Below are 55760 nucleotides of genomic sequence, written 5' to 3' on the forward strand. Positions count from 1 at the left end.
TTCGCGCGTCATGAGGAATCCGAGGGCGTCTTTGACGCCGGGATCTTCGGTGATGTTGATCAGTCGCTCATAGACGATCTTGGCACGCGCCTCGGCGGCAATGTTAGATCGCAGATCGACGGTAGGCTCGCCGCGGGAATCGACATAGGCGGCAGTCCACGGGACTCCGGCCGAGTCGCACAACGCAGGTGCGCCGCCAAATAAGATGGACTCTTTGGCTGTCGTGCCGCTTGCGCCGACCATCAAGTACAGTTCGGCTTCTTTCATCTGCCCTTCGGCCAGCTGCGCCTTCAGGCCTTTGTTGAGCATGGTGACGATCGAGCCGACGACCTCGAGATGGCTGAGCTCCTCGGTCGCTATGTCGAGCAACATGTCCTTTCGGCCAACATCGTCTTCGCCCAGCCCTTGGGTGAAATAGCGCATTGCGGCGGCAAGCTCGCCATCGGCGCCGCCGAACTGCTCCATGATCATGCACGCCAGCCTCGGATTCGGCTCGGAAACGCGAACGGTGTATTGCAGTCGTTTATTGTGCATGAACATGAGGCTTCCTCCAAGGGTTGGGTCTTCCTAACCTCCCGACACTTGGAATGTTCCTGCGTATAGACAGAATGACTTAAATCGTGCGTCTTCTGAATCCGCGGAGCCGCGTTGACGTCGCGTGCTCACCCGGATCCGACTTTGCACGAGAATTCCTGCAAGCTAACCTTATGCAATACTTGAGTGGGAGGACCGAGACGATCAGAGCGCGTTGAGGCGCCGGCGTGTCAGTCGGGCCTGAAGGAGAACTACCACCAGGAGGAACAGTCCTCGGATCACTGATTGCCAGTAGGCTGAAAGCGAGATCCATCCCATCCCGTTCTCGAAATTCAGAACATTGAAAAGGATGCCGAGCAGGAGCACGCCGGCGAGCGTGGTCACAACCGAACCCGAGCCGCCGGTGAGCAGCGTCCCGCCGACCACAACGGCTGCGATGGCGAACAATTCCCACCCCACTCCTTCAATGGGCTGTCCCGCCCCAAACTGCGATGCCAGGATAACGCCGGCGAGCCCTGCGAGTCCCCCGCTCGCGACATAGACCAAAAACTTCACACGATCGGTCCGCAGGCCCATGAGACGCGAAGCATCCTCGCCGCCGCCGATTGCCAGCACCGCCCGTCCGGTGCCGGTGTAATTCAAGACAAGGGAACCAATGAGATATGCCACGACGGCGATCGCCGCCGGGATCGGAAACGTCCAGAAATTGCCTTGGCCGATGGCAGTGAAGCCCGATTCATAGGAGACCGAAACGGTCTGGTTGCCCGCAAGCAGGAGGGCCGAGCCACTGGCGGCCTGCATCGTGGCGAGAGTGGCTATGAACGGCATCAGATTGGCGCGTGTGACAAGGGTCGCATTGATGAACCCGGCGGCCAGCCCAGCGCCTATACCCGCCGCGAGACCAGGAACGATTCCATAAGGACTTGCCAACGCCGAAGCCACGCTGCCCAAGGCAGCGACGGAGCCCACGGAAAGATCGATTCCCCCTGTCATGATGACGAAGCACATACCAAGCGCCACCAGCGCGAACATGGAATTGTAACGCAGGAGAGTCATGACATTGTAGAAGCTGAGGAACCGATCATAACGCAGGAAACCGAACAGAATGAGCGCAGCCAGGGCGATCAATACGCCGTAGGTGCCAATAATGCGGACGAGGCGAGCGCGATTCATAAGGCTACCCGCGATGCTGCTGCTGCAGCCACACGGCGAGCGCGATGATCCCTGCCTTGACCACCAGGGCAGCGGCGTCAGGCACCCCGTTCGCCAGAAGGGTGTAGCGCACCAGTTGAATGGTAAGCGCCCCCAGCAGGCTACCGATGATGGTGGCCTTGCCGCCGCTGAGCAGAGTGCCGCCCACGGCAACCGCCGCGATGGCATCGAGTTCCATACCAAGGCCAACCAGGTTGGCGTCGCTGGACGAGTTGATTGCAATCACGATAAGCCCGGCCAGCCCGGCGCAAAGACCGCTAATGCCATAGACCGCAATCTTTACCTTGGAGACAGCAATCCCAGCGAGTTCGGAAGCCTTTTCATTACCGCCGACCGCCAATATGCGTCGCCCGAACAGCGTTTTTTTCAACGCCCATGCAGCTGCCGCGACAATGACAGCCATGATGATGACTTGCGCCGGGATGTCCAATGGTCGAGCAAGGCCGATCCATTGAAACTCAGGTACGCGGAAGGTTTGCAGGTTCCCGTTCGTCATCACCTGAGCGATGCCGCGGCCCGCGATGAACAGAACCAGTGTCGCGACAATCGGCTGGATGCGGAAGCGGGCGACCAACCAGCCATTGAAGAGCCCCAACAGCCCGGCCACCAGTACTGAGACGATCATTGCGGCAGCCACGGCCAGGTAGATGCTTCCGATCGGAAGGATCTTGCCCATGAAGATCATCGGTGCCAGCGCACCCGAAATCGCCATCAGAGATCCGACGGAGAGATCGATGCCGCCCGTGGCTATGACCAGCGTCATCCCGACGGCTACGATGACGATCGTGCAGACCTGGGTGAGGTTGACGTTCAGCGTCTGCATTGTCGCGAAATTGCGTGTGAAGGCGAGGTTGAACGCAACCAGCAAGACAAGTGCGATCAAGGTACCGTAGCGTGACAGAAAGCCGAAGAGGTCGAAGCTCCGCGCGACGGCATCCCGCTCCGCATATGACCTCGGCAGCTCGGTCATGTCGTGGCCCCCGAGGAAGCGCTTGTCCCGTGCGCCATCGCGGTCAGCACTTTTTCTTCGTTAGCGGCTTCAGCTTCCAACTCGGTCACGCTGACGCCATCGCGCAGAACGAATATGCGATCCGCACCTTCGATCACTTCCTCCAGCTCTGACGAGATCATGAGCACGCCGAGGCCCTGATCTGCAAGTCTCCGGATCAGACGCTGGATCTCGCCCTTGGCACCCACATCGATTCCCCTTGTCGGCTCGTCGAGTATGAGCAGCTTCGGATTCATCGCCAGCCAGCGGGCAAGCAGCACTTTCTGCTGGTTCCCACCCGAAAGCTCCCGCACCTTCTGATTGGGTCCGGAGCATTTAATGCCGAGCTCGCGGATGAACCGCTCGACGATTTCGCGCTGGCGCGAGTCGTCCAGCACGCCGTTGCGGCTGATTTTCGGAAGCAAGGCAAGAGTGAGGTTTTCTGCCACCGTCATCTCCGGCACGATACCTTCGCCCTTGCGGTCCTCGGTGCAGAAGCCCATGCCGGCGGCGATCGCGTCGGCGGGACGGTCGGGGTGGTACGCGGCACCCTCCATCGTCATCTGGCCGGCGCTTGGGCGATCGGCACCGAACACGAGCCTTGCAGTTTCGGTGCGACCCGCGCCGAGGAGGCCCGCAAACCCCGCGATCTCGCCGCGCCGGAGATCGAAGTTCACATTGCGGACAGCCTGCCCGGCCCCAAGCCCTCGGGCCGAAAACATCACATCCCCTATTCTAGAGCGGTCGCGCTCGCCGAAGGCTGTGGCGTGACCCTCGACAGCCGCGACATCGCGGCCAAGCATAGCTGCAACAAGTTCCAGCTTGCCGATCTCTTTCATCGCGGCGCTGCGCACGGTGCGGCCGTCACGCATGATCGTGACCTGGTCGCAGATCTCATACAACTCGTCGAGCTTGTGGCTTACAAAAAGGACGGACACCCCTTCAGCCTTCAACTGATGAATGACGCTGAACAGCACTCCAACTTCGCGTTCGTCGAGGGACGAGGTCGGTTCGTCCATAATGACAAGGCGAGCGGAGAACCCTATAGCCCGGGCGATCGCCACCATCTGCTGTGTTGCAGTGTTGAACTCGCCAAGCGGACGGCGAACATCGATGCCAATTGCGAAGCGGCTCAGCAGGCGCTCGGCTTCCGCGTGCATGGCATTCCAGTCGAGCAGGCCGTAACGGCGCTGTTCCCGACCCAGGCAAATGTTCTCCGTCACTGACCGTAGCGGGACCAGATTGATCTCCTGATAGATCGTGCTGATGCCGTTGACTTGTGCCTGGTGGGGCGAGTGGACCTCAAAGGGCTCGCCTTCGAACAGCACTTGCCCGGCATCCTTACGGTAGTATCCGGTCAAGACCTTGATCAGCGTCGATTTGCCGGCGCCGTTCTGGCCTATCAGGGCATGGACCTCGCCTGAGCGCACGCAAAGCGACGCGTCCGCCAGCGCCGGTATGCCGGCGAAACGCTTTTGGATGTCGCGCATGTCGAGAAGCAGCGGGGAAGGTCCGTCGGGCGGCCGCGTCATCGGCAAAGCTCCGAAAAAGCCTCCCCGCCGAGGCGGGGAGGCGCCATAAGCTAGACAGCTTCAGAACGCCGTACTGATCTTGTCCTTTGCGTTCGTGCCGTCGTAGAAGTCGTCGTCGTTCTTGATGAAGGGCGGGATTTGCTTTCCGGCGGCATAGTCGGCCATCGTGGCGAAAGCCTTCGGTCCGAAAAGCGGGCTGCAGCCGCAGATGGCGCCGATCTTGCCGTCGACGATTGCTTGCACGCCGTCCTTTTCGCCGTCTATCGAGACGATCAGCACATCTTTTCCGGGCGTCTTGCCGGCGGCCTCGAGAGCTGCGATCGCGCCGAGCGCCATCTCGTCATTATGGGCATAGATGATATCGGCTTCGGGATGCGCCTGCAGCAACGTCTCGGCCACCTGGCGGCCCTTGTCGCGAGCGAAGTCGCCCGACTGTGAGGCGACGATCTTGAATTCCGAATGCTTGGCGATGATGTCGTCAAATCCCTTCTTGCGGTCGTTGGCTGGCGAGGAACCAGTGGTGCCTTCCAGCTCGATGATCTTCGATTTTCCATTGGCGTTCTTCACCACCCATTCGGCGATGCGGTTACCCTCATTGATGAAGTCGGAACCGATGAAGGTGACGTAATCCTGTCCAGGCTTGGCCATGGTGTGATCCACGTCGCGGTCAATGAGAAAGACCGGGATGCCGGCATCACGCGCGGCCAGGATGACCGGCACCAACGGCTTGTCCTCGCGGGGAGGCAGGAAAATCGCGTCGACGCCCTGCGCGATCATGGAGTTTACGTCGGAGGCCTGCTTGGCCGAGGATCCGGCGGCATCAGTATAAACGAGCTGATGGCCGAGCTTTGCAGCCTCATCCTGCATGCTTTTGGTTTCCGCTAGCCGCCATGGATTGTTGCTCTCGGTCTGGGCGAAGCCAACCTTATACTTGTCTTTCTTGGCAAGTGGCGGGAGCGCGGCGAAGGCGCGTGGAGCGAGGGTAAGAGCGGCCACGCCGACGGCGGAGCCTACCAACAATTTCCGACGGGTAATGATCATGCTTTCCTCCTTGGTTGTCGCGTTTTGACGCCGTTGAATATTCCTCGCCTATGGCGGGCTAGGTCAGCTCGCTTGCAGACTCCGCTCTCGATTGAGTCACTGCGCCCGCTTCCAAAATGAAATCGGCGCAGCGGTCGCCCAGCATCATGGCGGGTGCAGCCGTGTTGCCGGCGTTGATGTTAGGGCACACCGACATGTCGGCAACGCGCAGGTTCTCTATTCCGCGCACCCGCATGGCCGCGTCCAGAACGGCCATTCGATCGCTGTCCGGGCCCATGCGGCAGGTGCCGGCCGGATGGTAATTCGTTTTGACGAAGCGCTTGCAGTGCCTTTCGAGCGCCGCGTCGCTGAGGTCGTCTTCCCGGGGGACGGCTACAGCCTTGACGCGGTCCGCCAGTGGCTTCGCGTGGAATGCCTTCAGGAAATAGCGCTGGCCGGCAATCATCTGCTTCATGTCGTCTTGATGTTTGAGCAGGTGCGGAGAGACGACCGGCATGTCGTTCGGATCTGCCGAACGCAGCTTCACGAAGCCACGGGACTTCGGCTTGACGACCACGGTCGTCACAGTGAGGCCGTAGGTATTCTCGACCAGGGTCAGGATATCGCGGTCCAGGTACACATGGGGCACGCAAAAAGCCTGGATCGTCGGTTCGCCATCCGGGTCGGTCGGATTGACAAAAGCCCCGGCCTCGACTCCCGCGGACAGGATCGTACCGGCGCCGAAAAGCTTGAAGTGCAGGCCGTTCTTGATCATCCGCCAACCCTGGCCCTGCTTAAAGTAGCCATACGGGCCGTTTGCTGTGGCAATGATGGGCACTTCCGGATGGTCGATCAGGTTCTGGCCGACGCCTGGAAGGTCGACGACGCAGGCAATGTCATGTCTGGAAAGTTCCTCGGCCGGGCCAATACCTGACAGCATAAGGAGTTGCGGCGATACCAGCGCGCCCGACGAGACGATCACGTCGCCGTCCGCATGGGCCTCGTGCTCGGTTCCCGATTGGTCAGTGTAGATTACACCCTTTGCGCGCTCGTTCTGGATCAGCAACTGCCTCGCGGCAGAATTCAGCCTCAGCGTCAGCCTGGGATCCTTAGCCAATGGCTCGATAAACGCATAGGCAGCGCTGCTACGCTTCCCGCGCCGGTTCATGAACTGATAGAAGCCCACTCCGCGTTGCGACGGCCCGTTGAAGTCATGATTGTAGGGCAGTCCGAGCCGTTGGACCGCCTGTACAAACCAACGCGAAACGTCGTCAATGTGACCGGGGTCGGAGACAAGCAACGGTCCTTCGCTGCCATGCAACTCGCCGCCGAGGCGGTTGTTGCCTTCCATGCCCGTGAAGTGGGGCAGCACCGCCTGCCAGTTCCAGCGGATGCCGGCATTGTTGCCGCGCAGCAACTCATCCCATTCGTCATAGTCCGAGGCACGGCCGCGCATATAGACCTGGGCGTTGACCGAGGTGCCGCCGCCCAGCACGTTACCTTGCGAGATTTCGTGTTGACGTCCATCCAGATGCTGCTGCGGCTCGGTGCGGTAATAGCGCATGAACTTCGAGCCATTGATCATCTTGAAGATCCCCGGCGGCATATCGAGCAGCGGGTGGTGATGCGAATGCCCAGCTTCGAGAAGCAGGACCCGCCGTCCTGCCCTCACCAGCCGCGCCGCAACCACGCAACCCGCTGCTCCGCCGCCCACCACGATATGATCGTAAGTCTGCGTCATTCTCGCCGGTCCTCCCTCCGGCCCTCACGACATTTCAAATGTGCCACGGACATACTCCCAAGCCGCGGAAAGATGATTGAGCAGCGCCCGCTCGGCGCCATCCGGATCTCGCTCGATGATCGCCATGCAGATTTCGCGGTGGCTCAGGAAATTGATGCGGTTGCGCTCGGGCGATCGGGGCATGCGCATCCAATGCGGCGACAGCCACGCGGTGAAGGCCTTGTGCACTGCGGGCATCACCGGGTTGCGCGTAATCTGGTAGAGCACGGCGTGAAATCCTACGTCGGTGGCATAGAATTTTTCCGAATCCGGTATCGCCGCCTCGTTCATCTCGAGCGCTGATCTGAGCGTGGCCACGTCGTCCTTGCGCGCATGGATGGCGGCGTTGCGCGCAAGAGCGGCTTCAAGAAAGACCCGGGTATCGTAGAGGTTTTTCACTCCCGCCTGAGCGCTTAGCAGGTGGCCGACAACACCTTCCAAAGCGCCGAGCGCCGCGTCCAGCCCCGGCCGGCGGACCACTGGGCGAAAGCGTGGACGCGCTTCGATAAGACCGCGGCTTGCCAGGCGAGCGACCGCTTCACGCACCACGCCGCGGCCAACCCCGTACTCGGCCATCAACTCGCGCTCGGCCGGCAGGAAGCTGCCGTCGCCGAGCTTGCCGGAGGCGATATCCGCTTCGATTCCGATCACCATGGCGTCTGCCGCGCGAGCAGCTCCGCTCGTGGCCCGCGTTCCAAGATGCTGTGGTGTACTTAGCAAGCCATCCTCCACTTGAGGCAATCATTAATGCTCAGATCGGACCAAAGCACAAGGTCTGGTGAGCTATCATCGGACCGAAATCGCGGTAAATCGCCCGATCCGGTTGCGATTAGCCCGATTGAGTGCCATTATGGTATGACGAAATTGGGTCAGGCGGCGAGAGCTTCGCAATGGGCGATACAGAAATCACGGACGTTGAGGTTCGGCTTTTCCGGGTGCCGCTGCGTGAAGTAATGACCGACGCCAAGCATGGCGCTCACACGCATCTTGAGCTGGTGACAGCGACCCTGAGGCTGGCGGACGGCAGCGAAGGGACTGGATACACCTACACTGGCGGTAAAGGTGGGCATGCGATCGGAGCCATGATCGTGCACGATCTGGCGCCGTTCCTGAAAGGACGGGACGCGACCGACATCGAGGCGCTCTATGATGGGATGCTATGGCACATCCATTATGTTGGACGCGGCGGCATCGCGTCCTTTGCGATTTCTGCGCTCGACATAGCGCTCTGGGATCTGCAGGGCCGGCGCATCGGCCGGCCACTCTGGGAAATGGCAGGCAGGGCCGGCAAGACAGCCAAGGCATATCGCGGCGGCATCGACCTGAACTTCTCCCTCGATCAGTTGCTGGCGAGCATCGACTCCTATCTCGCCGCCGGGTTCAATGCTGTGAAGATCAAGGTCGGCAAAGACGACCTCGCGGAGGATGTCGCCCGAGTTAAGGCGATCCGCGAGCGCATCGGGCCGCACACCCCGTTCATGGTGGACGCCAATTACGCGCTCGACATTCATCGGGCGATCGAAGCGGCGAAAGCATTCGCGCCTTACGAGCTGCTCTGGTTCGAGGAGCCCATCATACCTGACGATTACCGGGGCTACGCAGCCATTGCCGAGGCAACGGGCATGCCGCTGGCCATGGGCGAGAACCTGCATGTGATCGAGGAGTTCGAGCATGCCTTCGCGTGGTCGAAGCTATCCTACATCCAACCAGACGCGTCGAACTGTGGCGGCATCACAGGCTGGTTGCGGGTCGCCGAGCTTGCGCGCAAGGCTGGAATTCCGGTGTGCAGCCACGGCATGCAGGAACTACATGTCAGTTTGGTTGCAGGCCAATCAAACGCTGGTTGGGTGGAGGCGCACAGTTTCGATATCGACCTGTACACCACTCGTCCGCTCAGGCTGCAGGATGGGCTGGCCGTCGCCCCAGACGAGCCAGGCATTGGTGTCAGCTTTGACTGGCGTAAGCTGGATGGCTTTGAGGAGAGGGTCTAAGCCAGATCGGTAACGGACCGACCTGGCCGGAAAGAGCCAGCTTGCCGAGCGGACCAGCCACGGTCGCTTCGAAGCGTCGAGAGGCTATCGCGCTGGAAAGGAGCGCGCCGCGAATAAGCAGCACCCGCCGAACGGCGACTGACTGGTCCACGGCGGCCGATCAAGTGATCTCCCGGCAGAAGCGAATGACATATCGCTGATTGGGCTGTCGCAGGCGGAAGCGGAGCACCTGACTTTTTTGCGAGACCTCGTCCCTCAGCCCATTGCGATCACTCAAATTTAAATGCGCTGGCATCCGAAGTGCTCACAATGGCTGAATGCCACGGTACGTTTTCGAAGTTACGAGAAACGGGCAGCGATTTGCCGATGCGTGGGTTGAACTGGACAGCCTGCGCGACATGCGACGAGAAGCGCTTAAGACGCTGCACGACATCGCCGTCGACGAAATGGCTGAGAGCGACGTCGATGAGACCCTGGCGATCTCGGTCCATGATGAAACCGGCAGGGCGATATATTCAGCAACTCTCACGGTCTCACAATCGTTGCCGCTCTTGCACCTGGTTGGCCGGTGAGAAGCGTCATAGGACGTTGCGTCGAAGTGGTCCGCCGCCGAACATTCTTGGGTGGGCCGTCATCGGGGGCCATGATCAGTGCGCGCGTCACGTGGGGTTGTGGCGCCGATCCGCCGGAAAATGAAGCTTTCATTTCCCTCCGGCGCTGCCTGCGCGGCGTCGGTCAGCATCGCCATTCGCTTGTGGATCGGCGACTTGATGCAGGCCGGATCCGTTGCCGCCGCATCGCCGGCGATCGCCATCGCCTGACACCTGCAGCCGCCCCAATCGATCTCACGCCGCTCGCAGCTTCGGCACGGCTCCTGCATCCAGTCGGTGCCGCGGAAGGCGCTGAATGCCGGTGAGTCGGCCCAGATTTCGGCGAGCCTGCGGTCTCCGAAGCGCTCGAAGCGCAGCGAGGGAATGGTCTGGGCGGCATGGCACGGCAACACGGTGCCGTCGGGCGCGACCATGAAGGCGTCGCGCGCCCAGCCCCCCATGCATGGCTTGGGATACACGGCAAAATAGTCCGGCGTGACAAAATCGATGTTCATGATTCCGGCGAGCCTTTCGCGTGCCGCCGTGACGATGTCCGCCTGCCGCTTGACCGCCGCCAGGTCGGGCACCAGCCTGTCGCGGTTGGCGAGCGCCCAACCGGCATATTGGACGTTCGCGATCTCCAGCCGCTCCGCATCCAAGGAGAGGGCGAGGTCGATGAATTCCGGCACTTCCTCGATGTTGTGGCGATGGATCGGCGCATTGATGGTGAGGGGCAGCCCGGCCGCGCGGGCGCGGCGAGCCGTTTCCAGCTTCTTCTCGTGACTGCCCCGGTGGTTGCCGATACGGTCGGTGGTTGCCGGACGGGCGCCCTGGAAGCTCAGTTGCAGGTGGTCGAGACCGGCTTCGGCAAAGGCCTCGATGCGGCCCTCGGCAATGCCGACGCCGGCGGTGATGAGGTTGGTGTAGACGCCGCGCGCCGAAAGCCCGGCGATCAATTGCTCGAGGTCGCGACGCAGCGTCGGCTCGCCGCCGGAAAGATGCACCTGCAGGACACCGAGATCGGCGGCCTGCGAGAACAGATCGAGCCAGTTCTGCGTGTCGAGCTCGTGGTTGGCCTTCAGCAGCTCGAGCGGATTGGAGCAATAAGGGCACTGCAGCGGGCAGCGATGCGTCAGTTCCGCCAGCATGCCGATAGGGGGCAGGAGGGGCGCGTTCATAGCTTCACCAAAAGCTTGTCCGACCATTCCTGCAGGAAGGCGATGACGTCGGCCGCCACGTCCTCCGGATCCGCGTCATAGTCGGCCGCAAGATCGGCAATGATGCGCTCGACCGTGGACCGGCCGTCGCAGCGGCGCAGTATGTCGATACTGATCTCGTTCGGCCAGAATACCTTCTCCGGCGAAAGCACGGCGAAGGCCTGCCGCGCGGGATCATACTGGATGCGCACATGCCTGGGCAGTGATGGCGCCGACTGCAACGACACGATGGCTCTTTCCCGTATTGCCGTCATCACGCCGCCTCCGGGCGGAAGGCGCCGGGCGGTATGTTTCCCGGCGCGCCGTAAGCATGCTGGAGCGCATCGAGCATGGCCCAGAGTATGTCGCATTTGAACACCAGCGCATCGATCGCCTGCTGCTGGCGTTCGGCCGTGTCGGCATGGGCCAGCACATAGGCGAGGGCGAAGTCGGCGTCGCGCGATGCCTGTTCGGGCCGCCGGCTGAAATAGGCCAGCGTATCCTCGGTGATGTAGTTGTATCGGGCCAGCATCGCCGGCACCCGCTCGCCGATAATGGTCGGCGAGAACATCTCGGTCAGCGACGATGCGACCGCCTCCAGCAGCGTCCGGTTCGTGCAGAAGGAAAGATAGGCGCCGATGGCGAAGCGGGTCGCCGGCAGCGCCAGCCTTTGGCTCTTGACCGCTTCGGCATCGAGCCCGAGCGAGGTCGCCAGGTGAAGCCAGCGCGCGATGCCGCCGCTCCGGCCGTCCTGGCCGTCATGGTCCTCGATGCGCTTGCGCCAGGCGGCACGGAACTCCGGATCCTCGGCATGCGCCAGGATCATGGCGTCCTTGCGCGGAATGACGGCCTGGTAGCAATAGCGGTTCAGCGCCCAGGCCTGCATCTCTGCCTTCGACAGGGCGCCCCCGGTCATTCTGTGATGGAAAGGATGGCGGTTATGATAGCGCTCGTCGCCGACCTGCCGCAGCACGCCCTCGAGCTCGCTCTTGGACAGTCCGCCTCGGGCCGCGTCGTGGAAATCGCTCACAATTCAAGCTCCATGCCATCGCTGGCGATCTCCCAGCCAGCCGCCTTGACCGCCGCGTGTTCGGCGGAATTCTCGTCCAGAACAGGATTGGTGTTGTTGATGTGGATGAAGATACGGCGACTGATCTTCACATCGGTCAGGCCGGCGATCGAACCCGCTTCTCCGGACATTGGAACGTGCCCCATCCGCGCGCCGGTTTTCTCACCGACGCCGGCGGTGATCATCTCGTCGTCCGTATAGACGGTGCCGTCGAACAGAAGGCAGGCAGCACCGGCCAGGCGCGCGCGCAGCGCGGCATCGATACGCGCGCAGCCCGGAACGTAGAAAACCGCGGCACGATCGCCGGTCTCGCTGATGCGGACGCCGATCGTGTCGCCGGTGTCCGAGCTGAAATCGGCGGCGGGATCGCCTCTTTGCTCGAGGTAGAGCGCTACCTTGCCCGGCACCGGAAAGCTGCCGACGATCACGCCGGTCGGGTGGCCGTCCGCGCCGCAGATTGCCATTTCCTTCGTTGGTGCCAGCAGGCGCCGAGGCACGACCGCCGGATCGAGAACATTGAAGATAGAATTCGCCTCCAGCGTCGCCAGCACCTGTGCCGTCGCATACATCGCGAAAGGCTGTCGCTCACGCAGGCTCAGCAGGCCGGCGACATGGTCCACGTCGGCATTGGTCAGCACCACCGCGCGGATAGGCGTCGAGCGCAGCGGTGCGTCGGCCGCGGGCTGAAGCTCGGGCGCTTGCGCAATCTGCTGGCGGATATCGGGCGACGCGTTGAAGAGGACCCAACCTGTCCCGTCCGCCGATACGGCGATGGAGGATTGGGTTCGCGAACGCAGGCCGGGCATGCCCGTCCGAGCCGCGCGGCTCAGGCGGAAATTGCAATTCCACTGCGGAAAGCCGCCTCCCGCCGCCGATCCGACGATCTTCACGCGCATGGCAATGCATGCCCAGCGGGCCAACTGACCGGCGCCACTTTTACGGCTGCGGTCGATTTGCGTCCGCGTCTTCTGATATCGCAAAGAATTGCATGCCCCGTTGAGCAGGGCATGCAAATTCACGGGCTACTTTTTCGGACGGATTTCAGCAGGCAGATATCGCGATATCTCGAAGCCCGCCGCCACCTGACACATGGTTGGTTTCTTCCAGGTCTTCTTCATCGAGTTCTCCTTCTGCAACCATAAGATCGACGGCCGCCGCTAGGGCCAAGTGGTCCACTTTGCTAGGCCGCCTGCAAAGCACGTTGATTGGCGTCGCTCTCGCCAAGAGCGTTGAGCGCCTCGTCGGTTGCCGATTCTTCCTTCAACGTTTGTCGGAGCAGCGGAAGAGCATCCTTGAGACCGAGCTGTTCGGCCCATGCGATCAGCGTGCCGTAGCGCGCGATTTCATAATGCTCGACCGCTTGCGCGGCGCCAACCAGCCCTGCGTCAAGCGCCGGCTCGTCCTTGTACTCTTCGAGGATTTCCGAGCCCTCCTCGATGATGCCGTCGATAGCAGGGCAGGTCTTGCCCCTGGCCGGCTTGCCGAGCATGTCGAAGACTTGTTCCAGGCGGTCCACCTGGTCTTCAGTTTCCTTGAGGTGCTTTTCGAAAGCGGCGCTTATCTTTTCGGACTGTGCTGCTTTCGCCAGCTTTGGCAAAGCCTTCAGGATCTTTTTTTCAGCGTAATAAATGTCTTTTAGTCCGTCCAGGAACAGGCTTTCCAAGCCGTTCGAGGTCGCGGACGAAGCTTTTTTCGGCATCTTAGGTCCTCCTTGGGTGTAGGGATGCGCCTGCGGCACTCTTCCTAATCCGCCCGGAGACCCGAAGTTCCGACAAGAGTGTCATCATCGCTGGCGCCGTGCTCACAACGAGTTAGCTCCGAAGGCAGTCCGGTTGAGGAGACGTCAACTTCCGCCTCGTCCGACATCGCGCATCCGCTCGATTTCCTCCGGCTCTTTGTCGTCCATTCCGGCGATCTCGTTGCGAGCCTTGTCGTTCGCCTTGATCAGCTCATCGAGTTTCGCCTGCAATGCTTGGGTGTCGCGATGCTCGGCCCTTTGAATAAACAGCGTCATTGCCCAGGTGATCAGCGTCGCGGCGCCGTGCCAGTCAAGTGTCTCCCGCTCGAAGACGTACCAAGCAAGAGTGTAGCCGCCCAAAATCAAAAAGGCCGCCGGTCGGGACGTCAGTGTGCCGACTTTGGTCAGCGCTTCTCGAAGCTGCAATGTTGCCATGCCTGCGAACGGCTGAGCGCAATCCGGGTTCCCGCTGGATAGTTGGGCTGGAACCTAGCTCGAGGCGGGAACGTCCCCCTCGTTTCAAGCGCTCTCGCCGTGGAAAGCCATCGAGTGTCTCCTCAGAGTGTTCAAGCTCCCCACCGTGCAGCGATCCGTCCATTCCCCGCCGTTTCGGATTTACGGAACATCGGCGTCATCGTCCGGTTATCTCGCGTCGAGGAGGAGGTGCTCCATGAACGCGACAAAGGAATTCCTGCGAAGCTGGCTGGAAGAGAATGTCGGCAACTTGCCGACCGACACCGAGATCAGCGTTGCGATGCTGGCGCAGCAATTCGAGCAAGACGCCGATGCCGCCGGCTACGGTCGCGAGGTGCGCGAGCAGGAGGTCGGCAACATTGAAGACGCCATCCAACGTGCACTAGACAAAGCCGGCGAGGAAAACAGAGGGTCGGAATCCAGTGCTGATCACGAGAATTCGCTGGCGCCTGTCATCGATGCCCTGGAAGATGTCGAGCCTGAACAGGATGATGCCGAGGGCTCCGGCAAGCCGGCTGTCTAGTCTAGCGGTTCTCCTTGGTCAGCGTCGAAATTACCGCGTCCAGAACGTCTTTGGGCAAGTCTCTCCTTCGCGCAGCGCTTCGAACAGGGAGGTCACCAAGCTTTCCAGCGTTCCGCCGTGATCCTTCGACAGTTTCGAAGCTGCCTGCGTTAGCGCTTCGAATTCCAAAAGACTGAGTTGAGAGTGGCGCGTCATGGTTCCTTCCTCGCGAGGCGGACGCAGGACGCAACCGGACGCTTGCCGCACTTGTAGAAGTGCAGCGGTTCAGCCTCAACCACATTTGCTGCAAGAGGCTGGTGCCTCCCGGCTGCGGAGCAGTAACGAGGCCGATCCCGCTGCCCACGGAACAAAGGCCGGCCACAGAGGTTTGGCCGGCTTCCAACCTGCCCGGAAGTCAGCAGACATCCGATGAAAGCGGAGAAGGTGCTCAATGACGAAGCCCCGCCAAAACGACGATCCCGCGCGATCAACCCCAAGCAGCGATCGGACCGGCCAGCAAACAGGAGCGGACAGGGATTCGCCGCAGGAAGATCCGGTTGAAGGCTCGCGCAAGATTGTGGATCGCGAGCTCGCCCGGCAAAAGCCGTCGGCCGGGGCTGATAAGAAGGAGGCCGAGCAGAGCCTGCGCGACCAAGTCGAGGAAGAGACCGAGCTGCCTCAGAAAGGGTCGGCCTGATAGCGAGCAGGGCGGCTGTAAAGTCGCCTGCTCCGCCACACCGCCTGATTTCCAACGATGACGGCAAAGTTCAGGAAGAACCTGCTTCTGTTGCTTGCGGCGGCAGCGGTTGGCTTGTCCCTGTACAATGGCCAGCTTGCGCGACGGGCGTTGGCCGCACGTCCGCTCGGGCGCTTCATCCATCTCCGGGGAACGAAGCTGCATTTCCTGGAGGCGGGCAATGGGCAACCGCTTCTGCTGTTGCACGGCAATGGCGCCTCGGCGGAAGACTTCACGACAAGCGGCATCTTCGGCAGAGCCGCCGCCAGATATCGCGTACTTGCCTTCGACAGGCCCGGCTTCGGCATGAGTCCACGCCCGGCCGGCAGACCTTGGACCGCAGCTGCCCAGGCCGACCTCATCGATGCCGCGGTCGCGAAACTCGGCATCGGGCGCTACATGGTTGTCGGCCATTCCTGGGGTGCAGCGGTGGCGCTCGAGATGGCGCGCCGGCATCGCCGGTCGGTAGCTGGCGTCGTTGTCGTCGCCGGCTATCATTACCCGTCGCCGAGACTGGCCCTTGCCATCTCCGCGCTGCCGGCGGTTCCACTGCTCGGGACGGTGCTGCGCCACGCTTTGCTGCCTTCGCTGGTCAGACTGAACTGGCATTGGGCGATGAAGCAGATTTTTCATCCGGCAACGGTCGCGATGCCTTTTGCGGCGATGACAAGAGGATTGGCGAGCCGGCCCTCGCAGCTGCGCTCCATATCCGCTGAATCCTTTCTGATGCTGGTATCGGCACTCTTCCCAAATCGCCGATATGCCGACATCGCCGTCCCTGTCGGGATAATTGCCGGCGCGGGCGACCAGCTGTTCGATGCCAAGGCCGAGGCGCTGCGGCTGCAATCAGAGATAAGCCACTCGCTCGTAGAAATCGTTTTGGATGCGGGACATATGGTGCATCAAAGCAATCCGCAGGTGATCCTAGCGATGATCGACAAGGTTGCGGCTCTTGCCAACATTGGTGACATGGCGAAGCAACCGGCTCGCACGACATGATTAGGTGCGCGGTCCGCGGAACAACGTAATACGGCCGAGATTCGGCTGCTTCCAACGGAGAACCAGCCACGTATTTTACCGACAAAGAAATGCAATTCCCGGTCAGGGTGGAAAAGCCGAACCCGATCTTCGCGCGCGCCCTGCAACAGGCAATCGGCGGGGCAAAACCCGAACACGGAGGAACTTTCGCGTGGCTGCGGTTTTATCTCCGGGATTTGATGCGATTGCAGCGAGGGGAAGATGTTGCGCACCGTTGCCCGGCCGAGCCGGGCTTTCCTGCCCCTGCTGGCGCTGGCGCTTGCCTCTTGCTCCTCGTCTGAAACGATTGACCAGCAATCGAAGCGTGCGGCCTCGACGGCGCAGGCGGCAGTGCTGTTGAGCGACGCCTGGCTCTCCGGCGCCGCGCCGTCCCATTATGCGTCCTCTGCATTGCAAACCTTCGCCGAGACACTCGCCGACGCCGGCCGGCAAGTGGAATCGGCGTCTCCCTCCGACCGGGGAAAGCGAGATTCGTTGGCAGCAGCTGTTACCCGGCTGTCGAATGCGGCAAGGCGGGCCAAGGACGCGGTCGAGGCCGAACAGGATGCCCAGGTCGGTCAGGCGCAACAGGATCTTCGGGCCGCGCAAGCGGATCTCGCCGCCGCCTATCGCCAGTATTTTGCGCAGCAGCAATGAAGAAGCTGCTTGAAATTTCACTCGGTGTCGTGACCAGCGTCGGCGGCTTCCTGGAGGTCGGCTCGATGGCGACGGCGGCGCAGGCCGGTGCATTGTTCCGCTACCAGCTCATCTGGGCGAGGATGGCGACTGTAAATTTCGAGCATCTTGCCGGCAGGCCCGTATTCTCCGAGCGCGGCAAGAGCATCGGCTATATCGAGGAGATCATCGCAGAGCAGGATGGTGACGATCTCGTCGTCACCGAATTCCATTTCGGCATCTTCGCGGCGTTCGAACGACTGTCCGCGTCGACTGTCGGCACCGCATTGCTCGACTTCTTCGCGCTGAGGCGCCGCGAGGGCCTTTATCGCATTCCCTGGGAAAAGCTCGACATTACCGATCCGACACGCCCCAGGCTGCTTTGCCCAGACGAGGAGCTTGCCGCTTTGAGGGCAAAGTCATGGGCAAATGAGAACTCGCTAAAAAGCTGCTCGTCCAGGGGAACATCGTAGCCGGCCGGAAGTTCGGATTGCATCGAGGAGGCTGCACCATGAACAGTGTCATCTATCTCATCGGACTGATCGTTGTTGTGCTCGCAGTGCTTTCCTTCCTCGGCTTTCACTAGGAGGCACCATGCAGCGCGAGGATGATCGAGGCCGCGAGTCCGACTTCGCCAAGGCGAAGGACGAAGTTTCCGACCGGATCCAGCAAGAAACCCAAAGCGCCGGCGAAGCTCTCCACGATGCCCGCGACGAGGTCGCCCGCAGGGCTGGAGCGTATGCCGCCGAAGCCCAGCAGGCCGTCTCCGAAAAGGCCGAGCAGACGCAGCGCGATATCGGATCGAGCCTGTCGGTTTTCGGCGGCGCCCTGCGCGCCGCGAGCGATCACTTGGCTAACAGCGACCAGAGTGCGGCCTCGAAGTTCATGCAGGAGGCCGCAAGCGGGCTGGAGCGGCTGTCCTCCTCGTTGAAGGAGAAGCCGTTCGGACAAGTGCTCGAAGACGTTCAGTCCTTTGGCCGCGAGAATCCTGGAGCGCTTCTTGCCGGTTCGGTTTTGGCGGGATTGGCACTTGGCCGCTTCATGAAGGCTTCGCCGCCCGGCACGCGCCGCCCGACGCAGGCCGCGGCCAAGTCTGGACATTCCGGACAAACCGGCCTGGGAAGGAGTGCACGACGGGATAGCGCTCCCTCAAATTGGGGTTCCGACGGCGGCATACCCGGCAAGGCAGCGGAGCTGAAGAAATGAGCACTCACGATAATCCAAGTCTCGGCACATTGGTCGCCGATCTGGCGCAACAGGTGAGCACGCTCGTGCAAACGGAGGCGAGGCTCCTAAGAGCGGAGATCTCGGAGAACGCGACCAAGGCTGGCGCAGGCGCCGTCGAGGTGCTGGGCGGCGCGATATGTCTGCTCGCTGCGCTGCTGGTTTTGTTGCAGGCGCTCGTTATCGCTCTGGCCCGCCTTGGTCTGGGCGCCGGGTGGTCCGCTTTGCTCGTGGGCGTGGTCGTGGCCGTGCTTGGCGTGATCCTGTTGCGGACCGGCATGGCGAGCATGGCGCCTTCCGAGCTCGCGCCGGACCGTACACAGGAACAGCTCAAGCGTGACGTGAACGTGATCAAGGAACAAGCGAGATGACCGAGAGATCCGCAGCAGAGCTCGAACGCGAAGCGGAAGCCACGCGCGCAAGAGTGGTGGCGACCGCCGACTCCATTCGCGACAAGATGACCCCCGGGCAGCTCTTTGACGAATTCACCGGGCATTTCAGAGGCGGCGCGGGCTCCGAAATGCTTCACAACCTGAAGGCCCAGGTGCGGGATAATCCGTTGCCGCTGACGGTGATCGGCGCGGGCCTGGCCTGGCTGATGTTGGGCAGCGGCGCCTCCGCCACGCCGGCTGGTACTGACGGTGTGACGCGGCGCGGTCCTGGCCTCGATCATGGAGCGTTCGGCGCTGGAATGGGTTCGACCGCCTCGGATGCGGCAGGCTCTGTCGCCGAAGCGGCCAGCGGGGCGGCCGGAACTGTCTCGGGAATGGCTAACGAAGCTGCCGGCACAGTGTCGAACGTGGCAAGCAGCGCAGCCGACACACTGGCGAGCTCGGCGGCGGCTGCGGCCGATATGGCAACGAGTGCCAGCCGCTCGGCACATAGTCTGCTTGAGGACCAGCCTCTCGCAGTAGCTGCCGTCGGCCTCGCCATCGGAGCTGCCATCGGCGCCATGCTGCCGCACACAGAGGTCGAGGACGAGCGATTGGGCACCTATCGCGAGAGGCTTCGGGATAGTGCCGAAGACACTTTGAAAGAAGGCCTCGACACCGCAACGCAAGTCGCGGCGGAAGCCTACCAGTCGGCAAGCGACGAAGCCGAGCGGCAGGCATCGAGCGAGGGCACGCTGGCCGACAAGGTCGGCGGGGTCGTCAAAGCCGCGGCCGACAAGGCCGACGAATCGGTGCGCGAGAAACTTTCCGATTCCGACGCGTCCTCGTCCGGGAAATCGTAGCCGCTTTTTCAACACTCAAGGAACAATGCGCGCCTCCCTCGGTTCGGGCGGCGTCAGATAGATGGAGACACCGCAATGGCTGAATCGCGCGAATGGCTTGTCCAATGGCTGAGGGACGCTCACGCCATGGAGGAACAGGCAGAGACGATGCTGTCGGGGCAATTGAGCCGGATTGAGAGCTACCCTGAACTCAGCGAGCGAATTCGCAGCCATCTGGAAGAGACGAAAGAGCAGGCGAGGCGGCTCAAAACCTGCCTAGATGGCCTCGATGAAGGTTCCTCCATGTTGAAAGACGCAGGCGGCAAGCTGACCGCTACAGCGCAGTCGATTAGCGGCGTCTTCGCCGGCGACGAAGTCATGAAAGGCTCTCTGGCGAGCTACACGTTCGAGCACATGGAAATCGCATCCTATACGATCCTCATCGCCGCGGCCAACGCCGCGGGCGAGGCTGAGATTGCCCGTGTTTGCGAGCAGAACCTGCGCGAAGAAGAAGCCATGGCCGAGTGGTTGAAGAGCAACCTGCCGCAAGTCACGCAAAAGTTCCTGACGCGGGCGGACGCCGACAGCGACAGCGCGAAACGCTGACTTGGAAAGACCACCGCCAGGAACAATCCGCATTTCCAGCTGTTAGGGTCGCGGTCGGTCCTCCCTCTACCGGTCGAAGGCTGGGCCCGCCCCGATGGTTGAATGGGGCGGGCCCGGTTGGCATGAATCCAGGAACATTCCTTCTTTCAAAACATTAGGGTCGCTCCCATCCTGGAGTGCCCATGCCGATATTGAACATCCGACTTGGCTTGCCCGACCTGAGCCGGATGCGGCTGGCGCTGACGTTTCTCATGCTGCTCGCCATCGCCCTGCCCGGTCTGGCCGAGCCGCAGACGTTGGTGATCGGCTATCTCGGCGAACAGCGCAAACCACCTCTGCCCCTCGGGCCGCTGGACGAGGTCGTCACTGACGACGGCCTGCAAGGTGCCCGGCTCGGCATCGCCGACGATGCCAGCACCGGCCGCTTTCTCGGCCAGCAATTCCGGTTGCAGCAAGTCATCCTCAAGCCCGGCGAGACGCCAGCCGAAGCGATCAAGGAATTCGCCGCCGCCGGCCTCAGCTTTGTGGTTGCCGATCTGGATGCCCCCCAATTGCTGCAGGCGAGCGCAGCTCCTGGCGCCGAGCGGATGACGCTGTTCAACAGCCGCGCACCCGATGATCGCCTGCGTCAGGAGGATTGCCGCAAGAACGTGCTGCACACAATTCCGAGCCACGCCATGCTCGCCGACGCCCTGGCGCAATATCTGATCTGGAAACGCTGGCAGCACTGGTTCCTGCTGGTCGGCCCGCATCCGCAGGATCAGGCAATGGCGGCTGCCTTCCGGCGCGCCGGGACGCGCTTCGGAGCGGAAATCACCGTCGACCAGCCCTGGACGTTCCGGCCCGCCAATGGCCGCGCGGACACGGGGCACGTCACGCTGCAGACCGAGATCCCCGCCGCCACGCAAGTCAGCGACTACGATGTTCTGGTCGCAGCCGACGAAGCCGATGAATTCGGCGCCTATCTCGAGGGGCGCACCGCTCTTCCGAGGCCGGTGGCCGGGACGCAAGGGCTGGTCGCAACCGGCTGGAGTGCGGTCAACGAGGAGTGGGGCGCCACGCAGCTCCAGGATCGCTTCCACAAGCTGGCCGGGCGCTGGATGCTGCCCAGCGACTACGCCGCCTGGCTTGCCGTCAGAAGCGTTGGCGAGGCGGCAACGCGGCTGCACAGTCTCGATCCGACCGCGATCGGAAACTATCTGCGCAGCGACGATTTCCTTCTCGCCGGCTTCAAGGGACAGGGGCTGAGTTTCCGTCCGTGGGACGGGCAGATGCGCCAGCCCATCCTTATCGCTGGCCCTCGCCTGCTCGTCTCGAGTTCGCCACAGCCGGGCTTCCTTCACCAGCGTACGACGCTGGACACTCTGGGCATCGATCTGGAGGAGAGCACGTGCAAGTTCTGATCGCGCTCGTCCTTTCGATGTTGATCCTCGCTCCTTCAGTCTGGGCAGAGACGATTTACGTTTCCAACGAGCAGGACAACACCGTCGCGGTCGTCGACGGGGCGACCATGACCCTTCAGGACACGATCGAAGTCGGCCGGCGTCCGCGCGGAATGGCGCTTTCGATCGACAAGAAGACGCTGTTCGTTGCCGAAGGCGACGATAACCGCATCGACATGGTCGATCTCGCCAAGCGGCAGGTGGTCGGTCGATTGCCTTCCGGCGCCGATCCGGAATTTTTCGTCGTCCACCCGGATGGCAAACGGCTCTTTGTGGCCAATGAGAAGGACAATCTGGTTTCGGTCGTGGATATCGCGGCGGCCAAGGTTATCGGCACCGTCGATGTCGGGGTGGAGCCGGAAGGTATGGCGGTTAGTGCCGACGGCCGAACGGTCGCCTGCACCTCCGAGACCACGAGCATGGTCCATCTTATCGATGCCGCCACGCTCGAGCTCATCGACAACCTGCTCATCGACACGAGACCGCGCGCGGCCGCGTTCTCGCCGGACGGCAAGCAATTGTGGGTGTCGTCCGAGATCCGCGGCACCGCCACGGTGTTCGACGCCGCGACGCGCGCTCAAACGGGCAAGATCGAGTTCGAGGTGCCGGGTATTCGGCGCGAGGGCGTGCAGGCGGTCGGTATCCTAATGTCGCGCGACGGCGATAACGCCTATGTGGCGCTCGGTCCGGCCAACAGGATTGCCGAGGTCGATACCAAGACGCTCACGGTCCGGCGCCTCTACCTCGTCGGCCAGCGGCCCTGGCATGTCGCGCTCTCGGACGACCAGAAGCGCCTGATCAGCGCCAACGGCAACTCCGGCGATATCTCCTTCATCGACCTGGAGAATCAGGAAGTGGTGAAATCGCTGCCGGTGGGGCGCGGCCCATGGGGCGTCGTGATCGGCCCATGAACGCGCTGTCGGTCGAGGAGCTGGGCCACAGTTTCGGAAACCGGCGGGTTCTCCAGGGGGTCTCGTTCGCTGTGGCTGAAGGGAGGATGTGCGTCCTGCTTGGACGCAACGGGGCCGGCAAGACGACTTTGTTCTCGCTGATCACTGGTCTCTATCACGCGCGGGCAGGATCTGTGCATGTCTTTGGCCAGGCGATGGAGGCGAACCCATCCGCCGCCCTCGCGCAAATGGGGATCGTTTTCCAACTGCCGACGCTCGATCTCGACCTGACGGCGGGGGAGAACCTGCGCTACCACGCGGCCCTGCACGGGATTCCCGCAGACTTGAGCAAGCAGCGCTCCAGGGAGGAACTCAGCCGCCTGGGAGTGCTGGACAGGATCGATCATCCCACCCGCGCGCTGTCCGGCGGTCAGCGCCGACGCGTGGAGATCGCAAGGGCGCTGATGCATGGTCCGCGCCTGCTGCTGCTCGACGAGCCGACCGCCGGGCTCGACGTGCCGGGACGGCGCGCGCTCGAGCGGCATGTGAGAGAGCTTTGCCGCGAGCGCGGCATTGCCGTTGTGTGGGCGACGCATTTCCTCGAAGAAGTGGGAGCCGATGACAACATCGTCGTGCTGGATCAGGGCAGGGTGCGCTGGGCCGGTCGCGCTGATCGCATCTCTCCCGAGCTTGGGGTCGAAAGCATCGCGGAGGCATTCGCCTCGCTGACGGGGTCGCCATGAAGACGCATCACGCATTGCGGGCGCTCCGCGGCATCTTGCAGCGGGAAATGCTGCGCACGCTGCGGCAGCGCGCGCGCCTGTTCTCCGCGATGGTCCGTCCGCTTGTCTGGCTGGCGATCTTCGCCGCCGGCTTCCGCTCGGTACTCGGCCTGTCGATCACGCCGCCTTACCAGACTTATGTCCTCTACGAGGTCTATGTTGTGCCCGGGCTGGTGGCCATGATGCTGCTGTTTCATGCCATGGCAAGCTCGCTGGCCATGGTCTACGACCGCGAGATGGGCAGCATGCGCCTGCTGCTGACGGCACCTTTGCCGCGCTGGTACCTGCTTGCCGCGCGCCTGCTGGCCAGCGTGATCGTCGGCCTGCCGCTGGTCTACCTGTTCCTCTTCGTGGCGCGCTTCTGGGACGTGCGGCCGCCGATCCTGGGCTATGTTGCCGTGTTTCCGGCGCTCGTGCTGTCGGGTCTGATGCTCGGTGCGTTCGGCCTATTGGTGTCCTCGATCTCGACCCAGATGGAGAACTTCGCCGGCGTGATGAACTTCGTCATTTTCCCGATGTTCTTTGCCTCGACGGCGCTCTATCCGATCTGGCGGCTCGCCGAAGCCGGCCCGGTGCTGGCGACGATCGCCGCCTGGAACCCATTCAGCTCGGCGGTCGAACTGATCCGCTTCGCGCTCTACCTTCGGTTCGATGTGGTTTCCATGCTCGTCGTTGTCGCCTGCCTTGGGGCATTCTTCCTGGCGGCGGTGGTCGGCTACGATCCAGGCCGCGGCTTGTGGTCCCGGCGCGGCGGCGAAGGCTGATTATCTGAGGGCATAGAGATAGGCCGCGATATCGCGGGCCTGCTGCTCGGTGATCCTTGTCGACGGCATGGCGGTGTGCGGGTTGATTTCCCTTGCCGACCGGATCCAGCGGATCAGGTTCTCCGGATTGTTTGCCAGAACGCCGCCGATATAGACACGGCCGGCTAGGCTGCCGTCGAGGCGCGGCCCGACCTGGCCTTGCGCTCCCGGCACGCCGGGAATCGTATGGCAGCCGGAACAGCCATTCGCGGTCATGATCGGAATGGCGCGTGCGCCCACGCCGCCGGTCGCCACATCCGACTCGTGCCGGACGCGCTCGCGCCGGTCGGTCCAAAAGGCCGCCGCGCCGACTGCCGCGGCCAGCAGGAGGATCGCGGCAAGGGCGCCGCCGATCAGCCTAGCCAGGTCGGAGCGCATGCGTTGCCTCCCTGGTTCCACTGTTGCTTATCCAAAGGCCGGCGAGCAGCAAGGCCGCTCCGCCATAGATCAAACCGGCCGGAACCCACATCACCAGCCCGGCGAGCTGCTGGTCCTCGATCGGGCTCAGGCCCCAGAGCGCCGCGCCGGCGGCATTCGCCGGATACCAGAGTTTTGGCGATACCAGCAGCAGGACGCCGAGCAGGCCGGTATGCAGCGAGGTGAAGAAAAGATGCATGACGGAGCTGCCATAGGTTTGCCGTCGGCCGTAACGTGGCAGAAGCGCCCACCAGAACAGCAAGGCAGTGCCGAGGAAACTCGCATGCTGCGCGTAGTGCAACACCCCCTGCTGCAGCGCTGCCTCGAACAGCGCCGGAACGTGCCAGGTCCAGATTGCTATCCCATGAAGGACCGTCGCGCTGAGCGGGCGCGCGGCGAGGGCCCAGAGCGCCTGCAGCACCTTGCCGTGGGTGAGCTTTCCTGTCCCTCGGCGAAGTCTGGCCGGCAATGCCCACATCAAGGCCGCGCCGGGGCAGGCGGCGACAAGGAGCGGCGCCGCTACGGCCATCAGCAACTCGTGCTCGATCATATGGGCTGAGAACACGCGCTCGCCGAGCGCGTGTATCGGGCTGACCAGTGCTCCCGTCAACACGCCCCAACCGGCCGCGAACAACAGAGCCTGTCGTAGCCGCTCCGGTCGGCCCCGGCCGCTGCGGCGCCATAGCCGGCTTGCGCCGAGCGCATAAATAAGCGCGAGCACTGCCAAGGGAAGCGTGATGGGAAACGCCAACGTCCATCCGGCCTCGGGCGCGCCGGCGCCATAGCAGATCGAGGTCGAAAAGAAGGCCTCGAGGCTCATCTCAGGCACTCGTCGAGGATAAGCGCGGCGCTGCCCTGCATGAGGATGACGAGGGCGAACAGCAGCGCCGCGAGCATGCCGAGATCGGCGACGAAACGCTCGGTGCTGCGCGTGCGCTCAGGCTTGAAGGCGGCGCCGCCTTGCCGCTTCGCCCGCCATGATAGCGCGCCGCCGAGCAGCGAAAACAGCGCGAGCAACAGCGCCACCGGGAGCACGACCTGAACCTGGCGATTGCACTGCCAGTGCACGAGCGAATAGTTCAACTGCGTCGAGATTGCCCAGGCCAAAGGCCCCGACAACAAACCTCCCCAGGACGTGCCCAGCCGCAGCGCGCGCATCTCAGCCCAACCTCGGTAGCCAGTAGATGAGCAGGTAGATCGGGATCCAGGTGAGGACCACGAAGTCCCAGTAGAAGACATTGTCGCCGACATCGCCGAAGCGCCGGCCGCTGTAGCCATGGTGCGTGAACATCAGCACCGTCAGAACGATCGTGTCGCCGACATCGGTGATCAGATGCGTGGTGTGGAGACCGAGCAGCACCCACAGCATCGAGCCGTAGGCGTTCGTGTCCCAGTAGATGTTCAGCGCGGGAAATTCGAACCAGCGCACGACGAGCGGCGCGATGCCGAGCAGCGACATCACCACCATCCCGATCCGCACCGGTCCGATAGCGCATTGCTTGGCGTAGCCGTTCAGTATGTGGTTGGGAATCAGGCTGGCGATGAGAAGCAGCGTCACGATCGTTCCGGGCCAATGGTTGGGCTGTGGAGCGCTTAGCCGCCAGTTGGGCCACAAGGTCGCGAGATAGAGATAGGCGCCGGCGGCCAGCGCAAAGCCCGTGCCCTCCAACGCCATGAAGCCAAGCGTGCCCCACCAGGTCGGGCTGCGCGGGCCATGTCCAAAGGTCGGGAGGCCGGAAAGATCCATGGCGGGGCGCTGGTTCATTCCTCGTCCTCCGGATCGCCCTTGGGCCAGAACCATCCGATCAAGGTGATGGCGATCGGCGCGGCGCCCCACACGATCGCCCAGGGCGTGAAGATCGAGTAGAGGAAGGTGCCGCCGACGGCGATCGCCGCCAGCAGCGGCCAGATCGACGGCGTCGCAGATTTCTCGCGGATGTCGGGATGGGCTTCCGCCACCGTCGAGATGATCAGTTCGCGAGCATCGACGCGAAGCCCGGTCGCGACGGGGAGCGCCTCGCGTTGGGCCCAGAGCGGCTCGATATTCGTCACGACCGGAATGCGCGCGAAATTGTAGCTGGGCGGCGGCGAGGACGTCGCCCATTCGAGCGTGCCGGCGTCCCAGGGATTGTCGCCGGCAGGCGCACCCCTCAATGCGCTGTGGACGAGGTTGAAGGCAAACAGCACGAAGCTCAGGAAGAAGAGCACCGCGCCGGCGCTGATGAAGAAATTGATGTTCCCCCAGCCGAGCTCGGCCGGATAGGTGTAGACCCTGCGCGGCATGCCCCACAGGCCGACGATATGCATGGGGAAGAAAGCCGCGTTGAAGCCGACCATCGCCAGCCAAAAGTGCCAACGCCCGAGGCGCTCGCTCATCATGCGGCCGGTGATTTTGGGAAACCAGAAATAGGCAGCTCCGAGCAGCGGAAAGACCGAGCCGCCGATCAGCACGTAATGGAAGTGAGCGACGACGAAATAGGTGTCGTGCACCTGCAGGTCGAGCGGCACTGAGGCAAGCATGACGCCGGTGAGGCCGCCGATGACGAAGATGAAGAAGAAGCCGAAGACGAACAGCAGCGGCGTGCGGATCACCGGTCTGCTGTCCCAGAGAGTCGCCAGCCAGCAGAAGATCTGAACGCCGTTGGGGATTGCGATCATCATGCTCGAGGCGGTGAAGAAGCTGGCCCCCAGTTTCGGCAGCCCGGTCGCGAACATGTGGTGGACCCAGAGGCCGAACGATAGGAAACCGACGGCGATCAACGACAGGACCAAGCCGAGATGACCGAACGTCGGGCGCCGGGCGAAGGCCGGGATGATGGCGGAGACCATGCCGGTCGCCGGCAGGAAGATGATGTAAACTTCGGGATGGCCGAAGAACCAGAAGAGATGTTGGAACAGCAGCGCGTCGCCGCCTTCCGCCGGGTTGAAGATATGCGTGCCGACGAGCCGGTCGAGGATCAGGAAGGTCGAAGTGACCATTACCGCCGGCATGGCGAACACGACGACGAAGGACGTGACCAGCAATGCCCAGACGTAGAGCGGAATCTTGTCGAGCGACATGCCGGGTGCCCGCTGCTTGAGCACGGTGACGATGGTCGCGACGGCGACCGCCAGGGATGAGACCTCTGTATAGGTGATCATCTGCGCCCAGACGTCTGCGCGCTTGCCTGGAGCGTATTCCGGCCCGGACAGCGGCACATAGGCGAACCAGCCGACATCCGGCGCCATCGAGAGGGCGAAGGACACCCAGGCGAAGAGGCCTCCTGAGACATAGACCCAATAGCTGAAGGCATTGAGGCGCGGGAAGGCGATGTTGCGGGTGCCGACCATTAACGGCACCAGATAGATTCCTGTCGCCTGGACGATGGGCACGGCGAACAGGAACATCATGGTGACGCCATGCATCGTAAACAGCTGGTTGTAGAGATCCGGCCCGATCAGGCCGCGCTGCGGGCCCGAGAGTTGGATGCGCATGACAACGGCGTTGAGGCCGCCCAAACACAGAAACAGGAACGCGGTGATCAGATAACGCCGTGCGATGACCTTATGGTCGACGCTCGACAGCGCGCCGATGATACCGGGAGGCGTGCGCCACGTCCGCGCCAGCCACCGATGCAGGCTGGCATCGTCCAAGCCGGTGTCGCGGGGTCCGTCACGTTCGGGGGCGATATCGCCTTTGGCGGACGCTTCGCTTTCGGGAGGCAGATCGCGTTCGCTGGTGAGATCCGCGCTGCTCATTTCAGCCCCTCGAGATAGGCAACGATGGCGTTGAGCTCGTCGCCGCTAAGATTGACCACCGGCATGTGCGATCCAGGCTTCACGCCCTGTGGGTCGGCTATCCAGGCGGCGAGATTGCCGCGGCTCATCGTCAATGTTCCGGCCGCAAGCGTCTGCCGGCTGGCGATATGGGTGAGATCGGGCGCGACCGTTCCGCCTGCGGGGGTGCCGCCGATCTTGTGACACATCACGCAGGGGCGTTTCAGGAAGAGCCCCTCGCCGGTCTTGGCCTCGTCGCTCATTGGCGCGGCGGCTGGTTGCAGCTGGTCGTTCCACCAGGCGTCGAACTTTTCGCGCGGTTCGGCGATGATGAAGGTGCCCATGTTGGCGTGCTGCGCGCCGCAGAACTCGGCGCATTGGCCACGATAGACGCCCGGTTTATCGGCCTTGATGTCGAGCACGTTCATGTGGCCCGGAATGAGGTCGAGCTTGCCGGAAAGGCTCGGGACCCAAAAGGAATGGATCACGTCGGTCGAGGTGATAAGAAGCCGGACCGGCTCGCCGGCTGGAATGTGGATCTCGTTCGCCGTCGTCAGGATGCGGCTCGGCGTAGCGTCCTCATAGCGCACCTCCCACCACCATTGATGACCTGTGACGCGAATGGTCAACGCGGCATCCGAGCCGATCGCCGCAAGCGTCCTGTTGGCAAAGAAGCTGAGCAGCGTGAGGCCGACCAGGATCACGGCGGTCAGCCCGACCGAGGTCAACACCACGCGCAGCTTGCGATTGTCGGCATCGGCGTTGATTACAAGCGGCTCGGCGCGCTCTCGTGGCCGCATCATCAATGGCAAGGCAAGAGCGATCATCACCAGCACCCACACCGCCGCGCACAGGCCGGTGAAGAACCAGATCAGCCATGCGAGCTCACTTGCCGCGGGACCTTTCGGGTCGAGCGCCGATTGCCAGCCGGCGCATCCCTGAAGAAACAGGGCGATTGTCGCAACGAACGCAATCAAGGCGAGGCGTTTCACGGCGACTTCCCCAGCGTGGCGGCATTCGGCATACGGTTTTCCGATGGGTGCGCCATCATGTAGTCATTGCGCGACGGCGCAGCGGAGGAGGGCGCGTTGCCGCTCAACGAGCGAACGAAGGCCGCAAGCTCCCAGATCTGGTCGTCCGGGATCTTGTCGCGGAAGCTGGGCATGCCGTTCGGCCGCCCGTCACGGATGGTGGCGTGAATGCTTTCCATCGAGCTGCCATAGATCCATTTTTCGTCCATCAGCGCCGGGCCCATGCCGCCGCCGCCATTGGCATGGCATCCTGAACAGTTGAACCAACCGAACAGGCGCTTGCCTTCGCTCAGATGAAAGGCATTGGCCTCGAAGCTCGCCGCTTTGTTGTCTGTGGGAGAGGGCCGCTGCCCGCCGGGTTCCAGAGTTGTCACCGGCGTCGGCTGCTCGCCCGAGCCGAGGGCCGATTGGGGGCGCGTATCCCGCTCCTCACGCTGGCAGGCGACGAGCATCAGCACTACAGGAAAGAGCACGGCGACAGCGCACCTCATCGCACCGTGCTCCCCAAGGCATCGAGGCGCGGCACACCATACTGCGCCAGCAATGCATCGATCTCCGCCTTGTGCCTGGCCAAGGCATTGTTCACGTCGCCGCGCAACGCGTCGTCCTCGCGCCGCACCCCCATCGAAATATCGTAGATCATGGGTAATTGCGGTCCGTCGATGCGAGGCGCAACGGGCGTGATCCGCAGTGGCACCTTCTGCTTCTGCGCAAAATAGCCGGCAAGCGGGCCCCATACCACGGCTAGGTCGATCTCGCCGCTCGCCACGGCCTCGACGATGCGGGCCGGCGGATTGGGGGCGGAGTAATCGCCATAGACCGGATAGCCGACGAGGTGTCCGACTATGCCACGACGACCGAGAGCCTGGACCGGAGGCGAGTTGGCGCCGTCGTCGCCGATGAGTTGAACGCCGATGCGCATGTCGCGCAGCCGCGGGTCGTTAAAGGAGGCAACGTCGGGGTCGTTCTGGCGGGTCACGAAGACATAGGACGAGCGGTAATAAGGCCTTGTGGTGCGCAGCATTTCGAGATTGGCCGGCGTGCCGGGCACGAGATCGCATAGACCCGCCTTCAGCGTGTTGCGCACGAAGCCGCGGCGCTGCGCCCACCAGGTGTAGGTCAGCTTCGCGCCGAGATCGGCGGCGATGATTTCGGCGATCCTGTTCTCGAATCCCTGTCCGGCTGCATTGGAAAAGGGCAGGTTGTTCGGGTCGGCGCAGACCCTGAGTTCACGAGCGCCGGCCGTCGCCGGAAAGAGCAGCAAGGCGAGCGCGGTGATGCCGAGCGCTATCGGCGGGAAAGCCTTTCGCGCCACGCTGTGGATCACGCCGAGTACATCAGGGCAGCCGGAACACATAGAGCGTGCCTCCCGCCGTGGTCGCGTTCTTCAGGTCCTTCATCGCATTGACGAAACCGAGCGCGGCGGTAGCGTCGCGCGGGTCGAGGTCGCCCGATACGATGGCGCCAGCCCACCCGCCGACGCCGGACAAGATAGCGATATATTGGTGGCCGTCCGGGCCCCGATAGGTGATGGGCTGGCCGATAATGCCGGACGAGGTCTTGAACTGCCAGAGCAGGTCGCCGGTCTTGGCGCTCACCGCCTTGAACCAGCCGTCCATCGTTCCGTAGAAGACCACATCGCCGGCGGTGACGACCGCGCCGCTCCACACCGGGAAATTCTCCTTGAGGCTCCAGGCGGGTTTTTCGGCCGCGATATCCCACGCCGTGAAGGCGCCGCGGTTGCCGCCCGGCCCCGGGATCATGCGGACGTTCATTCCGACATAGGGCGTGCCGGCGATGTAGTTCACCTCGACGCCTTCTTCGTCCATGCACAGATTGTTGTGCGGGATGTAGAGTAGGCCGGTCTTCGGAGAGAAGGCGGAAGGCTGCCAGTCCTTGAGGCCCGACGCGGTCGGGCAGATGTCGCGGACGACCTTGCCGGTGCCCGTCAGCTTGTCCGGGTTTTCGATCAGACGGCCGGTCTTGAGATCCACGCCCTTGCTGGAGTTGACGGGGCCATAAGGCTTTGCAGACAGGACCTCACCGGTGGTGCGATCAAGGACGTAGAGATAGCCGTTGCGTTCCGGCCGGACCAGCACCTTGCGCGGCTTGCCCTGCCAGTTCATGTCGAGCAGGATCTGCTCGTTGATGCCGTCATAATCGTGCAGGTCGTGCGGTGTCCACTGGTAGAACCATTTCGCCGCCCCGGTATCGGGGTCGCGCGCGAAAATGCCAGATGTCCATTTGTTGTCGCCGGGCCGCAGATCGGGATTCCAGGGGCCGGGATTGCCGGTGCCGTGGAAGATAAGGTTGAGACCCGGATCGTAGGAAATCCAGCCCCACATATTGCCGCCGCCGATCTTCCAGGCCTCCGGCGGCCATGTCGAGACGCCGAGATCTTTGCCTTTGTCCATGTCGTAATGCGGCTTGAAGTCCGGGCCGATCAGCACCTCCTTGTCGGGGCCGGTGTTGTAAGCCGTCCAGACGACATGACCGTCGCCAGCGTCGAGCGCCTTGACCCAGCCGCGAACGCCCATCTCGCCGCCGGAATTGCCGACCAGCACTTTGCCTTTCACCACAAGCGGCGCCATGGTGATGGTTTCGCCGATATTGATGTTGCCGACATGCGCGTTCCAGACCGGCTGGCCGGTGTTCGCATCGAGCGCGATGGTGTGGCCGTCGAGCGTGTTGAAGAAGATGCGCCCATCCGCGAAAGCCGCGCCGCGGTTGACGACGTCGCAGCAGGCAACCCCTTGCGCGGCAGGCTCAGGATTGGGCTCGTATTTCCACTTGATCGGCGCGCCAGACTTGGAAAGGTCGAGCGCGTAGACGATGTTGGGAAACGGGCTCACGATGTACATCGTGCTGCCGACCACCAGCGGCGCCGCTTCCTGGCCCTTGTTCACGCCGGTGGAAAAGGTGAATGCGACCTGCAGATTCTTGACGTTGCCTTCGTTGATCTCGGCGAGCTCGCTATAGCGGGTCGAGGCGTAGTTCTTGGCGGGCATCGTCCATTGCCCGTCATCGGGCGGCGCGGCCGCGGCAGGCGGTGAGATCGCGGGTGCCGGCGGCGATTCCGAAGCGGCTGTCAGCAAGGGGGCGCAGACCAACAGCATCGCTGCAAGGGCGCCCGGAGAATGTTTTCGGGGCGCCGACGAGCGGTTGGTCATGGGGGCGTCTCCGCAGGATCGCGCCGGTTGCGCTGCTTGCTTCATTTCGGAGTCGAACCTCCGACGCCGGAACCGATTTCCGCCGCTATATCGGCCTCGTGCCCGGCACAAAGCGGGTGGCCCCAGCCCGAGGCGCTTTTCCCGCCGGGATCAAGATCGTAGACGATGGCATCCTTGCGGTTGGGATTGACGCCCGCCGGAACCTTATCGAGTCCCAGGGCGGCGCGAACGCGCCAGGCGACGTTGTGGTCAGCGCAGGAGGAATCGCCGCTGATCCCGAGGCCACCGACGATCGCCTTGCCGTCGTAGAGAGCCAGGCCCCCGCCGAACACGACGACGCCGCCGATCGGCTCGCCGATCAGCGGATCGTTGGCGCTGCCGAACGTCTTGGGGTCGCCTGTGTAAGCCGCTGCCTGGTTGACGGGATTGGTGGTCTGCAGACCGAACAGCGGTCCGCCTGGTTGCACCCCGGCATAGAGATTGGCTGTCGACAGCGCCATGTTCGCCAGGCTGAGGCCATTGGCCGTGTTGGCCTTCTCGGCCGCGATCAGCCGGCTGCCCGGCCATTGCGCATCGGCCGTGGGTCCACTGAAGGCAACGGCGCAGACGGTGCCGTCGCGGGCAACGATTGCCGCCCATTCATTGGTCTCGAAGCCGCCATTCGCGGGGCCGCCGCTCGCCTTGACGTTGGCCTTCAAGGCCGAAAGCAGCTTGTCGTGATCGGCCGGGCAGGGCGCTTGCGCGTGAGCGGCGTTTTGCTGCGTCGAGCCAAACGCCAAGACCAGAAGGCCCAAAGCTAGCAACGAAAACCGACGATGAGCCATGATCCGGAACAATTTGTTGAATGTTACCGAACTGACAGCCGGCTGCTTTGTTCCTCCTTCATGAAGAGGTTTGTAGCCGACCAAGACCGCTGGCCTGTAAGGACGCCGGGCAGCGGAACCAGTTTGGATCACTGGCCGCACCAATGCGTCGACGACAGGCCGAATTATGGCGTTGGACAGGCTTGGCCATTTGTTGCGACCGCGGCAGGTAGCAAAGCTACCTGACCTGTCTGAAACGCGAATTCCCTGAACCGCTCAGTACGCCGATCGAGATCGAGTTAAGTGGTTACATGCGCTTTTGCCGATTATCCCAGCCTCGCCAGAAATGCCTGGCGCAAGCAGCTGTTCCGGCGAGGGAAGACGGCCACCACGCTCGAACGCGGACTTGCTTCGCTCAAATCAAATTTTGATCCAAGTACTCGGGCTCGCGCAACAGGCTGCCGTGACCTGTTCTGGCGTTAGAGCAGCCACCCAACGTCCCCACAGCTTGTTCCTGCCTCGAGCAGGAAGCTCAGAACATCTTCCACTTGCCGGCAAATCGGGACGGTCATATGCCGCTCGCATTGTTGCCCCTTGGAACAACGATGTTGGCGCATCGTTTGATGGCAATGAAACAGCTTCGCTCAGATTTCGCGGCAACAGCGCAGCCGGGCTATTGGATCGCTCTCGGACTTCTCATCATCCCTTATGGAGTGGGCGTATTTTTCCTTATTAGGATTTGCCACTGTATGTAATTGCACGTGTCGTGCGGTCCAGGGGACGCGTTGGTAGCTTTAATGGCTAAATCGCCGTTCAAAAGGTAGGGCCGAGCGATACGGAGCCATCCTGGAGAGCTTCTGATCTTTGCCCGCGATAAATCAAGAACTTCGACGCACCCACGTCTATGTTGCGATCAACAAGCGGAAAGCTGGGCATCAAGCATCGACTTCACGGAGGCGCGCGCCGGTGCTTGCCGTCAAAGCGATATGCGAGGCGCCAGAGGCGAGATCCCGTAGGCTGCACCCACAGCTGGAGTCCGCAACTGTCAGACAGTTTCATAAGCTTGGAAGCGGGGCGAGCGTTTCGGCATTTCACATCAGAAAGGGCCATTCGTGATACCTCCCTTTGGCTGTCTCGATACCATCAGGATGTCCAATACCAACGGAAATACCATCCCCACCCGCCGTTGGACCAAATGCGCTCGAAACGGCCCAACCGCGCTCAAATTCGCGAACTGACCCGAAAAGGCCAACAATTTCTGCAGAGGCTGCGGCGTAGAAGCTTTAGCGAAAGGGACTATCGGGAGAAGAGGGGATGGTGCCCAGAGGCGGATTCGAACCACTGACACGAGGATTTTCAGTGAGCGATAGGGCGGTGTTGCCCGGAATACCGACCTTAACAACGTCAGGTGAGACTATAGCGAGCCCAAGTGGTGAACCCGGCAGGAATCGAACCTTCGACCTACGATTATCGAATAAGAAGGTGGCTCATTTCGGGTTCTTATCCGGTTCGCCAGACCATACGAGACGATACGAAGAATATGGGTTGGCTAACCATCCTGTAAGCCATTGATTTTGCTTGACGACCTCACACCCTCCGGGCCCACCATGACCTTTGATTTCATTGCGAAAAAAATGGCTTCGCCCACGGCTTGCCCGCGCTTTGCCCACGCCCTAGAAACTCCAGGCCGGACGCTTTCCTTCGTTAGTTCGAGATTCCGATCGGGCGGCCGAATAGTTTGGGGCAATCATTAGGGTAGTCCTTCGCCAGTCCCCACTTCGCCCGGTATTCGTCAGGCGTCATCCCGTGCCTGGTTGCCAGAGCGGCCCGGCAATCACTCGTCAGCCGGCCATCCAGCCGCCGTCAACCATCAGGTTTATCCCGGTGACGTAGCTGGCCATATCGCTGGCCAGGAACAGCGCCGCGCCCGCCACGTCGTTAGGATGCCCGAGCCGCGGCCACGGCGTGCGCCGGCGCGAATACTCGAGCGCATCAGGATCGTTGGCGACGCCCGGCTTGCCGGTGATGATTTTGCCCGGCGCGATGGCGTTGCAGACGATCAGGTCGTCGGCATGGTCGACGGCGATCTGGCGCGTCATCTGCACGATGCCGCCCTTGGTCACCGAATAGGGAAAATCGCCGGGGCAGGCGACCATGCCGTGCTGCGAGGAGATGTTGATGATCCGGCCGCGCACCTCATTGACCGGCGCCTGGGCCAGCATCTGCGTGACGGCGCGCTTGTTGCAGTAGAAGAACCCGGTCAGGTTGACGCCGATGACGCGGTTCCACTGTTCCGGCGTGGTCTCGATCAGGTTGGTGCTGGTGTAGATCGCCGCATTGTTGACCATCACGTCGAGGCGACCGAACCGCGCGACCGTTGCGCCCACCAGCGCATCGACGGCACTCCAGTCGGATATGTCGGTCTTGACGTAGATTGCAGCGCCGCCGGCCGAGCGGATCATGTCGGTGGTGCTCTCGCCGTCCTCGATCGGCTGCTCCACCATGTCGGCAACGACGACGCTCGCGCCCTCCGCCGCGAATTTCAGCGCGATGGCACGGCCGATGCCGGAGCTCGCTCCGGTAACGATGACGGTTTTACCTGCGAGCAAGGCCATGGTGTTCAGCTCTCCCGGGTGACGATCTTTCCCTGCGCCGGGCCAACCAGCCTGCCTGCGCGCACGATCTCGCGGCCGCGCAGGAAGACGTTGGTCAGGCGCGCTTTCACGGCCCAACCGTCGAAGGGCGTATAGCCGGCCCGAGACACCTGGTCGGCATTGGCGATCGTGCTGGGTTGGTGCGGATCGAGGATCAGCAGATCGGCGTCGTAGCCGGCGGCGATGCGGCCTTTGCGTCGGCCGAGGCCGAAGCGCTCGGCCGGATTGCGAGAGCACATGCGCACCAGATCGGGGAGGGCGATGAGCCCGTCATCGACCAGCTTCAGCATGGTGGGAAGCAGCGTCTGCAATCCCGGCATGCCGCCCGGAATGTCAGCGAAAGCCGCATAAGGCGCCGCCTTCTCGGCCGGTGCGTGCGGAGCATGGTCGGTGGCGACGATGTCGATCAGTCCCGCGCCGAGCGCAGCGTGCAGCGCATCGACGTCATGCGGCGACCGCAAGGGCGGCGAAGCCTTCAGATTAGCGCCCAGAGCTTCGTAATCTTGCGCTGTGAAGAACAGGTTCTGCGGCGTCGTCTCGACGCTGGCGTCGGCCATGCCGCGCAGCCGGCTCCAGGTCTCGACACCCAGTTCGGAATTGATCTGCCGGACGTGGATTTTTGCCTCCGCCGAGGCCGCGACGACAAGGGCGCGGGCGATGCCGTTGGCTTCGGCCAGCGGCGGCCGGCTGTCCAGAAAGGCGGCGATGGCGCCCGAGCGGTCGCGCATAGCGCTGCCGTTCAGGATCGATTGATCGCCGGGTGAAATGCCGATCAGCGTATCGGCACCGGCAAAAGCTTTGAGCGCTTCGGCGACCGCGTCGAGCGAGGCAAAGAGGAAGGCGTCCGGCACGTCGGCGGTGAACAGCTCGAACGACACCGGCGCAAGGCTAAGCAGGCCAGGAATGAGCGACAGGTCGCGGCTGATCACGGCCTGCAGGCCGACGTCGACATGGATGCGGCCTTCGGCGATCGCCATCTTGTCGGCTAGTTGCGTTGGCGTGGCCGTCCACGGTTCATCGGTCGGCATGTCGAGCACTGTCGTCACGCCGCCGAGTGCGGCCGCATGCGTGCCGGAGGAGAAATCTTCCTTTTGAGTCAGGCCAGGGTCGCGCAGATGTGCATGCGCATCGACCAGACCTGGCAGCAAGAAACAGTCTGAGGCATCGACGACCATCCTGGCTTCGGCGGCTTCGCCGGGCGCGACGATTGCGGCGACCTTGCCCGCGGCGATTCCGATATCGCTGTGGCTGATGCCTTCGGCATTCACCACCATTCCACCGCGGATCAGCGTTTCGAACATCGCTCAGCCGCGCTGTTCGATGCGGGTATGGTTCGCATGCCAGAAGCGGGCGATGTCCTCGCGGCGCATGAAGGCGGCGCCGTCGCTTTGTTGGACATGCTCGATCACCTCGCGTAGACCCGATGCGCGGTTGGGCTGGCCCGTCCAGCGGGCGTGGATGCCGATGGTCAGCATGCGGCCGCCGGTCTCGTCGGCTTCGGAGAGCATATAGTCGATGGCCGAGCGGCAGTCCTCGGCGAAGTCGCGGGGATTGCTATAGCCCGGAGCCACCAGATAGCGGCTGTCGTTGAGCGTCTTGGAGTAGGGGACGACCAGTATATCCGTGCCCCGGTGGTCGAGGAAATAAGGCAGGTCGTCATTGCAGGGATCGGAGTGGTAAAGGAAGCCGCCTTCCTCCACCAGAAGGTCGCGCGTGTTGACGCTGGGCAGCGAGCGGCAGTTCCAGCCGAGCGGCCGCTTGCCGAGCAGCTTCTCGTAAAGCGCGATGGCTTCGTGCAGGTGACGCTCTTCCTCGCCGCGCTCCATCATCGTGTAGTCGATCCAGCGCAGGCCATGGCCCATCAGGTCGTGGCGGCGGCTCTTCATCCACTCGACCAAAGGCGGGTTGCGCTTCAGCGCCACGGCGCAGGCGGAAAAGGTGACCGGAATGTCGTAGCGATCGAAGAGGCGCACCAGGCGCCAGACGCCGGCGCGGCTGCCATATTCGAAATGCGTCTCGGTGCCGAGATCGCGCACCGGCGGGCTGCTGGTCAGATTGTATTCGCCCCAATTGTCGTTGCGGCCATCATCCAGCCAGTTGTATTCCGAACCTTCCTCGTAGTTAAGCACGAGGTTGACAGCGAGCTTCACGCCGCCCGGCCAGGTGACGAAGGGCGGATGCGGGCCATAGCCGACAAAGTCGCGCGGCTGGGCATGCTGGAGATCGATCGGCATCGGTACTCTCCTCAGCTTTCGTTGGCGGCGATCCAGTCCATATAGGCGTGGAAGGCTTCCTTGCCGGGACGCGGCCGCCATGTGGTGTCGCGCAGGATGCGGGCGATGTCATAGGCGCCCCACATACCGCCTTTCAGCGCCACGTCCTGGACGATGTTGGCGTCTTCTCCTGATGTCACCTCGGCCTTCAGCCCCGGCACGCGTTCTTTTGCCCAACCGATGATCTCGCCGATGGTCTGGCTGGAGCCGGAGCCGATATTGTAATGACGGTAATTGAGGCGCGGCGCGTCGATCAGCGCGAGGATCGCTGCGGCAACGTCGGTCGAGGCGACATAGTCGCCGACAGGCTCCAGGCTGTTCGGCCTGATCGTCTCGCCGGCCAGAGCCATATGCGCGACGCGGTTGGGGACATGGCGAAAGTTGCGGCTCTCGGTGGCGCGGTCCATCGGCCCGTAGACGGAAGCAAGCCGCACCGAGACCGCCGACAGGTTAAACAGGTCGGCATAGCGGTTGGTGACCATCTCGGAAGCGAATTTCGAGATGCCGTAGAGCGTCAGCGGCGCGACATAGCCGTCTTCCGGCAGCGGCTCGCTACTCCAGTCGGGCCCGTTGTGGCGGTAGACCGAACCGGAACTGACATAGACGAAGCGCTTGAGGCCGGGCCTCGCGCGCGCCCACTCCAGCATGCGCACGGTGCCCATCAGATTGACGTCGACGATGCGTGCCGGATCCTCGGCCTCCGGCTGGCGCTTGGCCTCCGAAGCGCTGCCGCGTGAGATCGGCGTGATCGTCGCGCCGTGGACGATTGCCGTGATGCCTTGCTGGTCGAGCGTCGCGGACCAGGCTTGCGGGTCGAGGATATCGGCGGCGATTACCGTCAGCCGGTCGCGCACCGGCGCGAAATGCTTCTCAGCGGCTGCGTCGAGGCCGGAGCGGTCGAGGATCACGGCGCGGGCCAGAGGGTCGCGATCCAGCCAAGCGCGCGCAACCACGCTCATGACGAAGCCGGTGCCGCCAGTGACGAGCAGGGTCATGGGAACTCCTTTGAAAATACGGGCTCAGCGCGTCGCATAGCCGCCGTCCACGAGCATGTCGGATCCGGTGACGAAGGATGCGTCCGAGGAAAGCAGGAAAGCCGCCGCCGCGGCGATCTCGTCAGGATCGGCGATGCGGCCGAGCAGATGGGCGGGACCAAGGCCGGCATTGGCGGCCTCGAAATCGGCGAACCGGCGCAGCAGGCGGGTCGTGGCAACCGCGCCGGGCGACAGGCTGTTGACGCGAACCTTGTCGGGCGCGTGGTCCACGGCCATCGCCTTGGCAAGGTGGATCAGCCCGGCCTTGGCAGCGCAATAGGCGACGGCCTTGGTCGTGGCGACGCGCCCGAATTGCGAGCCGATGAAGACGATCGAGCCGCCGCCGCTTGCGGCGATCAGCGGCACGGCGAACTTGCTCATCAGAAAGGCGCCGGTCAGGCCGATATCGATCTCGTGCCGCCACGCACCTTCATCGAGATCGACGACGGTGGCGTTGGTGGAGGGGGCCGCGGCATTGTGCACCAGCCCGTCGAGCCGGCCGAATTTTTGCCGGGCGAACGCGACGGCCGCTTCGGCGGACTCGATGTTCGTCACATCGCACTGGCAAGCGGCCGCGGCAGGGCCAAGCGCTTCGGCAAGCTTAGTCGCAGCCTCAAGATCGTAATCCGCGCAGACGACGCTTGCGCCTTCGGCAGCGCAGCGTCGTGCAATCGCCGCACCGATGCCGCTGGCAGCGCCGGCAATGAGAATGACGCTGCCCTTCATGCGGTTCATTGCATCCGTCATCAGACCTGCTCCTCGGCTGCCTGCATCGTCGGCGCGATGACCGGCCGGCGTAAAAGATTGTAGCAGGCAGCTATCGTCACCAGCACGGCGCCGCCGCCGAGCAAGAGGAACATGGCCGGCGCGCCCATGCGGTCCATCAGGCCGGCGGAAATGCCGGGCGTCGCGACATTGCCGATCGAATAGAGCAGGAGCAGCGTGCCGGAAGCGCCGACCATGTGGCGGCTGTGCAATTGCGAGGCGCCGAAGGCCATCGCCACGGGATAAACGGTGAGCGCCGTGCAGCCATAGAGGAAGAACAGCACGAAGAGCAGCGGCACCGAAAAATTGCCGAGCCAGGCGATCGCAGCGCAGAGCGTGACGGACAGGACGCCCTGGACAAGCAATATGATTCGCCGCTCAAACCTGTCCGACAGCCAGCCGACTGGCGTCTGCGCCAGCATGCCGGCGATGCTGATGGTCGTAACCAGCCCGACCGTCGTTGCCGCCGACAGCCCGATCTGCGTGCCGTAGATCGGCGTCAGCACGAAGATGTTCATGTTGGTGATGCCGCCCTGGAAGATCGCCACGACCGTCACCGGCGCCAGCCGAAAGAGCGCCAGCGGGCCGAGGCGCTTGACCGGTCTCGCCGAACTTGCGTGCTCCGGATCGCTGGCCGGCAGCGCCGGCCAGCGACCGCCGATGAATTTGGAGATCAACGCCAGAAGCACCGTCGCCGCCGCGACCGGGAACAGATGCGGCGATTGCGGACCGACCAGGCCGACAAGGAGTTGTCCTAGCAGCACGGCGATCGCCGTCGTCAGCATGTAGAGCGAAAACAACGCGCCGCGATTGTGGTGCTCGGCGTAGAGGTTGATCCAGCTTTCGCAGACCACGAACAACGACGCCATCGCCATGCCGCCGAGCAGGCGGAAGCAGATCCAGCTCGGCAGGAATTCGGTGAAGACAAAGCCTGAAGCGGCCAGCAGCGCCAGCACAAGGATCGCGACGAAGGTGCGCTCGTGGCCGTATTGGGCGACAGCCGGGCGCGTGACCAGGCATCCGACGAGGAAGCCCACGGGATAGGCGGTCAGCACGATCTGCACGACCTGGGGCGAAATGCCGGGCTTGCCGAGATGCAGCGACACGGCGGTGGTCAGCATGGCGCTGCCGATGCAAGCGAGGCAGACGCCGACCATGATCGGCAGCATGGCGCGGGAGCGCTCAGCATTTTGCCAAAGCCTCATCGCGGATTGAGCGATCGACCTCATGAATGCGGCTGCGGCGGCTCCCTGGCGGCACCGTTGACCGACGGCAGCCCGAGCTGAAGCTACACTTTATAGTGGCTGCCACAAACGAAGATTGACGCGGCTATGGCTTAAATTTTTTTGGCCATGCCGGCAAAGGAAAGCGGCGTCTCGGCGCGTCGCGGGCTTTACAGCGGTTTTGCACCCTCCTTACCATAGGCAAAAACCGGATCTGGAACCCAGCGGAAGGGAACATCATGACGATCGAACGCCTCGAAAACGGCCAGCGCTTCTGCCGGGTGCTCCGCTATAGCGGCACCGTCTATGTGGCCGGCCTGACCGCGGATGATCTTTCCGGCGACACCACCAGCCAGACCAAGCAGATCCTGGCCAAGATCGATACGCTTCTGGCCAAGGCCGGCAGCGACAAGTCGAAGCTGCTCAGCGTCCAGATCTGGCTCCGCGACATCGCCGATTTCGAGATGATGAACACGGCCTGGGACGCCTGGATCGACAGGAGCGCCATGCCGGTGCGCGCCACGGTGGAAGCGCGGCTTGCCGGCGACCAGTACCGTGTCGAGATCATGGTGACGGCGGCCGTCGGATGAGCCGGCCGGCGAGGGGACGCCAATGCATGAGCTGGTGATCAAAGGCGGGCGCGTGGCGCTCGACGACGGCTGGGCCGAGTGCGACATCGGCATAGACGACGGCCGCATCGCCGCGATCGGCAAAGGCCTGACCGGGGGGAAATCGATCGACGCCGGCGGCAGCTGGGTGATGCCCGGTGGCATCGACGCGCATTGCCATCTCGACCAGCCGGTCTGGGGCGGCGCGGGCAATGCCGACGATTTCTATTCCGGCACGATCTCCGCGGCCTTTGGCGGCACCACCTGCATCGTCCCGTTCGGCATGCCCGGGCAGGACATGACCACCATCGGCGCCATTGACCGCGCGCTGGAGCGCGCGGCGGGGCGTCCCGTGATCGACTATGGGCTGCATGCCGTGGTCACCATGGGCACTGGCGCTGATGTTGAAGCCCAACTCGACCAGCTTGCCCAGCGCGGCATCGCTTCGGTCAAGCTGTTCATGACCTATCAGGGTTTTGCCGTCGACGACGACCTGTTCTTCCGAGTGCTCGATACGGCGAGACGACTAGGCTGGATCGTCATGGTCCATGCCGAAAATGACGCCGCGATCCGCCGCACGCGACAGCGGCTGATCGATCTCGGCCGCACCGATATCCGCTATCATGTCGTCGCCCACAGCGAGACGATGGAGCGCGAGGCGACGCATCGCGCTTTAGCCTTCGCCGAGATGACCGGCGCGCGCATGACCATCGTGCATGTCTCCTCCTGGCAATCGGCGGAGGAAGTGGCGCGGGCAAAGACGCGCGGCGTCGACGCCATTGCCGAGACCTGTCCGCAATATCTCTTTCTTGGGGCGGCTGACCTCGACCGCGACGCAGTCGACGCGGCCCGCTTCGTCTTTTCGCCGCCGCCGCGGTCGCCGCGCAGCCATGAGCATCTGTGGCAGGAGCTGATTAACGGCGGCATCGACCTCTGGTCGTCGGACCATTCGCCATATTATTTCGCCGACAAGATCGGCCGCTCCGAAACACCCGGTTTCACGACGACGCTGAGCGGCATTCCCGGCATCGAGACACGCCTGCCGCTGCTGTTTTCGGAGGGGCTGCTCACAGGCCGCCTGACGCTCGAGCGCTATCTCGACCTCACCTCGCGCAACGCCGCCTCGATCTACGGTTTCGCCGATCGCAAGGGCAGCATCGCCGTCGGGCTCGACGCGGACCTCGCGCTGTGGGATCCGGCTGCGCGCTGGACGCTCGGGCACAAGGCGCTGCATTCGCACGTCGATTTCACGCCCTATGAGGGCAAGGTCGTCACCGGCCGGCCGACCACCGTCCTGGTGCGCGGCGTGCCGGTGGTCGCCGACGGCAAGCTGCAGGCCGAACCGGGGTTCGGGCGCTTCGTGGCGCGCGCCGCCGCCGATCCGGCGCTTTTGGGAAAACCAGTCGAGGATTGGACACCATGGCTCGATGCCTGACCATCGCCGTTTGCCAGACCGGACCGATCCAGCGCAGCGCCACGCGCGCCGAGACAGTCGGGCGGCTGGTGCATCTGCTCGAAAAGGCAGCGGCTTCCGGCGCCGAGATCGCGGTGTTTCCGGAAATGGCGCTGACCACTTTCTTCCCGCGCTGGCGCATCGACGACCAGGCCGAGATCGATGCCTTCTTCGAAGTCTCGATGCCGGGACCCGAGACGCAGCGGCTCTACGATGCCGCCGCGCGGCTGAAGGTCGGCTTCGCGCTCGGCTATTGCGAGCTTGCGCATGAAGAGGGCCGCACACGCCATTTCAACACGATGGATCTGGTCGGACCGGATGGCGCTTTCATCGGCCGTTACCGCAAGATGCATGTGCCGGGCTCGAGCGAGCCGGAGGCGGGCACGACCACGCATCTCGAACGACGCTACTTCGAACCGGGCAATCTCGGCTTTCCGGTGTTCGACTATCGCGGCGTGCGCGTCGGGCTTGCCATCTGCAACGACCGCCGCTGGCCGGAGACCTATCGCATGCTCTGCCTCAACGGCGCCGAGGTGGCGTTGCTCGGCTACAACACGCCGCTGCTGCTCGACGAGGCGCCGGCGCTGGCGCATCTGAGAATGTTCCACAATCATCTGCCGATGCAGGCCGGCGCCTACCAGAACACGCTTTGGATAGGCGCCGCCGCCAAGGCGGGCCTGGAAGACGGGCAAGCGCTGATCGGCGGATCCTGCATCATCGCGCCGACCGGCGAGATCGCCGCGCAGGCGATGTCGCTCGACGACGAGGTCATTGTCCACCGCGCCGATCTCGATCTGATCGAGACCTGCCGGAAGGTGAATTTCAACTTCGAGCTCTATCGCCGCCCCGACCAGTACAAGCGCATCTCGGAGCCTGTCCGACCGCGATGGGCCTGATCGAAACCGGATACAGTCAGGACACCGCGGCGCTCGCAGCCGACCCGCTGTCGCTTGGCGACATCGTGGAGAACGGACTTTGCATCGGTTGCGGCCTTTGCGTCTCGATTGCCGGTGCTGGAGAAATCGAGATGGTGATGACGCCGGAAGGCCGAGAGCGGCCAGTGGCGAGGCAGGCGTTGGATAAGGCGACTTTGGCGAAGATCAACGCCGTCTGCCCAGGAACGAGGATCGCCGGTCCGCCTCCGGCGCAACGGCGCGAGGCCAGGCTAGCGGATACCGTCTGGGGGCCTGTTGAACGGCTTGTGCTCGGCTCCGCTGGAAATCCCACAGTGCGGTTTATCGGCTCCGGCGGCGGGACGCTGACGGCGCTCGGGCAGTTCCTGCTCGACTCGGGACGGGTCAAGTTCGTGCTGCACGTCGCGGCCTCGCGTTCCATGCCGATGCGCACGGAACGAAGGCTAAGCTTCGACAGCGCTTCGGTGCTCGAAGGCGCCGGCTCGCGCTATGGGCCGGCGGCGACGCTGGTGGATTTCAACGACATCCTCGACCGCGGCGAGCCGTTCGCCCTGATCGCCAAGCCCTGCGACATCACCGCGGTGCGAAACCTGGCGCGGCTCGATCTGCGTGTCGACGAATATATGCGCTATGCGCTCGCCTTCGTCTGCGGCGGGGCCTCTGACCTGACCAAGTCGGAACAGGTGCTGGAGCGTTTTGGCCTTCGTGAGGACGAGCTCGCTCTCTTCCGCTACCGGGGATATGGAAATCCTGGCCTGAACCGCGTCGAAACCAGAGACGGCCGCGCCTTCGAGATCAGCTATCGGCAGCTGTGGGAAGACGAGGACAAATGGATGATCCAGCCGCGCTGCAAGATCTGCCCCGACGCGATCGGGCAGGTGGCGGATATCGCGGTATCGGATTCCTGGCTGAACGGCGGACCGGCCGTCGAGGACGAGCCACTCAATGGCATCATCGTGCGCACGAAGCGCGGGCTGGAGCTGTTCGACGCGGCCGTTGAGACTGGCGTACTGCAGATCAAGCGGGAGAGCGGCATCGCCGAGATCAGCGAATTGCAGTCGCATCAAGTGCGCAAGCGGCGCGCCGTGTGGGCGCGGCTGACAGGCATGGCAATCGCAGGCAAGCCGGTGCCTTTTGTCAGCGACCTCGCTTTGCGGGATTGCGCCGTGCAGAACTCGCCGGCCGACAATCTGGCCGAAGGGCGGGGCGCCCGCGATCGCGCGCGCCGCGGCCGCCTGGGCGAGCCGCCAGCCGTGCCGCGCAAAATAGTCGTGGAGGATGAGCGCCGATGAGCGGGCAGACCGAAGTCATCATCATCGGCGGGGGCATGGCCGGCGCCGGCGCTGCCTTCGAGATTTCGCGCGATAAGAAGGTCGTGCTGCTCGAGCGCGAGAGCCATTGCGGCTATCACACCACGGGACGCTCGGCGGCGAGCTTCACCGAGAATTACGGCAACGGCGTCATCCGCCGCATCGTGCTCGCCAGCCGGGCGTTTCTCACCGAGCCGCCGACGGGTTTTTGTGATTATCCGCTGCTCAGCAAGCGCGGCATGATCACCGTGGCGCGCACCGACCAACTCGACCTTTTGCGTGAAGATCTGGCGGCCGCGCAGGCGCTCGTTCCCTCGATCGTCGCGATGACGCCGGCGGAGGCGATCGCGCGCGTGCCGGTGCTGCGCCGGGACTACCTCGCCGGCGCCTATATCGAACCGCATTCGATGGACATCGACGTCAACGGCCTGCACCAGGGTTTTTTGCGCGGCGCGCGAGCGCATGGCGCGCGCATCGTCACCAAGGCGGGTGTACGGACCATCGGCCGACAGGGCGGTCTATGGCGGGTCGAGACGGAGGCGGGAACATTCCTTGCGCCGCTGATCGTCAATGCGGCTGGCGCCTGGGGCGACGAGGTCGCTGCGATGGCTGGCGTGCGCCCGGTCGGCCTGCAGCCAAAGCGCCGCACCGCCTTCAACATTCCCGCACCTGCGGGTGTCGACATTAGCGACTGGCCGCTGGTCAACGATGTCGGCGCGGAATTCTATTTCAAGCCGGATGCCGGGCAATTGTTCGTGTCGCCGGCCGACGCCACGCCGTCGACGCCGATGGACGCATTTGCCGAAGACATCGATGTCGCGATCGGCGCCGAGCGTCTCGAACGGGCGACGACAATCGAGGTGCAGCGCGTGTCGCGCTCCTGGGCGGGCTTGCGGACATTTGTCGCCGACGGGTCACCAGTGGTCGGGCCGGATAACGAATTTCCGGATTTCGTCTGGCTAGTCGGGCAGGGCGGCTACGGCATCAAGACCTCGCCGGCGTTGTCGCGCATCTGCGCCAGCCTGATCGCCGGCGGCGGCCTGCCGGACAATGTCGCGAGGCAAGGCGTTTCCTTGGACGATCTGACGCCGCACCGGCTGCGCGGCGCCGAGGGCGAAGCTCGACGGGCCGCGCCATGAGCTCACTGACGGCCGGTGGGAAACTGGCGGGACGTATCCTGAACGCACTCGCCGAAGCCACGACGGACGCGCCGGGAATCACGCGCGTTGCTTACGGGCCGGGCGAGCGCTTCGCCCATGACTTTGTGCGCAAGGAGGCGGAAAAGCTCGGCGCCGTCGCGCGCGTCGATGCCGCCGGCAACCTCTATTTGACGCTGAAAGGCCGTGACCCGGATTTGCCGGCGATCGTCATCGGCTCGCATCTCGACAGCGTGGCGCATGGCGGCAATTTCGATGGCGCCGCCGGTGTCGTGGCGGGCCTGGCGGTCATGGCCGAACTGGTCGGGCAGGGCATCCGGTTGCCACGCGACCTCATCGTGCTGGTGACGCGCGCCGAGGAAGCCGTCTGGTTTCCGCTGTCCTACCCCGGCAGCCAGGCAGCGCTTGGCCTGCTGGAGCCACGGGCGCTCGAAGCCAGGCGCTCCGACAGCGGCCGCACACTGGCCGAGCACATGCGCGAGGAAGGTTTCGACCCTGATGTCGTGCGGCGGGGCATGCCGGGCATCGATGCAGGCCGGATCGCGGCTTTTGTCGAGGTGCATATCGAGCAGGGGCCACGCTTGACCGCCGCCGAAGCGCCGGTCGGCATCGTCACCGGGATCGCCGGCGGCTTCCGCTATGTCGACGCGAAATGCCTTGGCGCCTACGCCCATTCCGGCGCCGAGCCGCGCTTTGCCCGGCATGACAGCGTGCTTGGCTTTGCCGATCTGGTCGCCGCGCTCGAAACCGAATGGGATGCGCTCGAACGCGAAGGGCGTGAGGCCACCATCACCTTCGGCCGCGTGCAGTCCGATCCGACGCAGCATGGCGGCAGCCGTGTTCTGGGTGAGCTCGGTTTCACACTCGATGTGCGCAGCGCCGAGGCGGCCGTTCTGGAGCGGATCGAGGCGCGGCTGCAGACTATTCTCACGGAGGTTGGCGGCAAGCGTCGGGTGAGCTTCGAGACCGGCCCGCGCTTCACCTGGGAGCCGGCGACCATGTCGCCGGCGTTGATCGCTAGGCTCGACCGCGCCGCGACCGCATTGCAGATGAGGGCGCCGCATGTGCCGAGCGGAGCAGGGCACGATGCGGCCACGTTCGCCGGCGCGGGCATTCCGACCGCCATGCTCTTCGTGCGCAACGAAAACGGCAGCCACAATCCGCATGAAGCGATGGAGATCGCCGATCTCGATCAGGCGATACGTCTGCTTCTGCGCTTCGTCACCGACTTCGACAATCTCCTGGATCAGCCATGAACCTCGCCAAGACTGCCTTGCTCGTCATCGACCTGCAGAATGAGTACCGACCCGGCGCGGCATGGCCGGTCGTCGGCTACGACGCGGTGCTGGCCAATGCCGCAGCGCTGATCGAGGCCGCCCGCAAGGCTGGCGTGCCGGTCATCCACGCTCAGGCTTGGGTCAAGCCGGAAGAGCGTGAAGGCTACGCGCGTCAGGAGGAGATCCTGACCGAAGAATTCCGCTCCGCCGTCGCGGGCAGCGAAGGCGCGGACATCTGCGCCGAGGTGGCGGCCGTGCCCGGCGACATCGTCATCCACAAACACTGGCCGAGCGCCTTTCGCCGCACCGATCTTTCGCAGCGCCTCGCCGCGCTCGGGGTTGAAAACCTTGTTGTCACCGGCGTGCTCACCGACAGCTGTGTGACGGAGAGCGTGTTCGATGCGGTTTATCAGGGTTTTCGCGTCTGGCTGGTGAAAGAGGCCTGCGGCAGCATGACGGAAGCCATGCACCGCACCGGCATGCTCGACATGGCGAACCGGCTCTATGGCGGCGGCATATTGCGTCTGCGGCAGGCGTTGAAGGCGCTTGCCGAACAGCCCTTCGAGGGCTGGCGCTGCACGCGGCCGGTGGAATTCGCCTATACGCTGGAGAGCGTAGACCGGATCTACGAGGCGCTGTGATCGGCGCCACAGCCGCATGCGCCTTTGAATACCGTCTTTGAAGCCGAAGGCTTGAGAACCGCGCCGGGCAGCGCTCCGGTGGCTCTGCCGCCACACCAGACCGAGACGCCGTTGACGAAGACATGGTCGATGCCGGCGGCGGGCCGGCGCGGCTCCTCAAAGGTGGCGGTGTCGATGATCCTCTCGGGGTCGAAGATGACGAGATCGGCGAAATTGCCTTCGGCGAGAATACCGCGCTCCTGGATGCCGAATTCACGCGCAGGCAGGCCGGTCATGCGGAACACGGCTTCCTCCAGAGTGAGCAACCCTATATCCCGCGCGTAATGTCCGAGCACGCGCGGAAACGTGCCCCAGAGGCGCGGATGCGGGTGAATGTCGTACGGCAGGCCGTCGGAGCCGATCATGGTGCCCGGGTGCGCGATGATGTTGCGCACGTCGTCCTCATCGAGCTGGAAATAGACGGCACCTGCCGGCAGCAGGCGCTCGCCCGCCTGGCGCTCGGTGCAGTTCCATTCGCGGGCAATGTCGGCGATCTCGCGCCTTGCCATCTCCGGATGCGGATCGGACCAGGTGATGAGGATCTTCAGGCCGGTATCGCAGCGCTCCAGCCGCAGCACCGTCGAACTCGCGGCATAGGGATAGACATCCATGCCGATGTCCATCGTCTCGCGCGCCCGGTCGATGCGCGCGAGAGAGGGCAGGCTCTTGCCGAAATTGGCGCGGCCGGTGCACTGGTGATGCGAGATGAACAGCTTGCCGCCAGCATGACCGGCAATGTCGATCGCTTCCTCGATCGCCTCGTCCATCGCCTCGAAATAGTTGCGCGTGTGGGTGACATACGGACCGCCCAGGCCTGCCGCTGTGGCGGCGAGAGCCTTGACCTCATCGGTCGATGAGTTGACGGCCGGCGGATAGTCGAGCCCGGTGCTGAGGCCGAACGCACCTTCCGGCATGGCCTCGGCTACTGCCTCCTGCATTGCCGCCGTTTCGGCCTTATCGGCTGGCCGATCGGTCACCGGCATGCAGCGCTGGCGCAAGGTGGTGTGGCCGACGAGCAGGGCCGCGTTGGTGGCGATGCCGCGCCGCTTCAGCTCCGCAACATAATCGGCGAAGCGGCCGAAGCGGAAGTTCTCGCGGCCGCCGACCAGCGTGAAGGGCGGCGGCGGTGTCTTGTCGAGCAGCAGAGGCGCCAGGCTGACACCGCAATTGCCGGCGATCACCGTCGTCACGCCCTGGCTGATCTTCGGGTCCATGCCGCGCGGCGAAAGCAGCGCGCCGTCATCATGGGTGTGCACGTCGATGAAGCCGGGCGCGACGACCTTGCCCAGAGCATCGATTTCCTCGATGCCGTGCTCATCGTCCAGCCGGCCGATCGCCGCGATTCTGTCGCCGGTAACGGCGATGTCGGCCTCGAACGGTGCCGAGCCGTCGCCGGCGATCAGCGTCGCGTGGCGGATAACGAGGTCGTAAGGCATTGTAGTGTCCTAAGCTTCCGGATTGGCGGCGATCTCCTCGCGGCGGCGCGCGACATAGGCGTCGAGCTCCTCGCGGATTGCGGGATCCATGACCGGCTCCTCATAGTCGTGCAGCGCCTGCTGCCAGAGCTCTGTCGCCCGCTCCAGCGCATCCTTGCCGCCGGCTTCCTGCCAGGCGCCGTAGTTCTGCCAGTTGGAGAGCATCGGCTGGTAGAAGGCGGTGGTGTAGCGCGACATGGTGTGCTCGGCGCCGAAGAAATGGCCGCCGGCCGGCACCGACTTGATGGCTTCGAAGCCGAGGTCGTCCTCCTGGAATGGCAAGGGCCGCAGGAACTCCATCATGTTCTGCAGGATCTCGACGTCGAGCACGAGCTTTTCGTAGGACGCCGTCAGCCCGCCCTCCAGCCAGCCGGCGGCGTGATAGATCAAATTGGCGCCGCCGAGCACCGCGCCCCATGTCGCCATTTCGGTCTCGTAGGCGGCCTGCAAGTCGACCACGTTGGAGGCATTCGCATTTGAGGTGCGGTAGGGCAGGTTGTAGCGCCGCGCCAATTGGCCGGCGATGATGTTGGCCTTGGCGTTTTCCGGCGTGCCGAAGGCCGGCGCGCCCGACTTCATGTCGACATTGGAGGTGAAGGCGCCGTACATCACCGGCGTGCCGGGGTTGACGAGCTGGGTCAGCGTCACGCCGAACAGCGCCTCGGCGTTCTGCTGGCAGAGCGCGGCGGCCAGCGTCACCGGCGTCATCGCGCCCATCAGCGTGAAGGGCGTCACCGTCACCGGCTGGCCGTGCTCGGCCATGGCGATCAGGCCTTCCGCCATCGCGTCATCGAACAGGCGCGGCGAGTTGATCGAGATGATCGTGGTGACGCCCGGCGAGGCGCGCATCTCCTCGACCGAGATGCCGCGCGCGATCGCCATCATGTTGACGCCGTCCATCGCCCTGGCGCGGCCGATCGCCGTGCAATGGAAGGAGAGATCGCTCAGTGTCAGATTGGCATGGTAGGTGTCGAGATGGCGGGAATTCGCCGGCAGCTCGATCGGCGCCACCACCTGGTTGCCGATGATGTGGATGGCGTTGAAGTGGTGCGCCAGCCGGATGAAGTTCTGGTAGTCGGGGAGGTTGCCCGGACGGCGGCCGTTGATGCGGTCATGCACATTGGGCGGACCGGCGACCAGGCCGAAAACCAGTGAATTGCCGCCGAAATGGATCTGCTTGTCCGGATTGCGGCTGGTCAGCGTGAAGGAGGAGGGCACGTTGCTCAGAGCTTCCGTCACGATGCTCTCGTCGATGCGGATGGTCCGCTCCTCGCGATCGACGATGGCGCCAGCCTTGGCGAACAGGTCCATAACCTTTTCGCTCATGACGCGGATCCCGAGCTCCGACAGGATGCGCATCGAGGTCTTGTGCAACTGCTCCATGCGCTCCTCGTCAAGGAGCTGCATAGGCGGGTAGGGGTTCTTGACGCTCTGCCACGGCAGCTGCGCGATGCCGCCGCCACCGCGCCCGAGCTTCGATCTGCGGCCACCGCCGCGCCTGTCCTGTGACATAGCATTCCCCTTCGATTCTTGTTCTCGCACGGAAAACCGCTGCACTTTTCCTGGAATTGCTTTCAGTAGCCGCGTTCCGGATTGACCACATTCTCCAGCGGCTCGCCGCGGCGGTAGCGCGCCAGATTGTCGGCGAACATGCGCACCGACTTGATCTCCCAGCCGTCATAAACCGCAGCGCAATGCGGCGTGACGGCAACGTTGTCGTAGCTCCAGAGCGGATGCTCCGCCGGGAGCGGTTCGGTCGCAAAGACGTCGAGCGCCGCGCCCTTGATCCGCCCCGCATCAAGCGCGGCGAGAAGGGCCTTTTCCTCGATGACGCCGCCGCGCGAAATGTCGATGAGAACGACGGACGGCTTCATCGCGGCGAAAGCGGCCTCGCCCAGCAGGCCGCGCGTGGTGGACAGCAGAGGCACGCAGCAGACGATGAAATCTGCACGGCCGGTCAGAGGCAGCAGCGCGTCGGGCCCATGCACCTCGTCGAGCGACGGCATCGGTTTCGGTCGCGCGCGGATGCCCAGGGTGCGCATGCCCATCGCCTGCGCGCGGCGCGCGACGGCCTCACCGGTCTTGCCGAGGCCGACGATGAGGACGGTCTTACCCTCGATCGGCTCGACGCGGCCGCCGCCCCATTGGCGGGCCTGTTGCCGGCGCTCGAAACCGCGCAGGTCGAGCGAGAAGGAGAGCATGGCTCCGAGCGCATATTCGGCCAGCATACCGGCGGCGACGCCGGCCGAGTTCGTCACCGTCACATGATTCGGATCCCAGCGACCGAGATGGTCGGTGCCGGAGCCGCCGATCGACACCCATTTCACCGTCGGGCTCTCGACGAGGACCTGGCGCGGATAGCGCGGCGTGCCGTCGAAGCGGATCGAATAGACTACTTCCGCGGCGGTCCGCTCGATCAAAGCGGGAAGGCCGGCATAGGTGTCGCAGACATGAACATCCAGATCCGGATGTGTCTCGGCAAGCACCGCGAGCGCGCCGGCAGGCTTGTCGGTGTGCAGGATGATTGTTGGGCGCGCCGACATCGCGATCTCAATCGCGGCCGATATGATCGGCGGCGCTGCCGAGGACGGCAAGCAGCGCCCGGCCGTTCTCGAGCGTCGCATTCTCATGCGGCGCGCGCAGGTTCAGCCAGCGCCGGTCGCCGGACTTGACTGCAAGCACCGCCTTCATCGCAGGGATCAACCCGGCATCCTGGATGACCTTCCGGAACGTCTTGATAGCGCCATCGGCTTCGGCGACGTCCTCGCCCTGCCGGGCCGCGTCATAGAGGCGGCGAATGGCGGCGGCGTTCAAATTGACGGTGGCCGAAATGCAGCCGGCCGCGCCGCTCGCCAGACCCTTGGTGAGCTGCGCCTCGGAGCTCGGAAAGACCGAGATATCGGGCGCGGCGGAGATGACGGCGGCGGTGTTGTTCCAGTCGCCGGCGCTGTCCTTGTAGGCGACAACGGTGTTTGGGAACGCCTTGCTCAGCCTGGCCGCCAGGGCAGGGCTGACCGGCACACCGGAGTTCTGCGGGATGTGGTAGAGGATCACGCGCATCGAAGGTTTTGCCACCTTCTCGATCAGCTCGCTGTAGTAGCGCGCCTGGCCGTTGTCGCCGGCGCCGGTGTAGAAGAAGGAGGGCAGCACCATGACGGCGGCGCAGCCGAGGCCGACGGCGTGGGCCGACAATTCGACCGTTTCGGGAAGCGCGGTGACGCCGGTGCCGGGCATAAGCCGGTCCGGCGCAATGCCGGCCTCGACCAGCCATTCCAGCGCCTGCATGCGCTCGCGCAAGGACACCGACAGCGCTTCGCCCGTCGTGCCGAAGGGCGAGAGGAAATGCGCGCCTTGGCCGAGCACCCATTTGGCGTGAGAGATCCACAGATCGCGCGCGATGCGGCCGTCATCTTCGAATGGCGTCAGGATCGGGGCGATGGTTCCTTGCGGGCGGGTCATGACTATCCTCTATGCTTGCCTGTGTGGCCGACCACCGCCGCGACGGCGCGGGCGAAGTAGGCCGAAGCGGTGATGTCGAAGAGTATGTCGAAACCCGTCGGCGAACGGAACGTCACGGCTTCGATATGGCCGACGCGCGTCTGCGCGATATCGTCGGGGCCGAATTTTTGCGGTCTCAGGTCCAGCGCGCAAAGCGCGCTCATCGCTTCGGCAAGGCGGGGACCGGAAAGGCGCATCCATGCCCAGCCTTCCTCGCGCCATGAGGAGTAGCCGTTTGGCGCCGTCGCGGCCTGCCAGGCCGCTTTGACTTCGGCGAGAGTCTCGCCGGCGCTCTCAGCGAGAAGCAGGATGTCCTCGTTGCCGAGGCGCAGAACCCGCATGCCACGGTGGTCGCCGATGCGGTTGACGGCCGGCAGCGTAACGCCCTGCGCGGCAAGCCAGGCGGCGCTGCCGCCGCCTTTCAGGCCAAAGCGCGGGCGATCCGTGAGGTCGCTCAGCACGACCGCGCCGGAAATCAGCTCCGGGCCGTCGGCTGCGCCGCCAGGCATGAAGGGGTAGATGCGCGTCGCGGTGCCGGCGGCCATCTAGATCTCCTGCCGCGCATTGGTCGGATCGAAGAAGGCATGGGCGACGACCGGCACCTCGACCAATTCACCATTGCGGCATTTCACCGTCACGCGACTGCCTTCCGCCTGGTCGTCGACATGGACATAAGCGAGCGCGATGTGCCGCCCAAGCGACGGCGAATATCCGACCGAGGTGATCTGGCCGACAGGCGCGCCGCCGCGCAACACCAGACAGCTTTCGCCGGGGATGTTCCGCGCGCCGGCGGGGAATTGCAGCCCGACCAGCTTGCGGCTCTGCCCGAGCCTCGCGCGCATCTCGATGGAGCGCTTGCCGACGAAGAACGGCTTCTTCTTCGAGACAGCCCAGCCGAAGCCCAACTCGTCCGGGGTGGTGATCGCATCCGTGTCCTGGCCGATGAGGATGTGGCCTTTCTCCAGGCGCAAGATGCGCGACGCCTCCAGCCCGTAGGGGCGCAGGCCATGCGGTCCGCCCACCGCCATTACCGCATGCCACAGACTGGGCGCCAGGCTGGAGGGGCAATGCAATTCGTAGCTCAGCTCGCCGGTGAAGCCGATGCGCATCACGCGGACCGGGACACCGGCGACGGTGCCGTCGCGGCCGCTGAGATAGGGGAAGGCGTCGCGGCTGAAGTCGATGTCGCTCTCCAGCGCTTCGAGCACCTGGCGCGCCTTGGGTCCGGTGACGTTGAGGCCGGAGAAGGCGCCGGTGAGGTTGAGCACGTCGACCTTCAGACGCCACTCGGCATTCCAGAACAGCATGTCGGCATAGACGCGCGCGACGGCGCCGGTGGTTGCCGTCACATAGAACTGATCCTCGGCCATCCGGTAGGCGACGCCGTCGTCGACCACCGAGCCCATCTCGTTCAGCATCAGGCAATAGCGGACACGACCCACCGGCTGATTGGCATGCGCCATTGTGTAGAGGCGGTCGAGAAATTCGCCGGCATCCGGCCCGCGGATCTCCAGCTTGCCGAGCGTCGAGACATCGAGCAGGCCGACGCCTTCGCGCACGGCCAGGATTTCCTGGCGGACAGACTCGTCAGCGCTGCTTGCGTCACCATAGTAATAAGGCCGCCACCATGCGCCGACCGGCTTCATCGCGGCGTTCAGCGCGATGTGCCGCGCATGCAGCGCCGTGCGGCGCTCCAGCGCCTCGTGGTGACCGGCAAGCACGCCGAGCGTTTCCGGCCCGACAGGAGGCCGCGCCGTGGTGATGCCGATCTCGCCGACCGTCCTACCGGTTGCCTCGGCGACGATGCGGGCGGTCGCCAAGGCCGAATGGCGACCCTGACTCGGGCCCATGCCGACCGTGGTGAAGCGCTTTACCAGCTCGATCTCGCGATAGCCGTCCTTGGTCGCGTTCTGCAGATCCTTGACTTGCAGATCCTCGTCGAAGTCGACGAAGTCACGTCCCTTGGGGTCGGCGACAATCGGCTGCACATAGCGCGGCCGAATGGTCTTCGCCGTGACCTGAGGCTCATCGGCGACCGCATGGCCGAGTCGCACGAGCGCTGCTGCCGCCGCGCGCCGGCCGCTGGCGATCGCGTCCTCAAGATCATCCGATCCGGCAACGGCGCCGGCGAGATGGACGGGACCTTTCGGCAACGTGATCGTCATCGTTTGCATGCCGGCATCATAGCCGACCTTGCCGCCGGCCTGGCACGGCAATTGCCATGCTGGCGCCTGGCCGATCGAAACCG

58 protein-coding genes and 3 pseudogenes (2 of these 61 running past the window's edge) are annotated in these 55760 nt (G+C 63.8%); 23 read left to right on the plus strand and 38 right to left on the minus strand.

Features of this window, described 5'->3' with window-relative positions:
• The 7 genes from LB529_RS03220 to LB529_RS03250 all read right to left on the minus strand — a co-directional run.
• Positions 1-540 carry the 5' portion of a manganese catalase family protein gene (locus tag LB529_RS03220; protein WP_095768513.1) on the minus strand. Its footprint begins 423 nt before the window's first position, so 540 of the gene's 963 nt are visible here — the first part of the coding sequence; the start codon lies at positions 538-540; its stop codon lies off the left edge, out of view.
• Between the two features lie 198 nt (positions 541-738).
• A complete protein-coding gene (locus LB529_RS03225) occupies positions 739-1707 on the minus strand; it encodes an ABC transporter permease (protein ID WP_224710158.1) in 969 nt (322 codons plus the stop codon).
• Between the two features lie 4 nt (positions 1708-1711).
• Positions 1712-2716, minus strand: a complete 1005-nt coding sequence (locus LB529_RS03230) for an ABC transporter permease (protein ID WP_224710159.1) — start codon at positions 2714-2716, stop codon at positions 1712-1714.
• On the minus strand, positions 2713-4266 hold the full coding sequence (locus LB529_RS03235; RefSeq protein ID WP_224710160.1) for a sugar ABC transporter ATP-binding protein: 1554 nt from the start codon (positions 4264-4266) through the stop codon (positions 2713-2715). The genes LB529_RS03230 and LB529_RS03235 overlap by 4 nt, the downstream gene beginning before the upstream one ends.
• A 60-nt stretch (positions 4267-4326) precedes the next feature.
• Entirely contained in the window at positions 4327-5307 is a 981-nt protein-coding gene (locus LB529_RS03240) for an ABC transporter substrate-binding protein (protein ID WP_095768517.1), read from the minus strand.
• Between the two features lie 58 nt (positions 5308-5365).
• A complete protein-coding gene (locus tag LB529_RS03245; RefSeq protein WP_224523270.1) occupies positions 5366-7027 on the minus strand; it encodes a GMC family oxidoreductase in 1662 nt (553 codons plus the stop codon).
• A 24-nt stretch (positions 7028-7051) separates the two neighbouring features.
• Positions 7052-7720: an FCD domain-containing protein gene (locus LB529_RS03250; RefSeq protein WP_224710161.1), complete on the minus strand. Its 669-nt coding sequence runs from the start codon at positions 7718-7720 to the stop codon at positions 7052-7054.
• A 236-nt stretch (positions 7721-7956) separates the two neighbouring features.
• Here LB529_RS03250 and LB529_RS03255 point away from each other — a divergent pair, with 236 nt between their 5' ends.
• Together LB529_RS03255 and LB529_RS29195 are read left to right on the plus strand one after the other, a co-directional pair.
• The gene (locus LB529_RS03255) at positions 7957-9057 is read left to right on the plus strand and encodes a mandelate racemase/muconate lactonizing enzyme family protein (RefSeq protein ID WP_224710162.1); all 1101 of its coding nucleotides are present in this window, start codon (positions 7957-7959) and stop codon (positions 9055-9057) included.
• A gap of 317 nt (positions 9058-9374) precedes the next feature.
• Positions 9375-9629, plus strand: coding sequence for a DUF6894 family protein (locus tag LB529_RS29195; RefSeq protein WP_095768520.1), 255 nt, complete (start codon positions 9375-9377; stop codon positions 9627-9629).
• A 59-nt stretch (positions 9630-9688) separates the two neighbouring features.
• Here the strand turns inward: LB529_RS29195 and pqqE are convergent, their stop codons facing one another.
• The 7 genes from pqqE to LB529_RS03295 all read right to left on the minus strand — a co-directional run bounded on the left by pqqE (position 9689) and on the right by LB529_RS03295 (position 14085).
• Entirely contained in the window at positions 9689-10825 is a 1137-nt protein-coding gene (gene pqqE, locus LB529_RS03265; protein ID WP_224710163.1) for a pyrroloquinoline quinone biosynthesis protein PqqE, read from the minus strand.
• Entirely contained in the window at positions 10822-11118 is a 297-nt protein-coding gene (gene pqqD / locus LB529_RS03270) for a pyrroloquinoline quinone biosynthesis peptide chaperone PqqD (RefSeq protein ID WP_224710164.1), read from the minus strand. The genes pqqE and pqqD overlap by 4 nt, the downstream gene beginning before the upstream one ends.
• Positions 11118-11873, minus strand: coding sequence for a pyrroloquinoline-quinone synthase PqqC (gene pqqC / locus LB529_RS03275; protein ID WP_224710165.1), 756 nt, complete (start codon positions 11871-11873; stop codon positions 11118-11120). The genes pqqD and pqqC overlap by 1 nt, the downstream gene beginning before the upstream one ends.
• On the minus strand, positions 11870-12808 hold the full coding sequence (gene pqqB / locus LB529_RS03280; protein ID WP_224710405.1) for a pyrroloquinoline quinone biosynthesis protein PqqB: 939 nt from the start codon (positions 12806-12808) through the stop codon (positions 11870-11872). Before pqqB ends, pqqC begins: the two co-directional genes overlap by 4 nt.
• 126 nt (positions 12809-12934) lie before the next feature.
• Entirely contained in the window at positions 12935-13030 is a 96-nt protein-coding gene (locus tag LB529_RS03285) for a pyrroloquinoline quinone precursor peptide PqqA (protein WP_108702850.1), read from the minus strand.
• Between the two features lie 62 nt (positions 13031-13092).
• Positions 13093-13611, minus strand: a complete 519-nt coding sequence (locus LB529_RS03290; protein WP_095768525.1) for a ferritin-like domain-containing protein — start codon at positions 13609-13611, stop codon at positions 13093-13095.
• Between the two features lie 144 nt (positions 13612-13755).
• Positions 13756-14085 carry a low affinity iron permease family protein gene (locus LB529_RS03295; RefSeq protein ID WP_224710166.1) on the minus strand — a complete coding sequence of 110 codons (330 nt, stop codon included), beginning with the start codon at positions 14083-14085 and terminating at the stop codon, positions 13756-13758.
• Positions 14086-14320: 235 nt separating this feature from the next.
• On the opposite strand from LB529_RS03295, the gene LB529_RS03300 reads away from it, so the two are divergent.
• The 14 genes and pseudogenes from LB529_RS03300 (at position 14321) to LB529_RS03365 (ending at position 23975) form a co-directional block, all read left to right on the plus strand.
• Positions 14321-14647, plus strand: coding sequence for a DUF768 domain-containing protein (locus LB529_RS03300; RefSeq protein WP_095768527.1), 327 nt, complete (start codon positions 14321-14323; stop codon positions 14645-14647).
• 430 nt (positions 14648-15077) lie between these two features.
• Positions 15078-15323 carry a hypothetical protein gene (locus LB529_RS03305; protein WP_095768528.1) on the plus strand — a complete coding sequence of 82 codons (246 nt, stop codon included), beginning with the start codon at positions 15078-15080 and terminating at the stop codon, positions 15321-15323.
• A 57-nt stretch (positions 15324-15380) separates the two neighbouring features.
• On the plus strand, positions 15381-16361 hold the full coding sequence (locus LB529_RS03310; protein WP_224710167.1) for an alpha/beta fold hydrolase: 981 nt from the start codon (positions 15381-15383) through the stop codon (positions 16359-16361).
• Between the two features lie 89 nt (positions 16362-16450).
• A pseudogene (locus tag LB529_RS03315) lies at positions 16451-16534 on the plus strand (catalase); the annotation flags it as partial.
• Between the two features lie 67 nt (positions 16535-16601).
• Positions 16602-17036, plus strand: a complete 435-nt coding sequence (locus tag LB529_RS03320) for a hypothetical protein (protein ID WP_224710168.1) — start codon at positions 16602-16604, stop codon at positions 17034-17036.
• On the plus strand, positions 17033-17527 hold the full coding sequence (locus LB529_RS03325; protein ID WP_224710169.1) for a hypothetical protein: 495 nt from the start codon (positions 17033-17035) through the stop codon (positions 17525-17527). The genes LB529_RS03320 and LB529_RS03325 overlap by 4 nt, the downstream gene beginning before the upstream one ends.
• 121 nt (positions 17528-17648) lie before the next feature.
• Complete coding sequence (locus LB529_RS03330; protein ID WP_224710170.1) at positions 17649-18260, plus strand: hypothetical protein; 612 nt, start codon at positions 17649-17651, stop codon at positions 18258-18260.
• Positions 18257-18649, plus strand: a complete 393-nt coding sequence (locus tag LB529_RS03335; protein ID WP_095768531.1) for a phage holin family protein — start codon at positions 18257-18259, stop codon at positions 18647-18649. Before LB529_RS03330 ends, LB529_RS03335 begins: the two co-directional genes overlap by 4 nt.
• Entirely contained in the window at positions 18646-19512 is an 867-nt protein-coding gene (locus LB529_RS03340) for a DUF3618 domain-containing protein (protein ID WP_224710171.1), read from the plus strand. Before LB529_RS03335 ends, LB529_RS03340 begins: the two co-directional genes overlap by 4 nt.
• A 75-nt stretch (positions 19513-19587) precedes the next feature.
• Entirely contained in the window at positions 19588-20097 is a 510-nt protein-coding gene (locus LB529_RS03345; protein ID WP_095768533.1) for a ferritin-like domain-containing protein, read from the plus strand.
• Between the two features lie 182 nt (positions 20098-20279).
• The gene (locus LB529_RS03350; RefSeq protein WP_224710172.1) at positions 20280-21500 is read left to right on the plus strand and encodes an ABC transporter substrate-binding protein; all 1221 of its coding nucleotides are present in this window, start codon (positions 20280-20282) and stop codon (positions 21498-21500) included.
• Positions 21488-22450, plus strand: coding sequence for a PQQ-dependent catabolism-associated beta-propeller protein (locus LB529_RS03355; protein WP_224710173.1), 963 nt, complete (start codon positions 21488-21490; stop codon positions 22448-22450). The genes LB529_RS03350 and LB529_RS03355 overlap by 13 nt, the downstream gene beginning before the upstream one ends.
• The gene (locus LB529_RS03360) at positions 22447-23172 is read left to right on the plus strand and encodes an ATP-binding cassette domain-containing protein (protein ID WP_224710174.1); all 726 of its coding nucleotides are present in this window, start codon (positions 22447-22449) and stop codon (positions 23170-23172) included. Before LB529_RS03355 ends, LB529_RS03360 begins: the two co-directional genes overlap by 4 nt.
• Positions 23169-23975, plus strand: coding sequence for an ABC transporter permease (locus LB529_RS03365; RefSeq protein ID WP_224710175.1), 807 nt, complete (start codon positions 23169-23171; stop codon positions 23973-23975). Before LB529_RS03360 ends, LB529_RS03365 begins: the two co-directional genes overlap by 4 nt.
• On the opposite strand, the gene LB529_RS03370 is transcribed toward LB529_RS03365, so the two are convergent.
• The 18 genes and pseudogenes from LB529_RS03370 to LB529_RS03455 all read right to left on the minus strand — a co-directional run bounded on the left by LB529_RS03370 (position 23976) and on the right by LB529_RS03455 (position 41086).
• Positions 23976-24392 carry a c-type cytochrome gene (locus tag LB529_RS03370; RefSeq protein WP_224710176.1) on the minus strand — a complete coding sequence of 139 codons (417 nt, stop codon included), beginning with the start codon at positions 24390-24392 and terminating at the stop codon, positions 23976-23978.
• Positions 24373-25251, minus strand: a complete 879-nt coding sequence (locus tag LB529_RS03375; RefSeq protein ID WP_224710177.1) for a cytochrome c oxidase assembly protein — start codon at positions 25249-25251, stop codon at positions 24373-24375. The genes LB529_RS03370 and LB529_RS03375 overlap by 20 nt, the downstream gene beginning before the upstream one ends.
• Positions 25248-25589, minus strand: coding sequence for a hypothetical protein (locus LB529_RS03380; RefSeq protein WP_095768540.1), 342 nt, complete (start codon positions 25587-25589; stop codon positions 25248-25250). Before LB529_RS03380 ends, LB529_RS03375 begins: the two co-directional genes overlap by 4 nt.
• Position 25590: 1 nt before the next feature.
• Positions 25591-26196, minus strand: coding sequence for a heme-copper oxidase subunit III (locus LB529_RS03385; protein ID WP_224632770.1), 606 nt, complete (start codon positions 26194-26196; stop codon positions 25591-25593).
• Entirely contained in the window at positions 26193-28169 is a 1977-nt protein-coding gene (gene ctaD / locus LB529_RS03390) for a cytochrome c oxidase subunit I (RefSeq protein WP_224710178.1), read from the minus strand. Before ctaD ends, LB529_RS03385 begins: the two co-directional genes overlap by 4 nt.
• Positions 28166-29179: a cytochrome c oxidase subunit II gene (coxB, locus tag LB529_RS03395; RefSeq protein ID WP_224710179.1), complete on the minus strand. Its 1014-nt coding sequence runs from the start codon at positions 29177-29179 to the stop codon at positions 28166-28168. The genes ctaD and coxB overlap by 4 nt, the downstream gene beginning before the upstream one ends.
• The gene (locus tag LB529_RS03400; RefSeq protein WP_224710180.1) at positions 29176-29709 is read right to left on the minus strand and encodes a c-type cytochrome; all 534 of its coding nucleotides are present in this window, start codon (positions 29707-29709) and stop codon (positions 29176-29178) included. Before LB529_RS03400 ends, coxB begins: the two co-directional genes overlap by 4 nt.
• On the minus strand, positions 29706-30575 hold the full coding sequence (locus LB529_RS03405) for a substrate-binding domain-containing protein (protein ID WP_224710181.1): 870 nt from the start codon (positions 30573-30575) through the stop codon (positions 29706-29708). Before LB529_RS03405 ends, LB529_RS03400 begins: the two co-directional genes overlap by 4 nt.
• Positions 30556-32433 carry a methanol/ethanol family PQQ-dependent dehydrogenase gene (locus LB529_RS03410; RefSeq protein WP_411962425.1) on the minus strand — a complete coding sequence of 626 codons (1878 nt, stop codon included), beginning with the start codon at positions 32431-32433 and terminating at the stop codon, positions 30556-30558. Before LB529_RS03410 ends, LB529_RS03405 begins: the two co-directional genes overlap by 20 nt.
• The gene (locus LB529_RS03415; RefSeq protein WP_224710183.1) at positions 32430-33167 is read right to left on the minus strand and encodes a heme-binding protein; all 738 of its coding nucleotides are present in this window, start codon (positions 33165-33167) and stop codon (positions 32430-32432) included. Before LB529_RS03415 ends, LB529_RS03410 begins: the two co-directional genes overlap by 4 nt.
• A gap of 987 nt (positions 33168-34154) precedes the next feature.
• Positions 34155-34301, minus strand: a pseudogene (locus LB529_RS03420) (Arm DNA-binding domain-containing protein); the annotation flags it as partial.
• A gap of 563 nt (positions 34302-34864) precedes the next feature.
• Positions 34865-35006 (minus strand): annotated as a pseudogene (locus tag LB529_RS03425) (MucR family transcriptional regulator); the annotation flags it as partial.
• 26 nt (positions 35007-35032) lie between these two features.
• Positions 35033-35806 (minus strand): SDR family NAD(P)-dependent oxidoreductase, encoded by a 774-nt coding sequence (locus LB529_RS03430; protein ID WP_224710184.1) that lies wholly within the window; start codon positions 35804-35806, stop codon positions 35033-35035.
• A gap of 5 nt (positions 35807-35811) precedes the next feature.
• On the minus strand, positions 35812-37146 hold the full coding sequence (locus tag LB529_RS03435) for a dihydroorotase (RefSeq protein WP_224606465.1): 1335 nt from the start codon (positions 37144-37146) through the stop codon (positions 35812-35814).
• A gap of 3 nt (positions 37147-37149) precedes the next feature.
• Positions 37150-38079, minus strand: a complete 930-nt coding sequence (locus tag LB529_RS03440; RefSeq protein ID WP_224710185.1) for a polysaccharide deacetylase family protein — start codon at positions 38077-38079, stop codon at positions 37150-37152.
• 11 nt (positions 38080-38090) lie between these two features.
• Positions 38091-39113, minus strand: a complete 1023-nt coding sequence (locus LB529_RS03445) for an NAD-dependent epimerase/dehydratase family protein (RefSeq protein WP_224710186.1) — start codon at positions 39111-39113, stop codon at positions 38091-38093.
• Positions 39114-39137: 24 nt separating this feature from the next.
• Positions 39138-39899 carry an SDR family NAD(P)-dependent oxidoreductase gene (locus LB529_RS03450; protein WP_140839273.1) on the minus strand — a complete coding sequence of 254 codons (762 nt, stop codon included), beginning with the start codon at positions 39897-39899 and terminating at the stop codon, positions 39138-39140.
• Positions 39899-41086: an MFS transporter gene (locus LB529_RS03455; protein ID WP_224710187.1), complete on the minus strand. Its 1188-nt coding sequence runs from the start codon at positions 41084-41086 to the stop codon at positions 39899-39901. Before LB529_RS03455 ends, LB529_RS03450 begins: the two co-directional genes overlap by 1 nt.
• 293 nt (positions 41087-41379) lie before the next feature.
• Between LB529_RS03455 and LB529_RS03460 the strand changes: the two genes are divergently transcribed.
• Genes LB529_RS03460 through LB529_RS03490 form a run of 7 tightly spaced genes read left to right on the plus strand, consistent with a single transcriptional unit; the run spans position 41380 to position 48500 of the window.
• Positions 41380-41730 carry a RidA family protein gene (locus LB529_RS03460; protein ID WP_224710188.1) on the plus strand — a complete coding sequence of 117 codons (351 nt, stop codon included), beginning with the start codon at positions 41380-41382 and terminating at the stop codon, positions 41728-41730.
• A gap of 22 nt (positions 41731-41752) precedes the next feature.
• The gene (gene hydA, locus LB529_RS03465) at positions 41753-43183 is read left to right on the plus strand and encodes a dihydropyrimidinase (RefSeq protein WP_224710189.1); all 1431 of its coding nucleotides are present in this window, start codon (positions 41753-41755) and stop codon (positions 43181-43183) included.
• Positions 43168-44097, plus strand: a complete 930-nt coding sequence (locus LB529_RS03470) for a nitrilase-related carbon-nitrogen hydrolase (protein ID WP_224710190.1) — start codon at positions 43168-43170, stop codon at positions 44095-44097. The genes hydA and LB529_RS03470 overlap by 16 nt, the downstream gene beginning before the upstream one ends.
• Positions 44088-45407: a Coenzyme F420 hydrogenase/dehydrogenase, beta subunit C-terminal domain gene (locus LB529_RS03475; protein ID WP_224710191.1), complete on the plus strand. Its 1320-nt coding sequence runs from the start codon at positions 44088-44090 to the stop codon at positions 45405-45407. Before LB529_RS03470 ends, LB529_RS03475 begins: the two co-directional genes overlap by 10 nt.
• Entirely contained in the window at positions 45404-46564 is a 1161-nt protein-coding gene (locus tag LB529_RS03480; RefSeq protein ID WP_224710192.1) for an NAD(P)/FAD-dependent oxidoreductase, read from the plus strand. Before LB529_RS03475 ends, LB529_RS03480 begins: the two co-directional genes overlap by 4 nt.
• Entirely contained in the window at positions 46561-47838 is a 1278-nt protein-coding gene (locus tag LB529_RS03485) for a Zn-dependent hydrolase (RefSeq protein ID WP_224710193.1), read from the plus strand. Before LB529_RS03480 ends, LB529_RS03485 begins: the two co-directional genes overlap by 4 nt.
• Positions 47835-48500, plus strand: coding sequence for a cysteine hydrolase family protein (locus tag LB529_RS03490; protein WP_224523192.1), 666 nt, complete (start codon positions 47835-47837; stop codon positions 48498-48500). Before LB529_RS03485 ends, LB529_RS03490 begins: the two co-directional genes overlap by 4 nt.
• On the opposite strand, the gene LB529_RS03495 is transcribed toward LB529_RS03490, so the two are convergent.
• From LB529_RS03495 to LB529_RS03520, 6 genes are all read right to left on the minus strand, one after another.
• Complete coding sequence (locus LB529_RS03495) at positions 48485-49975, minus strand: N-acyl-D-amino-acid deacylase family protein (protein WP_224710194.1); 1491 nt, start codon at positions 49973-49975, stop codon at positions 48485-48487. The genes LB529_RS03490 and LB529_RS03495 overlap by 16 nt on opposite strands.
• A gap of 9 nt (positions 49976-49984) precedes the next feature.
• On the minus strand, positions 49985-51526 hold the full coding sequence (locus LB529_RS03500; RefSeq protein WP_095768562.1) for a trimethylamine methyltransferase family protein: 1542 nt from the start codon (positions 51524-51526) through the stop codon (positions 49985-49987).
• A 62-nt stretch (positions 51527-51588) separates the two neighbouring features.
• Positions 51589-52557, minus strand: coding sequence for a D-2-hydroxyacid dehydrogenase (locus LB529_RS03505; RefSeq protein WP_224710195.1), 969 nt, complete (start codon positions 52555-52557; stop codon positions 51589-51591).
• Positions 52558-52564: 7 nt separating this feature from the next.
• A complete protein-coding gene (locus tag LB529_RS03510) occupies positions 52565-53473 on the minus strand; it encodes a dihydrodipicolinate synthase family protein (protein WP_224710196.1) in 909 nt (302 codons plus the stop codon).
• 2 nt (positions 53474-53475) lie between these two features.
• Positions 53476-54057, minus strand: coding sequence for a hypothetical protein (locus LB529_RS03515; RefSeq protein WP_224710197.1), 582 nt, complete (start codon positions 54055-54057; stop codon positions 53476-53478).
• Positions 54058-55760 carry the 3' portion of a 2Fe-2S iron-sulfur cluster-binding protein gene (locus LB529_RS03520; protein WP_224710198.1) on the minus strand. The gene runs 1153 nt beyond the window's last position, so 1703 of the gene's 2856 nt are visible here — the last part of the coding sequence; its start codon lies beyond the right edge, outside the window — the gene reads right to left on this strand; the stop codon is at positions 54058-54060.

Origin of the sequence: Mesorhizobium sp. CA5, assembly GCF_020165105.1 — a bacterium.
Classification (GTDB): Bacteria; Pseudomonadota; Alphaproteobacteria; order Rhizobiales; family Rhizobiaceae; genus Mesorhizobium.

Coding starts and splice junctions, on each gene's coding strand:
- pqqE (WP_224710163.1), bottom strand. CDS start 10,825: ATGAACGCGCCCCTCCTGCCCCCTATCGGCATGCTGGCGGAACTGACG.
- LB529_RS03285 (WP_108702850.1), bottom strand. CDS start 13,030: ATGAAGAAGACCTGGAAGAAACCAACCATGTGTCAGGTGGCGGCGGGC.
- pqqB (WP_224710405.1), bottom strand. CDS start 12,808: ATGCGCGTGAAGATCGTCGGATCGGCGGCGGGAGGCGGCTTTCCGCAG.
- LB529_RS03475 (WP_224710191.1), top strand. CDS start 44,088: ATGGGCCTGATCGAAACCGGATACAGTCAGGACACCGCGGCGCTCGCA.
- LB529_RS03305 (WP_095768528.1), top strand. CDS start 15,078: ATGACGAAGCCCCGCCAAAACGACGATCCCGCGCGATCAACCCCAAGC.
- LB529_RS03295 (WP_224710166.1), bottom strand. CDS start 14,085: ATGGCAACATTGCAGCTTCGAGAAGCGCTGACCAAAGTCGGCACACTG.
- LB529_RS03230 (WP_224710159.1), bottom strand. CDS start 2,716: ATGACCGAGCTGCCGAGGTCATATGCGGAGCGGGATGCCGTCGCGCGG.
- LB529_RS03300 (WP_095768527.1), top strand. CDS start 14,321: ATGAACGCGACAAAGGAATTCCTGCGAAGCTGGCTGGAAGAGAATGTC.
- LB529_RS03365 (WP_224710175.1), top strand. CDS start 23,169: ATGAAGACGCATCACGCATTGCGGGCGCTCCGCGGCATCTTGCAGCGG.
- LB529_RS03460 (WP_224710188.1), top strand. CDS start 41,380: ATGACGATCGAACGCCTCGAAAACGGCCAGCGCTTCTGCCGGGTGCTC.
- LB529_RS03500 (WP_095768562.1), bottom strand. CDS start 51,526: ATGTCACAGGACAGGCGCGGCGGTGGCCGCAGATCGAAGCTCGGGCGC.
- LB529_RS03350 (WP_224710172.1), top strand. CDS start 20,280: ATGCCGATATTGAACATCCGACTTGGCTTGCCCGACCTGAGCCGGATG.
- LB529_RS03405 (WP_224710181.1), bottom strand. CDS start 30,575: ATGTGTTCCGGCTGCCCTGATGTACTCGGCGTGATCCACAGCGTGGCG.
- LB529_RS03400 (WP_224710180.1), bottom strand. CDS start 29,709: ATGAGGTGCGCTGTCGCCGTGCTCTTTCCTGTAGTGCTGATGCTCGTC.
- LB529_RS03515 (WP_224710197.1), bottom strand. CDS start 54,057: ATGGCCGCCGGCACCGCGACGCGCATCTACCCCTTCATGCCTGGCGGC.
- LB529_RS03495 (WP_224710194.1), bottom strand. CDS start 49,975: ATGCCTTACGACCTCGTTATCCGCCACGCGACGCTGATCGCCGGCGAC.
- ctaD (WP_224710178.1), bottom strand. CDS start 28,169: ATGAGCAGCGCGGATCTCACCAGCGAACGCGATCTGCCTCCCGAAAGC.
- LB529_RS03510 (WP_224710196.1), bottom strand. CDS start 53,473: ATGACCCGCCCGCAAGGAACCATCGCCCCGATCCTGACGCCATTCGAA.
- LB529_RS03490 (WP_224523192.1), top strand. CDS start 47,835: ATGAACCTCGCCAAGACTGCCTTGCTCGTCATCGACCTGCAGAATGAG.
- hydA (WP_224710189.1), top strand. CDS start 41,753: ATGCATGAGCTGGTGATCAAAGGCGGGCGCGTGGCGCTCGACGACGGC.
- LB529_RS03320 (WP_224710168.1), top strand. CDS start 16,602: ATGTTGCGCACCGTTGCCCGGCCGAGCCGGGCTTTCCTGCCCCTGCTG.
- LB529_RS03335 (WP_095768531.1), top strand. CDS start 18,257: ATGAGCACTCACGATAATCCAAGTCTCGGCACATTGGTCGCCGATCTG.
- LB529_RS03340 (WP_224710171.1), top strand. CDS start 18,646: ATGACCGAGAGATCCGCAGCAGAGCTCGAACGCGAAGCGGAAGCCACG.
- LB529_RS03310 (WP_224710167.1), top strand. CDS start 15,381: ATGACGGCAAAGTTCAGGAAGAACCTGCTTCTGTTGCTTGCGGCGGCA.
- LB529_RS03485 (WP_224710193.1), top strand. CDS start 46,561: ATGAGCTCACTGACGGCCGGTGGGAAACTGGCGGGACGTATCCTGAAC.
- LB529_RS03455 (WP_224710187.1), bottom strand. CDS start 41,086: ATGCTGCCGATCATGGTCGGCGTCTGCCTCGCTTGCATCGGCAGCGCC.
- LB529_RS03430 (WP_224710184.1), bottom strand. CDS start 35,806: ATGGCCTTGCTCGCAGGTAAAACCGTCATCGTTACCGGAGCGAGCTCC.
- LB529_RS03450 (WP_140839273.1), bottom strand. CDS start 39,899: ATGACGGATGCAATGAACCGCATGAAGGGCAGCGTCATTCTCATTGCC.
- LB529_RS03225 (WP_224710158.1), bottom strand. CDS start 1,707: ATGAATCGCGCTCGCCTCGTCCGCATTATTGGCACCTACGGCGTATTG.
- LB529_RS03370 (WP_224710176.1), bottom strand. CDS start 24,392: ATGCGCTCCGACCTGGCTAGGCTGATCGGCGGCGCCCTTGCCGCGATC.
- LB529_RS03505 (WP_224710195.1), bottom strand. CDS start 52,557: ATGTCGGCGCGCCCAACAATCATCCTGCACACCGACAAGCCTGCCGGC.
- LB529_RS03480 (WP_224710192.1), top strand. CDS start 45,404: ATGAGCGGGCAGACCGAAGTCATCATCATCGGCGGGGGCATGGCCGGC.
- LB529_RS03380 (WP_095768540.1), bottom strand. CDS start 25,589: ATGCGCGCGCTGCGGCTGGGCACGTCCTGGGGAGGTTTGTTGTCGGGG.
- LB529_RS03345 (WP_095768533.1), top strand. CDS start 19,588: ATGGCTGAATCGCGCGAATGGCTTGTCCAATGGCTGAGGGACGCTCAC.
- LB529_RS03235 (WP_224710160.1), bottom strand. CDS start 4,266: ATGACGCGGCCGCCCGACGGACCTTCCCCGCTGCTTCTCGACATGCGC.
- LB529_RS03250 (WP_224710161.1), bottom strand. CDS start 7,720: ATGGTGATCGGAATCGAAGCGGATATCGCCTCCGGCAAGCTCGGCGAC.
- LB529_RS03330 (WP_224710170.1), top strand. CDS start 17,649: ATGCAGCGCGAGGATGATCGAGGCCGCGAGTCCGACTTCGCCAAGGCG.
- LB529_RS03445 (WP_224710186.1), bottom strand. CDS start 39,113: ATGACCCTGCTCGTCACTGGCGGCACCGGCTTCGTCATGAGCGTGGTT.
- LB529_RS03255 (WP_224710162.1), top strand. CDS start 7,957: ATGGGCGATACAGAAATCACGGACGTTGAGGTTCGGCTTTTCCGGGTG.
- LB529_RS29195 (WP_095768520.1), top strand. CDS start 9,375: ATGCCACGGTACGTTTTCGAAGTTACGAGAAACGGGCAGCGATTTGCC.
- pqqD (WP_224710164.1), bottom strand. CDS start 11,118: ATGACGGCAATACGGGAAAGAGCCATCGTGTCGTTGCAGTCGGCGCCA.
- LB529_RS03385 (WP_224632770.1), bottom strand. CDS start 26,196: ATGAACCAGCGCCCCGCCATGGATCTTTCCGGCCTCCCGACCTTTGGA.
- LB529_RS03240 (WP_095768517.1), bottom strand. CDS start 5,307: ATGATCATTACCCGTCGGAAATTGTTGGTAGGCTCCGCCGTCGGCGTG.
- LB529_RS03440 (WP_224710185.1), bottom strand. CDS start 38,079: ATGCCGATCGATCTCCAGCATGCCCAGCCGCGCGACTTTGTCGGCTAT.
- LB529_RS03245 (WP_224523270.1), bottom strand. CDS start 7,027: ATGACGCAGACTTACGATCATATCGTGGTGGGCGGCGGAGCAGCGGGT.
- LB529_RS03325 (WP_224710169.1), top strand. CDS start 17,033: ATGAAGAAGCTGCTTGAAATTTCACTCGGTGTCGTGACCAGCGTCGGC.
- LB529_RS03470 (WP_224710190.1), top strand. CDS start 43,168: ATGGCTCGATGCCTGACCATCGCCGTTTGCCAGACCGGACCGATCCAG.
- LB529_RS03435 (WP_224606465.1), bottom strand. CDS start 37,146: ATGTTCGAAACGCTGATCCGCGGTGGAATGGTGGTGAATGCCGAAGGC.
- LB529_RS03360 (WP_224710174.1), top strand. CDS start 22,447: ATGAACGCGCTGTCGGTCGAGGAGCTGGGCCACAGTTTCGGAAACCGG.
- LB529_RS03410 (WP_411962425.1), bottom strand. CDS start 32,433: ATGAAGCAAGCAGCGCAACCGGCGCGATCCTGCGGAGACGCCCCCATG.
- LB529_RS03375 (WP_224710177.1), bottom strand. CDS start 25,251: ATGAGCCTCGAGGCCTTCTTTTCGACCTCGATCTGCTATGGCGCCGGC.
- LB529_RS03290 (WP_095768525.1), bottom strand. CDS start 13,611: ATGCCGAAAAAAGCTTCGTCCGCGACCTCGAACGGCTTGGAAAGCCTG.